Origin of the sequence: Candidatus Microbacterium colombiense, from assembly GCA_029203165.1 — a bacterium.
GTDB lineage: Bacteria > Actinomycetota > Actinomycetes > Actinomycetales > Microbacteriaceae > Microbacterium > Microbacterium colombiense.
Genome location: CP119308.1, coordinates 1,364,705 through 1,422,375, shown reverse-complemented (window position 1 = coordinate 1,422,375; position 57,671 = coordinate 1,364,705). Strand labels below are relative to the sequence as shown.

The following is a 57,671-nucleotide window of genomic DNA, read 5'->3' as shown; positions in this document are numbered from 1 at the left end:
CGCTGGTGCGCGGTGAAGATCCGGTCGGTGCTGCCGAGCCCGACGATCCTCCCGTCCGGATCGAACAGCACCCGTTGAACGGTGCCGCCGCAGGCCGTGTGCCGTGCGACCGCGAGCGAGACGGGCACATCGACACCCTCGATCTGCGCCCATCCGCGGCCGGTCGCGTAATCCTCGGCAGCGACGGACACGATCAACGTCGGGGCAGCGCCGCCGAGTCGCGGCATCTCGTCATGACGTGCGGCGGTGCCGAGCAGCGCGGCCAGCGCGTCATGCTGCGTCTGAGCCCGCGAGCGGGTGTCGATCATGCCGCCGACGTCATCGTCAGGAAGAATGTCGGAAGGAACGAAGTGCACACCCGGCACCGGCGGAGCCTCGACCCGCGGGCTCAGCTGCGCGTCCCACATCCTGCGCAGCTGACCCGCCACCTCGGGCAGCAGCTCGCCACGGATCGGGATCAGCCCGTTCCGCGCTCGTCCGAGAATCACCCCTCGGCCGCGCATCGCGATCTCCTCCGCCGGTGCTGCGCCGTCCGGATCGAGATGCATCGCGATGCGCTGCGCGAGGATACGCAGATCTTCCGGCGTCGCCATCGGCGCCGCATCCGCGCACGAACCAGCATCCGGCGCCGCATCCGCGCACGAGCCAGCAGACGAGCCGGCCTCAGTATCCGACTCCGCCAAGACCCACCCCCGGGTGGCCGCCGCCAGCTCCGCATCCGCGCGCAGCCGGGCCTCTGCTCCGATTCGCCCGCGAGACTGCTCGATCGGACTCGTCGCAGCCAACAGACCGGTGATTCCTATGGCCGCCGTCGCCAGAGCCACCCGAAGCTCCGGCCACAGCGCGGGCAACCACGCCCCGGAGCTGAAGTCCACGTCTCGCCTCACCAGACGCGCGGCCTTCACGATGCGCCCCGCCCCGGCGGAGTCGGTCCGCAGCACGCGCTGCAGCAGTTCGCTCATGGTGCGGCACCCGAACTGCCCGCAGAACGCCAGATCTCCCGACCCGGCTGGCCGCGCCGGAACGACCGCCGCGACCTCGACGATCAAGGCCTCGGCACGTCGTGCCACATCCCCCGCGGCGCGCAGAAAGTCCATCTTCTCCGCATCGGACAACCCGGCTATCGTGCTTGACACCGTCCCCGCACACAGCACGCGGTCGAGGTCTCTCACGACCTGATCGAGCACTTCCACGGGGTGATCCATACCTCCATCCAACAGAGGGCCACCGACACTCCGACCCGAGAACATCCCAGTTCAGCGCAATATTCCGGAACACGATTCATATGGACATCTCCTCCACAGGAGGCTCGTACATCACATCATCCACAGTTACCGCGCAGAACGAGACACCACCTCGGATTCAGTCCAGGGTGAAGTCCTCGAAGATGAGGATCGTCCTGGTCGAGCGGATCGACGGGATCGCCTGGATGTCCTCCAGCACGATGCGCCGCAGGTCACGGGCGTCGCTGGCCCGCACGAGCAGGATCACGTCGTAGTCGCCACCCACGAGGGCCATGTGCTCGATCTCGGGGATCGTGCGCAGCCGGGCGCTCACGTCCTGCCAGGTCGCCTGCTCGATCGCCAGTGTCACGTACGCACTTGCGTGATGTCCGAGCAGCACGGGGTCGGTGCGCACCGAGTACCCGGTGATCACACCGGCATCCGTCAGCCGCTTGATCCGCGCATGCGCCCCGGCCCGCGAGATGTGCACAGCGTCGGCGATCGCGGTCATCGACGAGCGCGCGTCCCGCCGCAACTCCTCGAGGATCGCTCGATCCACCTCATCGAGCACTGCCATGTCGACCCCCTTGTTCGGTTGTCGAATTCTGACACTTCGACACCTATTCACACAATTACCGCACGATCATCCAGTATTCCGTCCAAGCCCTTGGACGAGTGTCGATTCCGGCGCATGCTGGCCTCATCGAGTTCGGCAAGGAGGGCGAACACATGCTGCACGACGACCTGCTCCCGCGAGACACCGCGGTGAACCTGATCGGTGAAGACGGTTCCGTCATCGCCGACGAGCGCTACCCGCTCCCTGACACGGATGTGCTGCTCCGCGCCTACCGTGGCCTCGTCGAAGGACGGCGCATCAACGACCAGGCAGGAGCGCTCGTGCGCCAGGGCCGCCTCGCGGTCTACCCGTCGTCGCACGGCCAGGAGGCGTGCCAGGTCGGCGCATCGATGGTGCTCGGCGACACGGACTGGCTCTTCCCCACCTACCGCGATTCCGTCGCCGTCATCGCCCGCGGCGTCGATCCTGCCGATGCCCTGGTGCTGCTGAAGGGCGATTGGCATTCCGGCTACGACGTGCGCGCGCATCGCGTGGCCCCGCAGACCACTCCCCTGGCCACCCAGCTGCTGCACGCCGTCGGATTCGCACAGGCGGCCAAGCACCGCGGCGAGGACACCGTCGTGGTGGCACTGTGCGGCGACGGCGCCACGAGCGAGGGCGACTTCCACGAGGCGATGAACTTCGCCGCCGTGTTCCACGTTCCCGTCGTGTTCTTCGTGCAGAACAACGAATTCGCGATCTCGGTGCCGCTCTCGCGTCAGACCGCGGCTCCCTCGCTCGCGCACAAGGCGATCGGTTATGGGATGCCGGGTCAGCGCGTCGACGGGAACGACGTCGCCGCGGTGCTGGCCGTCCTCGGCGACGCGGTGGCGCACGCACGTTCCGGCGGCGGCCCCTCGCTCATCGAGGCGCACACCTACCGGATGCAGGCGCACACCAACGCCGATGACGACACCCGATATCGCGAGCGCGCCGAGGTGCAGGCCTGGGCCGCCCGCGATCCGCTGCTGCGGCTGCGCGCACATCTGCGCGATGCCGGCGTGCTCGACGACGACACCGAGGCGCAGTTCGCCGCCGGCGCCGAGAAGATCGCTGAGGCGATGCGCGCCGCCCTCAACACCGACACCGACCTCGATCCCGAGGACCTCTTCCGCTTCGTCACCCAGACGCGCTCCCCCCAGCTCGAGGAGCAATGGGCGTTGCTGCGCGGCGAGATCGAACGGGCATCCGCCACCGATCCCTCGCTCACCTCTCCCACGCCGACCGGAGGCCACCGATGACCATCGCGCACGACGACATCCGCACCGTCAGCCCGGCAGAGCCCGAAGTGACGACCATGAGCATGGCCGCCGCGCTGAACCGCGCGCTCGCCGACGCCATCGAGTCCGATCCCGACGTGGTCGTGTTCGGCGAAGACGTGGGCGCGCTCGGCGGCGTCTTCCGCATCACCGACGGGCTCACCGCGCGATTCGGGGAGGACCGCTGCTTCGACACGCCCCTCGCCGAGTCAGGCATCGTCGGCACGGCGGTCGGCATGGCGATGAACGGCATGCGGCCGGTGGTCGAGATGCAGTTCGACGCGTTCGCCCTCCCCGCCTTCGAGCAGGTCGTGAGTCACGTCGCGAAACTGGGCAACCGCACGCGGGGAGGCATGCGGATGCCGCTCGTGATCCGCATTCCGTTCGGCGGCGGGATCGGCGGCGTCGAGCATCACTGCGATTCGTCCGAGGCGTACTACGCGCATACTCCCGGGCTGACGGTGGTGAGCCCGTCGACCCCGCAGGACGCCTACTCTCTGCTCCGCGCGGCGATCGCCTTCCCCGACCCGGTGATCTTCCTCGAACCGAAGAAGCTCTATTGGACGAAGGGCGAGGTCGACACCTCCGTCGTCGCCGAGATCGGTACTGCCCGCATCGCGCGCGAGGGCAGGGATGTGACCCTGCTCGCCTACGGCGCCGCGGTCCCGCTCGCGCTGGAGGCGGCCGAGACCGCCGCGACCGAGGGGCGCAGCGTGCAGGTCGTCGACGTGCGGTCGCTCTCACCGTTCGACGACGCCACGGTCACGGGGGCCGTGCGATCGACAGGTCGCGCCGTGGTGATCGCCGAGGCACCGGGCTATGCCTCGGTGGCTTCCGAGATCCAGGCGCGGGTGTTCGAGCGCTGCTTCGAATACCTCGCGGCCCCCGTACGACGGGTCACCGGATTCGACGTGCCCTTCGCGCCGCCGAAACTCGAGCACTGGTACCTGCCCGATGTCGACCGCGTGCTCGACGCGATCGACTCCCTCCACTGGGATGAGGACGCATGAGCACCCCACTGAGCACCCCGCTGAGCACCCCGTTGAGCACCACCACTCAGGTCTTCCGTCTGCCCGATCTCGGCGAGGGGTTGACCGAGGCGGGCCTCGTGCAGTGGCTCGTGTCGGTCGGCGACACGGTCGCGACCGATCAGCCCATCGCCGAGGTGGAGACGGCCAAGAGCGTCGTCGAACTGCCCTCCCCCTTCGCCGGGGTCGTGACAGTCCTGCACGGCGCCCCGGGTGACACCATCGATGTCGGCGCACCGGTGATCGAGGTGTCGGATGCCGCGGCGACGGCGCCGGACGGATCTGCAGACGTCGAGCGCGAGGCCTATCGCGAGGAGGAGCGCGCCGGATCGGGCAACGTGCTCATCGGATACGGCACGAAGGAGTCGACGACGAAGGGACGGCGCCGCAGGCCTGCAGCGACGTCGATCAGCGCGGCGCCCGCTCCTGCTCCTGCTCCTGCTCCTGCTCCTGCTGAGCGGCGCCCGGTGGCCGTGCGCTCTCCGCTGGTCCGTCGTCTCGCGCGCGACCTGGGCATCGACGTGCACTCGATCGTCGCCACCGGCACGGACGGCGCGATCACCCGAGCCGATGTGCTGCGCACCGCCGTCGATCACGCAGTCGATGGAGCGACCGCCCACCACCAGGACGGCGTCGCGGCCCCCGGAAGCGAGACCCTCGACGGGCTCACCGTGCTCTCGCGCGAGCGGATGTCTCCGCTGCGCAGGGCTGTCAGCGCGAAGCTCTCCCGCAGCCGCGCCGAGATTCCCGAGGCCACCGTCTGGGTCGATGTCGATGCCACCGCACTGTGGGACATCCGAAGGCAGATGGCTCCCGCCGACGGCAGAGCCCCCTCGATCACCGCACTCATCGCCCGCTTCGTGTTGCTCTCGCTCGAGGAGTACCCGGTTCTCGCCTCACGCCTGAGCGACGACGGCGCCGAGCTCATCTCGTTCGACGGCGTCAATCTCGGCGTCGCGGCCGACACCGAGCGCGGGCTGATGGTGCCGGTGATCCCCCACGCGCACGCTCTCACGATCGAGCAGCTCGACGCGAGTCTGCGTGAACTCGCCACGACGGCGCGTTCCGGATCGATGCCACCGGAGCGGTTGCGTGGATCGACCTTCACGCTCAACAACTACGGCGGGCTGGGGGTCGACGGCTCTGCCGCCATCATCAACCATCCCGACGTCGCGATCCTCGGCATCGGACGCATCATCGAACGTCCGTGGGTGGTCGACGGCGAGATCGTCGTGCGCCGGATCGCCCAGCTGTCGCTCGTGTTCGATCACCGCGTGTGCGATGGCGGGTACGCGGCGGGCTTCCTCCGCCGCATGACCGAACTCATCGAGCATCCACTCCGCGCCTTCGGGCGGGTCTGACCCCGCTCGGGGCTCGCCTGACCGCGCTCACCGCTGACCGGATGCGAGGAGGGCAGCGACCACCGTCCGCGCCTCATCGGCCGTCGTGGCAGCGAGCGCGGCATCCGCCGCCCGACGACAGTCGTCTTCGGTGACGTCGGCGAGCGCAGCCGCGACGCGTCCGAGAGACCGCGAGGTCATCGACAACGATGTGACGCCGAGCCCCACCAGCACCGGAGCCAGCGCCGGGTCACCGCCGGCCTCGCCGCAGATGCCGACCTGTTTGCCGGCTACCCGCCCGGCCTGACCCACCATGCCGATGAGCCGCAGCACGGCCGGCTGCCACGGGTCGTTGAGGTCTCCGAGTTCGCTCAGCAGTCGATCGGCGGCGAGCGTGTACTGGGCGAGGTCGTTCGTGCCGATGCTCACGAAGTCCACCACCTTGAAGAGTTCAGGGGCCAACAGGGCGGCTGACGGCGTCTCGATCATGATGCCGACACGCGTCAGCCCGGCTGCGCGTGCACGGTCCGCGAAGTCAGTGGCCTCGTCGACGGTCGCCACCATCGGGGCCATCACCTCTGCCTCAGCGGATTCCAGCATCGCCGCGTGCGCGAGGGCGTGGAGCTGGTCGTCGAGAAGATCCGGCGAGCGACGCGCGATCCGCAACCCTCGCACGCCCAGGGCCGGGTTCTCTTCGTGGTCGGCATTCGCGAACGGAAGCGGCTTGTCGCTACCGGCATCGAGCGTGCGCACGACCACCTTGCGATCAGGGAACGCCGCGAGCACACCGCGGTAGGCATCGATCTGCTCGAGGAGCGTCGGCGCCTCGGCGCGGTCGAGGAAGCAGAACTCGGTGCGGAAGAGCCCGACGCCCTCCGCGTGTGCGGCGGCTGCCGTCTGAGCGTCGGCGGCACCGCCCACGTTCGCGAGCAACGCGACGGGGTGCCCGTCGGCGAGCGCACCCCGCCCCGCGAAGGTCACGAGGTCGGCAGCGGCGCGCGCGGCCGCGATGACGGATTCGGACGGGTCGACCTCGGCGGTGCCCCGATCACCGTCGACGAGCAGGATCGCGCCCTCCGGTATCGTCGTCGCACCCGCCATCCCGACCACGGCGGGCAACCCGAGCGAGCGGGCGATGATCGCGGTGTGCGAGGTCGGACCGCCCTGCTCGGTGACGAGGGCGACGCACCCGCCTCCCGCCAATGCCGCCGTGTCAGCCGGCGCGAGATCGGTGGCGACCAGCACGAACGGCTGATCGCTCTCGGGCACGCCGGGCATCTCGACTTCGAGGATCTCGGCGATGATGCGGTCGCGCACATCGCGGATGTCCGCAGCGCGCTCGGCCATCCTTCCGCCGAGCGCTGTCAGTCCTCGCTCATGCGCTCCGGCGGTCTCCCACACGGCGCGCGCCGCACTGCGTCCACGGGATCGCACGAGTGCGGTCGCCTCCGACACCAGTTCCGGATCGGATGCCAGAAGACGGGACGCGTCGAGGATGGCCCGCGCCTCGCCCGTGGCCTGCGCCGTGCGGGAACGCAGCTGATCGGCGACGGCCACCGAGGCCCATTCGATGGCGGATGCCTCGGTCTCACGATCCTCGTCGGCGATGACCTCCGCGGCATCCGGCTCGGGTAACGCGGGCGCCAGATGCTTCACCGGGGCGGCCACTCGTCCCGGGCTCACACCGCGTCCACGCAGCACCGCGCCCGACTCGATCGGCACGGCCTTCCGCAGTGGATGCTGATCACCGGCAGCAGCCGGTGCCGACTCGGGCGACACCACCGAACCGGATGCCGTCCCCTCGCCGAACCCCTCGGCGAAGAGAGTCGCAAGACGCTCGAGCGCCGCATCCGCGTCGTCGCCGTATGCCGTCAGCTCCAGCTCATCGCCCTGCCTCGCCCCGAGCACGAGCAGCCGCGACAGACTCGCGGCCGAGGCCTCCGGCCCGTCGGGCAGACGCCGCACACGCACCTCGGCGTCGGCCGAGGCTTCGGCGATGAGCGCCGCGGGGCGCGCGTGGATGCCGAGCGGATTGCGCACCTGCACGCGACGGCGGTGTGCGTCGCCGCCGGGCTCGGCAACGGTCGGTGGTGCGGCCGGCGGCTCCTCGCCGAGCTGTCCGGTCTTGGCTCCGAGAGCAGCCGACGCCTCTGCCGTGACGGCGTCCAGCGTTCCTCCGGCCGCGGCCGACACGACGGCAGCCAGCAGACCTTCCACGAACGGCGCGGGCGCCAGACGCACGGGCACATCGCTCATCCGCAGCTCGAGAGCCAACTCTGCGCTGAGCACGGCGGATCCCAGGTCCATCAGCACCAGCACGCCATCGCAGTCGCTGGCGAGTTCGTCGATCGCGGCAGCCACCGCGACGGCATCCGTTCCGAGGATCGGCGTGCCGTCGGGCTCGACTCCCGCCCCGGCCGCGACCTGGACGCGTACCCCGCCGCCCTGCACCATCTGCAGGGCAAGCTCCAGCGCCGCCTCCCCGAGTCGTGCGCTGTGGGAGACGGCCACGATACCGATCATCAGGAGCTGCCGGCGATCGCTGCGGCGAGCGTGTCGAACAGGATCGCGGTCGATGCGGCTCCCGGATCGAGGTGACCGGCGCTGCGCTCTCCGAGGTAGCTCGCCCTGCCCTTGCGCGCCACGAGCGGCAGCGTCGCGTCCCGCCCGGCCGCGGCGGCGTCGGCGGCGGCCCGTGCTGCTGACGAGATGTCCGCTCCCCCGGCGATCGCCGCGTCGAAGGCGTCCACGGCGGGATTCATCGCGTCGAACATGGTCTTGTCACCTGCTTCGGCCTTGCCCCGCGCGACGATGCCGTCGAGCCCGGCGCGCAACGCCGCGGCGAGTGCTGCGGCGTCGAGCTCGCTCACCGCACCGGCCGTCATCCCCATGCGCAGGAACAGCGTGCCGTAGAGCGGTCCGCTCGCGCCGCCGACCGAGCTCACGAGGGTCATGCCCACGCTCTTGAGGAGTTCGTCGGCGGTCGCCGGCGCGCCCGCATCGAGCTTGTCGACCACCGCCGCCATGCCGCGCGTCATGTTGGAGCCGTGGTCCGCGTCGCCGATGGCCGAGTCGAGCTCGGTCAACCAGTCGCGCTTGTCGGCGACGGCATCCCGGAACCGGGTGATCCAGTCGACGAGCGTGTCGGTTGCGATGGTGTCAGTCATGCAGTCAGTCCTTCGTGTCGCGCGGAAGTCGGTTCCGGTCGCGATATGACAGCGTCATACGGTGTTTTGGCTGTCATATCGCGACCGGAGCAGAGGGTGGGGACGGGGCCGGGGGGACGGGTCGGGATGGGTCAGGCACCCCAGCGCAGGCCGGGGGTGTTCACGGGGGCATCCCACAGGCGCAGCAGCTCATCGTCGACCTTCAGCACCGTGACGGAGCATCCGGCCATGTCGAGCGAGGTGATGTAGTTGCCGACCAGGTTGCGCACGATCTGCACCCCGGCCTCCTCGAGCAGTGCCGCGACCTCGGCGTACATCAGGTACAGCTCGATCTGAGGAGTGGCGCCCATGCCGTTGACCATCACGATCGCGGGTCCGGCGAAGTCGAGGTCGCCGAGGATCGGCTCCACGAGCTGACGGGCGATCTCGGATGCCGGAGCGAGCGGTTCGCGGTGGCGCCCCGGCTCACCGTGGATGCCGATGCCGATCTCCATCTGGTCCTCAGGCAGGTCGAACGTGGGCTTTCCCGCGGCGGGAACCGTGCAGCTCGTGAGCGCCATGCCCATCGAGCGCCCCTGACCGTTCACCCGCTGCGCCAGCGCGACGACGGAGGCCAGATCCTGGCCCTCCTCCGCGGCGGCGCCGACGATCTTCTCCAGGAGCACGGTGAGACCCACGCCGCGTCGTCCCGCGGTGTAGAGCGAGTCCTGCACGGCGACGTCGTCGTCGACCACGACGGTGCCGACCTCGATGCCCTCCATCGCGGCGAGTTCCGCGGCCATCTCGAAGTTCAGCACGTCGCCGGTGTAGTTCTTCACGATGTGCAGCACTCCGGCGCCGCGGTCGACGGCCTTGGTGGCGGCCTGCACGCGGTCGGGCGTGGGTGAGGTGAACACCTCACCGGCGACGGCCGCGTCGAGCATGCCGGGGCCGACGAAGCCGCCGTGCAGCGGCTCGTGGCCGGACCCGCCGCCGGAGACCACGGCGACCTTGCCCTGCGCCTTGGCATCGGCGCGGGTGATCACGTGGGTCTCGAGGTCCACCGAGAGTTCGGGGTGGGCGAGAGCGACGCCTTTCAGCGACTCGACCAGCACGTCTTCCGGTGCGTTGATGAGCTTCTTCATCGTGCGATCTCCTTTGATCTCTTTCGCGAAAATCGGAAAGCAATTCGTTAATGTCGAATATGCTCGGAGCCAGTCGGCTTGTCAAGATCTATCTGAGCCCGACTGCGACGTCCGGTTCGACGACGATCCGGAAGAGAGGACGGCCGCGTGATCCAGGCCATCGACCGTGCCGCGAAGGTGCTCGAACTGCTGCAGGGCGCTCGCCATCTCGGCATCACCGACCTCGCCGCCGCACTGAGCCTCCCGCCGTCGACCGTGCACGGCATCGTCAAGTCTCTGCGCTCGCACGGGCTCGTCGCCAAGGAGCGCGGCGGACAGCGCTACATGCTCGGCCCCACACTGCTGCGCCTCAGCAACGTCTATCTCGACACGCTCGATGTGCGCGCCAGGGCCATGCGCTGGACGCAGGAGCTCGCCAGACGCACGAATCTTCCGGTACGTCTGGGCGCCCCGCACTTCCACGAGGTGCTCGTGATCCACCACGATCTGCGACCGGACGACAGTCAGCAGATGCTCGAGACCGGCGTCGCGATCCCCGCCCACGCCTCGGCGATGGGCAAGGTGCTGCTGGCGTACGACGTGGGCTTTCAGAAGACGGTCTTCGAGCAGCCGCTGCGCAGCCTGACCGGCGACACCATCACCGACATCGCCCGCATCACACTCGAGCTGCCGGCGATCGCCGAACGCGGCAGCGCGGGCGAGATCGATGAAGCCGTGCTCGGCGAATCGTCGATCGCCGCCCCCGTGTGCGATGCGTCGAATGAGATCGTCGCCGCGGTGGCCGTGGTGATGCCGACCTCGCAGGCACCGGCATCCGACGCCGTGCTCAACGCGCTGCGCGAGACGGCGCGCAACATCTCCCGCGAGCTCGGCGCGACGGCCTGGCCGCCACGCGTGGCGCCCGCCGAGGACTGAATCGTCCCCGACGGGCGCGGGTCGCATCGCGATCAGACCGCCCATACCAGACGGCCCAGATCAGACGGCCATGATCAGACCGCCATGATCAGACCGCCTGCGTCATACCGCGGCGAGCAGGAGGTCCGCCGCCCGCTCGCCGATCATGATCGACGGCGCATTGGTGTTGGCACTCGGCACGAACGGCATCACCGACGCATCGGCGACGCGGAGTCCGCGCACCTCTCGCACTCGCAGCTGTGGGTCGACCACGGCCCGTTCATCCACCCCCATCCGGCACGTGCCGACCTGGTGGTGGTATGTGCCGACGGTCCGTCGCGCGAAGTCGCGCAGCTGGTCGCGCGTGGTCACATCAGGGCCGGGCGCGAACTCCGCCTTTCGGAACGGCGCGAGCGCCTCCTGCGCGCCGATGCCGCGCACCAGCTCGATCGCATCGACCATGGCCTCGAGGTCGCGCTCATCGGCGAACACGTTCGGATCGGTCAGCGGCGGCACCGCGGCATCGGGCGAGGCCAGACGGATCGTGCCCCGCGAGTACGGACGCACGATGCCCGCCGCGATCGTGTACCCCTGCGCGGGAGCGGCACCGCCGTCTGTCGGGTACGGCACGTGGATGAACAGCGGCTGCAGGTCGGGCGCCGACCCCTCGACCTGCGAGGAGCGCGCATAGAGCTGGCTCTCCAACAGGTTCCAGCGTCCGGCCGGCACCGGATGGTTCGACTCGTACATGACGCTCACCAGCAGGTGGTCGTGCAGGTTCTCCCCCACTCCCGGCAGATCGGCGACGACCGCGATGCCGTGCTCGTCGAGATGAGCCCGCGGTCCGATGCCGGAGCGCAGCAGCACCGCTGGCGAGCCGATCGCCCCCGCACTCAGCACGATCTCGGCGTTCGCCCGCGCGATGTGCACGACACCGTCGACCGAGTACTCGACCCCGACGGCCACGCCGTCCTCGACGAGCACGCGATGCACGAGCGCACCGGTGGTGACGGCGAGAGCCGGATCACCGAGGATCGGAGCCACGAACGCCTGCCAGGCCGAGGCACGCTTGCCGTCTTTGGTGGTGGTGTGGTTGAACCCCGCGCCGTCCAGGGTGTCGCGGTTGAAGTCGTCGGTGGCGGGGATGCCGCTCGCGACCGCGGCCTCGACGAACGCGGCGGCGACCGGGTTGCGATGGTCCTCCGGGATGCGCTCGACGTGCAGGGGCCCGCCGGCGCCGTGATGATCGTCGGCGCCGTCGGCATGATCCTCCGACTTGCGGAAGTACGGCTGCACCTCATCCCACGACCAGCCTTCGGCACCCGCCGCGACCCAGCCGTCGTAGTCAGTGCGATCGCCACGCATGTAGATCATGCCGTTGAGCGAGCTCGATCCGCCCAACGTCTTGCCGCGCGGCCAGTACAGGGAGCGCCCGCCCAGATGCTGCTGCGGCGTGGTCATCACCGCCCAGTCGTCGTCCGACATCAGCAGCGCGGGCCAGCCCTGCGGCGAGTGGATGTTCGGGTCGACATCCGGCGCACCCGCCTCGATCACGTGGACCGTGCGGCCCGCGTCGACCAACCGACGCGCGATCGCGCTGCCGGCCGAACCTGCGCCGACGACCACGTAGTCGGCGACCTGTGTGAGCTCAGTCATCTCGTTCCTCCTCGAACGGCAGGCGTCGGATTCGCCCGCTGACGAGGCCAGCATCCCGCGCGGGGAGGCAAGCAGATGCGATCCGGCGCGCACGGCGATGTGCCGCACGTGCACGGATGCCGTCGGTCAGCGCTCAGACGTGGAATGGGTACGGAACTCGCTGGGCGAGACGCCGAACTGCTGCCGGAACGCACGGGCGAACGATGCGGGGTCGGTGAATCCCCAGCGCGCGCCGATCGCGGAGATCTGCTGCTCGTTCTGGGTGAGATTGCCGAGGTCGCGCCGTGCGGCATCCAGACGACGTCCGCGGATCCACCCGCTGACGGTGTCGCGGTTCTCCTCGAAGAGCTTCTGCAGGTACCGCACCGAGACGTGATGGGCGGCAGCGATCGCCGAGACGCTGAGCTCGGCGTCTCCGAGGTGGTCTGCGATGTACAGCTCGACCCGGGCGAGCAGCGAACGCCGACGCGCCTCCTCGCCCACGCCACCCTCGCTGTCGAGACGCTCGCCCAGCGCGGCAGCGACCATGTCGAACACCGCGTCCGAGAGCGGCAGCCGGTTCTGCAGGGTACCGTCCTCGAGTGCTCCGTCGAACGCACGGAGGAGCGCGGAGGCGATCGCGCCGGAGCCGCTCTGCCCGGAGAAGCGTGAGGCGGTCAGCCCACGCAGCCGGCCGCGGTCGATGCGCAGCGCCTCGATCGGGAACATCACCACGAGCATGCGGAACGAGGAGTCGAAGTCGAGCGAGTAGGGGCGCGTGGTGTCGTAGAGCGCGAAGTCCCCGGGCGCGAGCACCGCATCACGGCCGTCCTGGATGATCGTGCTGTGGCCGCGCAGCTGCACGCCGAGCTTGATGTGACCCGGATCATCGCGGGCGATCTCAGAGCGGGTCCTGCTCACGCGCACGGCGGACCCTGCGACGCTGCTGACCGACATCGGTCCGAGCGTCTGGGCGATCAGACGGCCGTCGAACACAGCCCTGGCCTCGGGGTCGGCCGACCAGGCGCGCAGCGGAACGAAGCTGCGATTGACGGCATCCGTCCACATCTCGAACCGCTCGGGCGAGGCGACGGCGCCGGTGTCGATGACGACGCGATCGGCCAGGGCTGAACTCGTCCGGTCGTGCATGCGTCCTCCTCGCCTCATCGCGTGACGCACAGCATACGCCCCGATTCCGGAGGTCAGGACGTGGGCGACGCGACGACGGTCAGCGCGACTGCAGCCCGTCGAGCGTGACGCGCAAAATGTCCTCGCCGAGTTCCGCCGGGTCCACCGCGCCGCCGGGGCGGTACCACTCGACGACCGAGTTGATCATTCCGAACAGCAACCTGGTGGCGACCGCGGCCGAGATGTCGTCACGGATGAGTCCCTCGCGCTGCGCCTCGCGCACGATCGCGGTCACGCGCTGATCGAACACACGACGTCGGGCGAGTGCGGCCAGCTCGACGTCACTGTTGCCGCGCACCCGCAAGAGCAGAGTGACGGACGGGAGCTTGGCCGTCAGCACCCGCACCGCTCCGCGCACGATCGATCGGAGGCGTTCCGACGCCTCGGTGTGCGCGGCCTCGGCCTCGTCGACCACGGCCTCGAGCGCGTCGAGCGCATCATCGAGCGCGAGGGCGAGGATCGCCGACTTGGATTCGAAGTGGTGATACAGCGCGGACTTGGTCAGCCCGAGCTTCGCGGCGAGGTCGGCGATCGATGTCGCGTCGTAGCCCTGCTCGTTGAACACCGTGACGGCGACCGCGAGCACCTGATCGCGGTCGTACCCCGGTCGTCCGCGCCGCGCGGGCGTGGGCGGGTGATCGTGTGCAGCCATGCCCCCAGTCTGGCATCGGCCGCGCGCGCCGCGTCGGGTTGCCAAGCGCGGCGCGATCTGCGATCATTCCTGAACGATCGGTCTGCAAATATCCGCCACTGTGGGCGGACGAGAGGATGACGATGTCCGAGGCATATCTCGTCGCCGCCACGCGTACCCCGGTGGGGCGATACGGCGGCGTCCTCGCTGGAGTTCGTCCGGACGACCTCGCCGCCCTCGTGGTGGCCGATGCCGTCGCCCGCGCCGGCATTCCCGTTGACGCGGTCGACGAGGTGATCCTCGGCGCCGCCAACCAGGCCGGCGAGGACAACCGAAACGTCGCCCGCATGGCCGTGCTGCTCGCCGGCCTCCCCGACACGGTGCCTGGGCTCACGGTGAACCGCCTCTGCGCCTCCGGGATGTCGGCGATCGCTCTGGCCGCCAACGCCGTGCGCGCTGGCGACGCCGATCTGCTCGTCGCCGGCGGTGTCGAGTCGATGACCAGGGCTCCCTGGGTGCAGGCGAAGCCGGAACGCGCATGGGCCAAGCCCGGCGACGCGTTCGACACCTCGATCGGCTGGCGCTTCGTGAACCCGCGCCTGGCCGCCCGCGACAAGGCCACCCTCTCGATGCCCGAGACCGCAGAGGAGGTCGCCCGCCTCGACGGCATCACCCGCGAGGATGCCGACGCCTTCGCCCTGCAGAGCCACCGGCGCGCACTCGCGGCGATCGATGCGGGACGTTTCGCGCAGGAGATCGTGGCGGTGGGGACCGCGCGTGGCGCCGTCGACACCGACGAGGGCCCACGGCGCGAGACCTCGCTCGACGCGCTCGCAGGTCTGCGTCCCGTCGTCGCCGGCGGCCAAGTGGTGACCGCGGGCAACTCCAGCTCGCTCAACGACGGCGCCTCGGCGGTCGTCGTCGCCAGCGCCGAGGCCGTCGAGCGCCATGGTCTGCGCCCGCTGGCCCGGATCGTCTCTGCGGCGACTGCGGCCCTCGCCCCCGAGATCATGGGACTCGGGCCGGTCCCCGCGTCCGAGAAGGCCCTCGCCAAGAGCGGACTGACGATCGGCGACATCGGCGCGGTCGAGCTCAATGAGGCGTTCGCCTCGCAGTCGCTCGCCAGCATCCGCCGTCTCGGGCTCGATCCCGCGATCGTGAACGTCGACGGCGGGGCGATCGCGCTCGGTCATCCTCTCGGTTCGAGCGGATCACGCCTGATCGTCACGCTGCTCGGACGCCTGGCCAGGGAGAACGTCCGCTACGGCCTCGCCACCATGTGCGTCGGCGTCGGTCAGGGCACGGCGATGATCGTCGAGCGGCTCGATGGCTGAGACCGTGGAACTCCAGAAGCGGGCCGTGCGCCTCGAGGAGGGCGCCGACCGCGTCGTCGCGACGCTCGACCGCCCCGAGGTGCGCAATGCGATCGACCAGGCGATGGTCGACGAACTGCACGCGCTGTGCGACCGCCTCGAAGCCGCGCCGCGCATCCTGATCCTCACCGGAGCCGGGGGCGTGTTCGCGTCGGGTGCCGACATCGGTCAGCTGCGCGACCGCACCGCGGCCGATGCCCGCAAGAGCATCAACGCGACCGTGTTCGACCGCATCCGCCGGCTGCCGATGCCCGTGATCGCCGCGGTCGACGGCTACGCCCTGGGCGGAGGCGCGGAGCTCGCGTATGCCGCCGACATCCGAATCGGCACTGACCGCGTGCGCTTCGGCAATCCGGAGACCGGGCTGGGCATCATCGCCGCGGCCGGCGCGACCTGGCGTCTGCCCGAGATCGTCGGCCACGCCCGCGCGAGCGAAATGCTGCTCACCGGGCGCGTGCTCGACGGCGACGAAGCCCACGCCTGGGGGCTGATCTCCTCGCTCCACGACCCCGACGATCTGCTCGCCGCCGCGCACGCTCTGGCCGACCGCATCGCGGCGAACGGAGCCCGCGCCACGGAGCTCACCAAGCGACTGCTGCTCACGCCTCCTGACGAGCATCTCGGCATTGTGGGAGACGTGCAGGCTGAGCTGTTCGACAGCCAGGACAAGCACGAGCGGATGACCGCGTTCCTGGAGAGGAAGAAGAGCCGATGACCCTTCCACGCAACGTCGGAGTGCTCGGCGGAGGTCGCATGGGCGCGGGGATCGCCCACGCATTCCTGCTCTCGGGTACCCACGTGCACGTCGTCGAGCGCGATGAGGATTCGGCAGAGGCTGCACGCGGGCGCATCGAGACGAGCCTGAAGCAGTCTGTCTCCCGCGGCGGCGTCGCGCTCTCGCTCGACGATCTCACCTCTGCGTTGACGGTCGGAACCTCGGTGGGCGACTTCGCCCAGGCGGGCCTGGTCGTCGAGGCCGTGCCCGAGGACCGGGCACTCAAGGCGGAGGCGCTGTCTCGCATCGAGGCCGTCATCGCGGGAGACGCGATGCTCGCCACGAACACCTCCTCGATCTCGATCTCCGAGCTCGCCGGGGATCTCTCCGCCCCCGAGCGCTTTCTCGGGATGCACTTCTTCAACCCGGTGCCCTCGTCGACGCTGATCGAGGTCGTGATCGGCGCACAGACGCTGTCCTCCCTCGTCGACACACTGCGCGATTGGGTCGCCGAGCTCGGCAAGACCGCGGTCGTCGTGCGCGACACCCCCGGCTTCGCGTCCAGCCGCCTCGGTGTGATGCTCGCGCTCGAGGCCATCCGGATGCTGGAAGAGGGAGTGGCCTCGGCCGCCGACATCGACGCGGCCATGGAGCTCGGGTACCGACATCCCACCGGCCCGTTGCGAACGACCGACGTCGTCGGGCTCGACGTGCGGCTCGGCATCGCGGAAGAGCTGGAGCGCGCCTTCGGCGAGCGCTTCGCGCCGCCCGCGCTGCTGCGTCGGATGGTGGAAGACGGACAGCTGGGCCGCAAGAGCGGCCGAGGATTCTACGACTGGAGTGACGAGAGATGACCGCTGCGATCCTGCCCAGCTATGTCGGCGACGCCTGGTGGGCGCCCGAGACGGACTCTGATGCTGCCCTCGTGCGCGACGCGTCGACCGGCGAGACCGTGTCCACCGTGAGCACCCGCGGACTCGACGTCGAGGCTGTGCTCCAGCACGCCCGGACGGTCGGGCAGCAGAGCCTCGGCGCGTTGACCTTCCACCAGCGTGCCGTGCTGCTCAAGCAGTTCGCGATCGAGCTCACGGCGCGCAAGGAAGAGCTCTACGAGCTGTCGGCGCGCTCCGGATCGACCAGGCGCGACTCGCTCAACGACATCGACGGCGGCATCGGCGTGCTGTTCACGTACTCCTCCAAGGGCCGACGGGAGATGCCGAACTCCCAGGTGTACCTCGACGGCGCCATCGAGCCGCTCTCAAAGGACGGCTCGTTCCTCGGCCGCCACATCTACACGCGCCTGCCCGGCGCCGCGCTGCAGATCAACGCGTTCAACTTCCCGATGTGGGGAGCGCTGGAGAAGTTCGCCCCCGCCTTCCTCGCGGGCGTGCCGTCGATCGTCAAGCCCGCCACCCCCACCGCCTACGTGGCGGAGGCGTGGGTGCGCATCCTGGTCGACTCCGGGCTGCTGCCCGCCGGTTCTCTGCAGCTGCTCAGCGGCGGGGTGCACGACCTGCTCGGTCGGCTCATGCTCGGCGACACCGTCGGCTTCACCGGCAGCGCGACGACCGCCGCCAAGCTGCGCGCCCAGGTCGACCCGGCCGTGCGGTTCACGAGCGAAACGGACTCGATCAACGCCTCGGTGCTCGCACCGGATGCCGTCGCCGGCACCCCCGAGTTCGACGCCTACGTGCGCCAGCTGATGGTCGAGCTCACGACCAAGGCCGGCCAGAAGTGCACCGCGATCCGCCGGGCGATCGTACCTGCGGGCTCCCGCGACGATGTGGTCGCGGCGCTGCAGGCGAGCATCACTGCGCGCGTCGTGATCGGCGACCCGCGCGCCGAGGGTGTCACGCTGGGACCGCTGGTGTCGGTCGCCCAGCGCGACGAGGTGCTGCACCAGGTCGGCGTGCTCCAGGATGCCGGTGGCACGCTGCTGATCGGCTCGACCGAGCGCCCGGATGTCACGCGGGCAGACGGCACCGTGGGCGCCGCAGAAGACGGTGCCTTCCTGTCGCCGATCGTGATCGGCTTCGACGGCGCCGCCCCGGATGCCGCGCATGAGATCGAGGCGTTCGGACCGGTCACGAGCGTGATCACCTACTCCGCGCTCGCCGAAGCGGCCGAGCTGGTCGGACGCGGCGGAGGGTCACTCGTGACCAGTGTCGCGACGCACGATCCGCAGACGGCAGCCGAGCTGATCACCCGCATCGGTGCGTTCAACGGCCGCGTGCTGTTCCTCGACCGCGACGATGCGCGCAGCTCCACCGGTCACGGAGCCCCGGTGCCGCACTTGGTGCATGGAGGCCCCGGCCGCGCGGGCGGCGGCGAGGAGCTCGGCGGTATCCGGGCCGTGCTGCACTACATGCAGCGCACCGCCGTACAGGGCTCTCCCCGCATGCTGACCGCGATCACCGGGGTGTGGCACGCCGGTGCGGATGCCGATGCCACGGGCACGCACCCGTTCCGTAAGTCGCTGGCAGAACTGCGCATCGGCGACCGTGTCGACTCCGCCGAGCGCGAGGTCACCCTCGCCGACATCGAGACCTTCGCGCACTTCACCGGCGACACGTTCTACGCCCACATGGACGAGACTGCGGCGGCCGCGAACCCGTTCTTCCCCGGCAGGGTCGCGCACGGCTACCTGCTCGTGTCCTGGGCCGCCGGACTCTTCGTCGACCCGGCCCCCGGACCCGTGCTCGCCAACTCCGGGCTCGAGAACCTGCGCTTCATCACGCCGGTGTCGCCGGGAGACCGCATCCGCGTGGCGCTGACGGCGAAGCAGATCACCCCGCGCGAGACCGACGAATACGGCGAGGTGCGCTGGGACGCGGTGATCCGCAACGAGCGCGATGAGGTCGTGGCCGAGTATGACGTGCTGACGCTGGTCGCCAAGGAACTCGCCTCCGCGGACGCCTCCTCGACGACCGGCGCGGCCGCGTGACCATGCGTCCGATGATGCAGCGCGACCGCGCTTCGATGCTGCTCGGGATGACCGTCGAGAAGGACGAGCCCGGCGACGCCGTGGTGTCGATGCTGGTGCGGGACGACATGGTCAACGGCCACGCCATCACGCACGGCGGCTTCGTGTTCACACTCGCCGACACGGCCTTCGCGATCGCCTGCAACGAGGATGAGCGGGTCACGGTCGCGGCCGGCGCCGACATCGTGTTCGTGAAGTCGACGACCGCCGGACAGCGGCTGACCGCGCATGCCCGCCGCCGCACGGTCGTCGGCCGCGCCGGGGTCTACGACATCACCGTCACGGACGACACCGGCGACGTGGTCGCCGAGGTGCGCGGCCGCTCGCTCACCACGGACCGACGCCCGGCGGAGTGACCCGGTGCGGATCGCGCGGGTACAGCGAGAGGGCAGAGGGAGTGATCCCTCCGCCCTCTCGCGCCTCCGACCCTCAGCGCTGGATGACCTTGGGCGCCGACACCGCCTTCAGCCCTGCGACTCCGAACTCCTGTCCGTAGCCCGACGCCTTGATGCCGCCGAACGGCACGTGCGGGTTGATCGCCCCGTGCTGGTTGATCCACACGGTGCCGGCCTGCACGCGCCGGGCGATCTCGGTCGCGGCCTCGACATCCTGCGACCACACCGATGCGCCCAAGCCCTGCGTCGAATCGTTGGCGCGGCGCACGGCATCATCGACATCGGAATAGCGGATGACCGGGATGACCGGGCCGAACTGCTCCTCGTCGACCAGGCGCGCCCCGTCGGAGATGTCGGCGACGACGGTGGTCTGATAGAACAGCGGACCGTGCTCGGGGGCGGCGGCCCCTCCGGCAACGATCCGCGCCCCGTTGGCTCTGGCGTCGTCGACGAGACCTGTGACGATGTCGAACTGCTTCTCGTTCTGCAGCGGTCCGAGCACGTTGCCCTCGTAGAGGCCGTTGCCGAGCGGCATGGTCCTCGCCAGGTTGGCCAGCGTGTCGACGACCTGGTCATACTGCGAATCGTGCACGTAGAGGCGCTTGAGTGCCGCGCAGGTCTGCCCGGTGTTGATGAAGATGCCCCAGAACAGGTTCTCGGCGATCGCCTCGATGTCGGTGCCGGGCAGGATGATCCCCGCGTCGTTGCCGCCGAGTTCGAGCGTGAGGCGCGCGAGGCTCCCCGCCGAGGCCTCGACGATGCGGCGACCGGTGGCCGTCGACCCGGTGAACATGATCTTGTCGAGATCGGGATGCGCTGCGATGGCCGCACCGACCTCGCGGTCTCCGGAGATCACGGTGAGCACACCCTCGGGCAGGTGCCGGTTGTAGATCTCGGCCAGCGCGAGCACCGACAGCGGGGTGTACTCGCTGGGCTTCACCACGACGGTGTTGCCCATCCGCAGCGACGGGGCGATCTGCCAGACCGTGATCATCATGGGCCAGTTCCACGGACCGATCGCACCGACCACGCCCAGCGGCTCGTAATGCACCTCGGCGCGGGACTCTCCGGCCTCGAACACGACCTCCGGCTCGATCGGGGTGTCGGCGGCCGTGCGGGTCCACAGCGCGCAGGCGCCCACCTCGAAGCGGGCGTTGGGGCCGTTCAGCGGCTTGCCCTGCTCCCGCGAGAGCAGCACCGCAAGCTCCTCGCTGTGCGCCTCGATGTCGTCCGCGATCGCGTTCAGGATGCGGCTGCGCTCTGCGTGACCGAGCGCGGCCCAGGTCGGCTGCGCCGCACGAGCGGCCGCGACCGCGTCGTTCAGATCGGCGACCGTATGCACCGGCGCGTAGCCGATGGTCTCTCTCGTGGCGGCATCCGGGATCGCGCGGCCCACGCTCTCGGGCACGCCGACGGCTTCCAGGATCGTCGTCGTCGTGGCGGTGGTCGTTGTCGTGGTCACAGCATCCTCCTCATTGCGCGGACTGCTCTGTCCGGTTATCCGGAGCCTAAGAGCGGCTCCCGCGACGCGTACAGGTCACGGGCCTCGAAATCGGGCCATCGTGCGCATCGGGCACAGGCACGTACGCACGCCGCGAACCGAGGCTCGTGAGGGATTGATGAGATGACGATGAAGCACCCTGTGCCCGCACCGCTGCGGGCCGGGGAAGGTGATGAAGGAGTCACGATGACGACGATCGAACTGCCGACCGGCACCGGCGATTCCGTGCTGCATTCGCGGACGGAACTCGCAGAGCTGCAGCTGCACCGCCTGCAGTGGACCGTGCGCCACGCGTACGAGAACGTGCCGCACTACCGTCGCCGCTTCACGGAGCACGGCGTCACGCCCGACGACATCCGCACGCTCGACGACATCCGCCTGCTGCCGTTCACGACCAAGGCCGATCTGCGCGAGACGTACCCGTTCGGCATGGTCGCGGTGCCGATGGCCGATGTGCGGCGGGTACACGCTTCGTCGGGAACGACCGGACGTCCGACCGTCGTCGCCTACACGCAGGGTGACCTCGAGCGCTGGGCCGATCTGGTGGCTCGCTCGCTCCATGCCGCCGGCATCCGTCCAGGGATGCGCGTGCACAACGCCTACGGATACGGCCTGTTCACGGGCGGCCTGGGTGCGCACGCGGGGATCGAGCGGCTCGGCGCGACCGTGATCCCGATGTCGGGCGGACAGACAGCGCGCCAGGTGCAGATGATCCGCGACTTCGAGCCGGACGCGATCCTGTGCACCCCGAGCTACCTGCTCACGATCGCCGATGCGCTGGAGGAGGCGGGTATCGACCCCCGCACGACCTCGCTGCGCATCGCCGTGCTCGGGGCGGAGCCCTGGACGAACGAGATGCGCCGCGAGATCGAGCGGAGGATGAACCTCGACGCGGTCGACATCTACGGGCTCAGCGAGGTGATGGGACCGGGGGTGGCGAGCGAGAGCGTGCTCACCAAGGACGGCCCGCACGTCTGGGAGGACCACTTCCTCCCCGAGACGATCGATGCCGAATCGGGCGATCCGGTGGCCGACGGCGAGCTCGGGGAACTCGTCTTCACCTCGCTCACGAAGGAGGCGTTCCCGGTGATCCGCTACCGCACGCGCGACCTCACCCGTCTGCTCCCCGGTACGACGTTCCCGGCCGCGCGGCGGATCGAGAAGATCACGGGGCGCAACGACGACATGATCATCCTGCGCGGCGTGAACCTGTTCCCGACGCAGATCGAGGAACTCGTGATGGGCATCGAGACGCTCACACCGCACTTCGTGCTGGAGCTGCGGCGCGAAGGCCGGATGGACTCCCTGACCGTGCGAATCGAACGGCATCCGCAGCTCGAACGGGAAGTGTGCGAGGCGGCGGCCGCGGTGTTGCAGCAGCGCATCAAGGTGCACATCGGCACGACCGTCGACGTACATCTGGAGGAACCGGGAAGCCTGCCCCGCAGCGAGGGCAAGTACAAGCGCGTATACGACCTGCGCTGAGGCTCGGTCCTTTTCCTCCCGCTCGGGCGCGCCCGACCGGTCACGCGTGGTGCACGGAGCGTGCGGATGCCGGCGGTTCGCCGATCTCTGCGATCTGATGGCCCGTGCACAGTCGACGGGTGACGGTCGCGCGATGGATCCTGGTCAGGGCGAACCAACGGATGCCCGCACGAAGTCTGCACCAGGCGATGAGGTACCACTGACCGGCGGTGAAGGCGAAGATCATCGGCTCGACCTCGCGTCGTGTGGCCCGGTCCTCGGCGTCGATGTAGGAGATGTTCACGGTGAGCTGCTCGACGATGGCGTGCTCGAGCGCTGTCATCACGCGTCGTTCGGCCGAGGGGCCGACGTCGACCCAGACGCGATCCGAGAGCTCGGCGGCTCTTCGGCGGGTGACAGGGTCGAGCACGTCGAGCACCTTGCGGATCGATGCGCGCGCCGCGTCGGAGAACGGAGCGTGCGCAGCGGTGGCGACGGCGGCGTTGAGAGCGAGGGCTTGTCCGGCGGTCAGATTCACGGGCGGCAGACGATGCCTCTCCGTCAGCCCATAGCCCCCACCGGGTCCGGTGCGCCCCCACACCGGGAGACCGCTCGCCTCGAGCGCGGAGATGTCGCGCTTGATCGTGCGGACCGTCACCTCGAACTCATCGGCAAGCTGCTGCGCCGTGCGGCCGCGGGTCCCCGCCCGGCGCAGCGACTCGGTCAGAGCGTGGAGACGCGCGGTCCGGATCATCTCTTCATATTAGTGACGAGAATAGTGACATGCCGTTGCCCCGGGTCTGACGGAGGGTGGACGTATGAAGAAGAACACACCGACCGACACCGCCTTCGTTCTCGCCCCCGGCCACTGGCTCGGCGCATGGGCATGGGACGACGTCGCATCCCACCTCAGCGATCGCGGCCACCTGGCCTTCCCGGTGACCCTGTCCGGTCTCGATCTTGACGACATCCAGCGCACCGAACGCACGCCGGCCGACCAGGCGGACTCGCTCCGGGCAGCGGTGACCACCGCTCGTGCCGACGCGTCGACCGTCATCCTCGTCGTCCACAGCGGCGCGGGCTTCGCCGCCTCCGTGCTGCTCGATCAGGACCCCACGCTGGTCGACCGCGTCGTCTACGTCGACAGCGGTCCGACCTCCGACGGCTCCGCTTTCGACGCGTCGCTGGCCCTCGAGGTGCACGAGGTCGCACTCCCGCCGTTCGCGCAGCTCGACGCAAGTCTCGAAGGGCTGAGCGAGCGCGCACTCGAACGTTTCCGCCAGCGTGCTGTGCCGATGCCCGCGCCCGTGATGCGCACCCCGGTCCGATTGCAGAACGACGCACGCCGTGACGTCCCCACGACGATCATCGCCTGCTCCTATCCCTCCGCCGTGGTGATGCAGATGGCTCAGTCAGGGCACCCGATGATGGCGGAAGTCGCCGCCCTCCGCGACCTCGAACTCATCGACCTGCCGACAGGGCACTGGCCGATGTGGAGCCGCCCCGCAGATCTCGCCGCGACCCTGGCCGCCGCGGCCGGCGTCAGCCGCGCAGAGCGAGCGTGAACGGCAGCACCTCGCTTGCTCCGGCGCGTCGGAGCGTGCGGGCGGCGATGGTCATGGTCCAGCGGCTGTCGACCAGGTCATCGATGAGCAGTACAGGTCCAGCCGGGACGTCGAGGTGCTCGGCGCTCAGCCGATCCCACAGGCCGGCGAGTCGGAAGACACTGTTGCCGCCCGGCTGACCGCTCGGGCCGCCGCCTACGGAGGCGAGCGCGCCGAGGTAGGGCAGACGCCCGACCTCGGCGAGTCCGCGGGCGAGGGAGTCGACGAGCTGCGGATGTGACCGCGACGGCATCGCGATCACCGCAACGGGACGCTGATCCCACGTCCACCCCGCGAGCACGCGCACGCAGGCGGCGAGCAGCTGCGGCGACACCGGGGCGTCCGGGGCGCCGGCGGCGAAGATCTCCCGCAGCGCACCTCCCCACCCGAGGTCTGTGAGGCGGGCGAGCGCTCTGCCCTCCCCCGCCTGCTCATCCGGCGCGATGCGGCCCCGCACCGGCACCTCGAGCCGATCGGCGCCGGTCGGCCAGGCGCGACGCGGCTCGATCGGCACACCGACCCGGTCGAGCGACTCCGACGCCTGGGTCGTCGCGGCCGCGCCGATCTCCCGGGGGAACCAACCGCCGGCGCAGTTGTCGCATCGACCACACGGCGCCGCGGTCTCGTCGTCGAGGGAGCGCTGCAGGAACTCCATCCGGCAGCCCTCGGTCTGCTCGTAGTCGAGCATGTGCTGCTGCTCGGCGACGCGCTCGGCCGCGATGCGCTCGTACCGCTCGGCGTCGTAGACCCAGGGCTCGCCGGTCGCGACCCAACCGCCCTGCACCCGACGCACGGCGCCGTCGACATCGAGCACCTTCAGCAGCAGCTCGAGCGGGGTGCGGCGGATGTCGACCATCGCCTCGAGTGCCGGCGTGGAGATCGGTGCGTCGCCGAGTGCCGAGATCACCCGCTCGGCACGCTCCCGATCAGGCATCGACGCGGTCGCGAAGTAGTGCCAGATGTCGCGGTCCTCCACGCCGGGGAGCAGCAGCACGTCGGCGCTCTCGCTGGCACGGCCCGCGCGGCCGACCTGCTGGTAGTACGCGACCGGAGACGACGGTGCTCCCAGATGCAGCACGAACCCGAGATCGGGCTTGTCGAACCCCATACCCAGGGCGCTGGTCGCGACGAGCGCCTTGACCTCGTTGCGTTTCAGCATCCCCTCCGACTCGGCACGCTCGTCGGTGTCGGTCTGGCCCGTGTACGCACGCACATCGTGACCGTGCTCACGCAACAGCCGGGCGGTGTCGACGGCGGCCGCGACGGTGAGTGTGTAGATGATGCCCGAGCCCGGCAGATCATCGATGTGGCTGAGCAGCCAGGCGAGCCTGCTCGCCGAGTCGCGCAGCCGCAGCACACCGAGACGCAGCGAGGTGCGGGCCAACGGGCCACGGATCGTGAGCACATCCGCCGCTCCCGCACCACCGGCTTGCGGACGGTCGGAACCGTGCAGGCTGCCGAGCTGTTCCGCGACGTCGGCCACGACCCGACTGTTCGCGGTGGCCGTGGTCGCGAGCACCGGCACATCGGCCGGCATCTGGGCGATGAGGTCGCGCAGTCGCCGGTAGTCGGGGCGGAAGTCGTGCCCCCAGTCGCTGATGCAGTGCGCCTCGTCGACGACCAGCATGCCGATGCGGCCCACGAGCGCCGGCAGCTGCTCCTCACGGAAGGATGGATTGTTCAGACGCTCGGGAGAGACGAGCAGCACGTCGACCTCATCGCGGTCGAGGCGTGCCAGCACATCGCTCCACTCGTGAGCGTTCGTGGAGTTGATCGCCACCGCACGCACGCCGGCGCGTTCGGCCGCGGAGATCTGGTCGCGCATGAGCGCGAGCAACGGCGAGACCAGCACGGTCGGTCCCGCGCCCTGCCGCCTCAGCAGCAGGGTGGCGACGAAGTACACCGCCGACTTGCCCCATCCGGTGCGTTGCACGACGAGCGCTCGGCGCCGATCGGCGACCAGCGCTTCGATCGCCTCGTACTGCCCGTCGTGGAAATCGGCATCGGGGCGCCCGACGAGTTCGCGCAACGCGGCGAGCGCGGCCTCACGGATATCGGCCTCATGGGCATCGGACGGAGCGGAGGAGACCATGACACCACTCTGCCCCACCCCACCGACATGCCCCACCCCACCGGCATGGCCACCCGCCCGACACCTGCATCCCGTCGTCTACCGTGGAGGGGTGATCACCCGAGAACTCGCCGTCGCCCTGCGTGATGCGGGCCTCGTGTGGCATCCGGCCGACGGCGATCGGTTCCAGCTCGACCTGCCGGAAGAGATCGAGCTCGAGGCTGAGGCCGACGTCTTCACGGTGAGCGGGATGACCATCGAAGCACGTCAGACCCCCAGCGGCATCGATCTGGCGTTCAACGGCACGACCGAGTGGGCCCTCGACGCGGTCACCCTTGCGGACGCCGTCTGGTTGCCTCGCGAAGATCAGCTCCGTGAGCTTCTGCGCGGCACCTTCCGTCGCCTGGCTCGACTCACGGACGCCTTCCTCGTCGAGATCGAACTCGCCGGCGAGACGCTGACGTTCGAGCATCCCGACCCCTCCGAGGCGTACGGCAGGGCGCTGCTCGAACTGGTCTCCCGCTCGCGCTGACCGACCCGTCTTGCATGTCGCGCATCGTCATGTCAGAATTACCCAACGAACGGTCAGTAAAGACCGGATACCGAGGAGTCGATGATGACAAGCCCCGCAGACCTCAGCCTCATCCCGAGCGAGATCTCCGACGACGAGCGCCTGTTCGACGAGCTCATCGCGAACGAGCAGCGCATCGAGCCCCGCGACTGGATGCCCGAGGCGTACCGCAAGACGCTGATCCGGCAGATCTCCCAGCACGCGCACTCCGAGATCATCGGCATGCAGCCGGAGGGCAACTGGATCACGCGGGCTCCGAGCCTCAAGCGCAAGGCGAGCCTGATGGCGAAGGTGCAGGACGAGGCCGGCCACGGGCTCTACCTCTACTCCGCTGCGCAGACGCTCGGGATCACGCGCGACGAGATGATGGACCAGCTCATCACCGGCAAGGCCAAGTACTCCTCGATCTTCAACTACCCCACCCCCACCTGGGCCGACATGGGGGCGATCGGCTGGCTCGTCGACGGTGCCGCGATCGTCAACCAGGTGCCGCTGTGCCGCGCGTCCTACGGACCGTACGGCCGCGCGATGGTGCGGGTGTGCAAAGAGGAGTCGTTCCACCAGCGCCAGGGGTTCGAGATCCTGCTCAGCCTCATGCAGGGCTCCGAGGAGCAGCGGCAGATGGCGCAGGATGCCGTGAACCGCTGGTACTGGCCGAGCCTGGCGATGTTCGGGCCGCCGGATGAGCAGTCGCCGAACTCCGCGCAGTCGATGAAGTGGAAGATCAAGCGCTTCTCGAATGACGACCTGCGCCAGCGTTTCGTCGGGATGCTCGTGCCCCAGGCGGAGATCCTCGGCGTCACGCTGCCCGACCCCGATCTGCGCTTCGACGAGGAGACCGGTCAGTACGCGATCGGCGAGATCGACTGGGACGAGTTCTTCGAGGTGCTGCGGGGCAACGGTCCCTGCAACGCCGAACGACTGGAGCGTCGCCGCACCGCCCACGCAGAGGGCGCCTGGGTGCGCGAGGCCGCCGCCGAGTACGCCCGCAAGCAGGCACAGAAGACGAAGGCGGTGGCGTGATGGCGACCCCCGGTGCTGACGAGCACGAGCCCTGGCCGTTGTGGGAGGTGTTCGTGCGTGCGAACCGTGGCCTGAGCCACGTGCACACGGGCTCCCTGCATGCGCCGGATGCCGAGATGGCGATCCGCAACGCCCGCGACCTCTACACCCGCCGCGGCGAGGGCGTCTCGATCTGGGTCGTCCCGGCGGATGCCGTCACCACGAGCGATCCGGATGCGAAGGGGGCGTATTTCGAGAGCCCGGCGGGGAAGAACTACCGTCACGCCGTCTATTACACGGCGTCCGAGGGGGTGCCGCACCTGTGAGCGCGCACGACATCCACGGCGACGTCTCGGTCGATGAGCTCCACCTCTCGCAGGAGCTCTCCGGCATCGGCGCCGTCGCCGCATCCGCAGACATCGCCGAGTACGCGCTGCGCCTCGGCGACGACGCGCTGATCCTCTCTCAACAGCTGGGCGAATGGATCTCTCGGGCCCCGGAGCTGGAGGAGGATGTGGCGCTGGGCAACATCGCCCTCGACCTTCTCGGGCACGCCCGCTCGTTCCTGCACTACGCGGGCTCGTTCGACGGCCGCAGCGAAGACGACCTCGCCTTCTTCCGCGATGAGCCGGAGTTCCGTTGCGCCTGGATCGTGCAGCAGCCGAACGGCGACTTCGCCCAGACCATCGCGCGGCAGTTCGTGGTCGCGACCTACATGTTCGAGCTCTACTCCGCCCTGCGGACGAGCAGCGACGAGACGTTCGCCGCGATCGCCGAGAAGTCGCTCAAAGAGGTCGACTACCACCGCGATCACGCCGTGCAGTGGATGCTGCGCCTGGCGGGCGGCACCGACGAGTCGCGCGCCCGGATCATCCGCGCCAACGCCGATGTCTGGCCGTACGTCGACGAGCTGTTCCGCGACGACGAACTGATCGAGCGTCTGGGTGACGCCGCCGTGCGACCGTCGCTGCTGCGGGGCGGATTCGACCGCGTGGTCGACACCGTCTTCGCCGAGGTCGACCTGTCGGTGCCCGCGGTCGCCGCCTCGTCCGCGGGAGGACGTCGGGGCGCACATGCCACGCCGCTCGGCCACCTCCTCGCCGAGATGCAGGTGCTCGCGCGACGGCATCCGGGCACGACGTGGTGACCACCATGCGCACCCACGACACGACTCCGACGCAGGACGCCTGGCGCATCGCCGCGGCCGTGCCCGATCCCGAGGTGCCCGTGCTCACGATCGAGGATCTCGGCGTGCTGCGGGCCGTCGCGGTCGACGGCTCGCGTGTGCAGGTCGACATCACCCCGACGTACAGCGGGTGCCCGGCGATGGACACGATCCGCGACGACGTCATCCTCGCCCTCACCGCCGCCGGTTACGACGAGGTCGACGTACGCCTCGTGCTCTCCCCCGCGTGGACCACGGACTGGATGTCGGATGCCGGCAAGGCCAAGCTCGCCGCGTACGGCATCGCGCCGCCCTCGGGTCGCGCCGCGGTGTCGACCGGCCCGATCCGGCTGATGCTGAGCGTGCGCTGCCCGCGCTGCGGATCGCTCGACACCCGCGAGGTCTCGCGCTTCGGATCGACGTCGTGCAAGTCGCTGTTCGAATGCAGGGCCTGCCTCGAACCCTTCGATCACTTCAAGGTGCACTGACATGTCGCTCTTCACCTCCGCCCCGGCATCCGTTTCTCATCCGCCGACCTCTCGCGACGCGACTCCACGCACGCGCGCACGGTTCCACACCCTCGCTGTGTCTGACGTGCGGCCGCTCACCGACGACGCGGTCGAGGTGACGTTCACCGTGCCCGCCGCGCTCGCCGACGAGTACGACCACCTTCCCGGACAGTACGTCGCCCTGCGCACCACTCTCGACGGCGTCGAGGTGCGCCGGTCGTACTCGCTGTGCCGCGCTCCCGAACACCGGGGCGACGGAGCGGACACGAGTCTCAGCGTCGCGGTCAAGCGTGATGAAGGCGGCCTCTTCTCGACCTGGGCGCAGACGGGCCTCCACGCCGGATTCGAGATCGATGTGATGAGCCCGCAGGGCACGTTCACATCGGGCCTGGACGACCTCGACGATCGCCACGTGGTCGGCATCGCGGCTGGCTCCGGCATCACCCCCCTGATGGCGCTCGCCCACACGGTGCTGACCCGGTCGGACACCTCGCGGTTCACCCTGCTCTACACGAACAGGGCGACGCTCGACGTGATGTTCCTGGAAGATCTCGCCGACCTCAAGGATCGCTACCCGACCCGTCTGGTGCTGCACCACGTGCTGTCACGAGAGCAGCGCGCCGCGCCGGTGCTGTCCGGGCGCATCGACGAGGCGAAGCTTCGTCTGATCCTCTCCGCGCTCATCCCCCCGACGACGGTCGACGAGTGGTTCCTGTGCGGGCCGCTGGCCCTGGTAGATCTGTGCCGCGAGGTGCTCGCCGATGTCGGCGTCGACCGCTCGCACATCCGCTTCGAACTGTTCACGACGGGTGAGGAGCCCACGCGCGCGGCACGGCCGGTCGAGGTGCGCGCCGGGCAGAAGACGGTGCGCATCGAAGTGACGCTCGACGGTGTCTCCTCGACCGTGGAGAGTCCCGTGGACGCGCACGAGTCGGTGCTCAACGCCGCACTGCGCGTGCGACCGGATGCGCCGTTCGCCTGCGCGGGCGGAGTATGCGGCACCTGCCGGGCGCGCGTCGTGGCGGGCAGCGTCACGATGACCGAGAACTACGCGCTGGAGCCCGACGAACTCGCGCGCGGCTTCGTGCTCACCTGCCAATCCCACCCCACCAGCGACCGCGTGGTCGTCGACTACGACGTCTGACCCGGAGGCCCCGATGATCGACCTCACCATCGCCGACGACGTCGCGACCGTGGTGCTGAACGCGCCCGCGAAGATGAACGCGCTCGACGAACAGGCCCTCGGCGAGCTGGATGCCGCGTATCAGGCGGCCGAGGCGGCCGGAGTCACGGCTCTGGTACTCCGCGGCGAAGGACGGGCGTTCTGCGCCGGGCGCGACATCTCGGGCGTCGACCCGCGCGACGACGACGTGATCGGCTATCTCGGCGGTCTCGTGACGCCGCTTCTCCAGCGCATGGCACGGTTCCCCGCGCCCACGTTCGCGGTGGCGCACGGCGCATGCCTCGGCGTCGGGCTCGGCCTGCTGATCGCGACCGATGTCGTGTACGTCGCGGAGTCCGCGAAGATCGGTTCGCCCTTCGCCGCGCTCGGAGCGACCCTCGACTCGGGCGGGCACGCCCTGTTCCTCGACCGGCTCGGCGCACACAAGACGCTCGACCTGATCTACACGGGACGGTTGATGACCGGGTCCGAGGCCGTGACCTCCGGGCTGTTCTCGCGGGTGTTCCCCGACGACGAGGTCGTCTCGGCGACGACCGAAACCGCAGCCGCCGCGGCCCGCGGAGCCACCGCGGCGTTCCTCGCGAGCAAGCAGCTCATCGCCCGCATCCGCGACGAGCGCCTCGCGCTGTGGGATGCCGTAGGGATAGAGAACGCCGCCCAGGCCGCCCTGTGCGACACGGACGACTACCGCGAGGGCTTCGCCGCCTTCCAGGAGAAGCGCAAGCCGGTGTTCCGCGGACGCTGAGACCGGTTCGCAAGCCCCTCGGCGATGTCCGAAGCGGGTGCGAGAATGCGGGGATGCTGCTCTCGGAGCTCGTCACCACGACAGAAGAGGTCGCCGCGACCTCATCGCGCCTCGCCAAGATCGACGCGTTGGCCCGCTTGCTCGCGCGCGCAGAGCCCACCGAGATCGCGCCGCTCGTCGGCCTGCTTCTCGCAGCACCGCGGCAGGGGCGCCTCGGAGTGGGCTGGCGAGGCATAGCCGCCCTCCACGTGCACCATGCCGACACATCATCCCTGCGCATCGCCGACGTCGATCAGGCTCTCGATGCTCTGGCCGCGGCATCCGGCACCGGCTCGAACGCCGCGCGCAGCAGCATCCTCGGCGGCCTGGCCGCGCGCACCACGGCCGGTGAATGGGACGTTCTGGCGAGGGCGATCCTGGGCGAGCTGCGCACCGGGGCCCTCGGCGGCGTGCTGCTCGATGCGATCGCCCGCGCCTCCGATCGCACACCCGCGACCGTCCGCCGCGCCGCCATGCTCTCGGGTGACCTCGGCCTCACGGCGCACCTCGCCCTCACCGGCACCGCCGCAGAGCTCGAGGCCGTGGGGCTCCAGGTCGGCCGCCCGGTGCTGCCGATGCTCGCCGGCACCGCCGCGACCCCGACAGCCGCCCTCGAGCTCACGGGCGAGTCGTCGGTCGAGTTCAAGCTCGACGGAGCCCGCATCCAGGTGCACCGCCACGGCGAAGAGGTCGGTGTGTACACGCGCAGCCTGGCCGACATCACCCATCGTGTGCCGGAGCTGGTCGAGATCGTGCGGGCGCTCCCCGCCCACGACCTGATCCTCGACGGCGAGACGCTGTCGCTCGACGAGGACGGCGGGCCGCGTCCGTTCCAGGAGACCATGTCGCGCTTCGGCGCGGATGTCTCTCGCGAGCTCCTGCTGCGACCCTGGTTCTTCGACCTGCTGCACGTCGACGGTCGGGATCTGATCGACGAGCCGCTCTCCACTCGTCTCACGGAGCTCGAACGCGTCGCCTCCGACTGGCGCATCCCCGGCATCGTGACGGCCGATGCCACTGCGGCCGAGGAACTCTCCCGCGAGGCCCTCGCCGCCGGTCACGAGGGCGTCGTCATCAAGGCGATCGACTCGCCGTACGCCGCGGGGAGGCGCGGTACCTCCTGGATCAAGGTCAAGCCCGTGCTGACCTACGACCTCGTGGTGCTCGGGGCGGAATGGGGCTCGGGCCGCCGCCAGGGCTGGTTGTCGAACCTGCACCTGGGCGCACTCGACCCGACCGGCGAGTTCGGCGAGCCCGGTGCCTTCGTGATGGTCGGCAAGACGTTCAAGGGACTCACCGACGAGCTGCTGAAGTGGCAGACCGAGACGTTCCCCGCGCTCGAGACGCGACGCAGCGTGAGCACTGTCTTCCTCCGGCCGGAGATCGTCGTCGAGATCGCGATCGACGGCGTGCAGCGCTCGCCCCGCTACCCAGGCGGAATCGCGCTCCGGTTCGCTCGGGTGAAGCACTACCGTCCCGACAAGACCGCCGCGGAGGCCGACACGATCCAGACGCTGCGCGGGCTGCTGCGGGGCTGATGCGGGGCTGATGCGGCTCCGGCGCTCAGGCCGAGGGCGCCAGTCCCAGGTCTTCTTCGCGCACCGTCCCCTGGAACGACCACGGGAAGTTGATCCACAGATCCGTGTCCTTCCAGGCGTAGTCCGGCTGGATGATGGTCGACGGCTTCGTGTAGATCGTGACCGAGCGCACGTCGGCGCCCTTGTCCTGCAGCAGCTTCACCGCGAGCGCGAGGGTCCGCCCGGAGTCGGCGACGTCGTCGACGAGCAGCACCCGACGACCATCGAGGTAGGCCATGTCGAGCTCGGGCGGCAGTACCTCGGGAGCATCCAGCACCGTGCCGATGCCGGTGTAGAACTCGACGTTGATCGCGCCGCAGTTCTTCGCGCCGAGCCCGTAGGCGATGGCACCGGCCGGCAGCAGGCCGCCGCGCGCGATCGCGACGACGACCTCCGGCACGAACCCGCTGCCGAGGATGTCGCGTGCAAGGTCGCGCGTGGCCGCGCCGAATCCGTCCCAGGTGAGCGTCTCGCGCTCGATAGCTGCATCAGTCACTGACCCATTCTCCTGCATGCGGGCGGTGCCCGGTTCCCGTCGAGGGGTCACTCCAGCCGGGTCACCTCGACCGACACGAACAGCTCCGACGCGCTCGGTCCGGCGTACACGCCCCGCAACGGCGCCACGTCGCCGTAGTCGCGGCCGTGGCCGACGTAGACGTGCGACTCGCCGATCTCGGCGAGGTTGGTCGGGTCGTACCCGCGCCACTCCCCCGCGTACCACTCGACCCACGCGTGCGACTCCCCGACCACGGGCTGCCCGATCGGCGCCGTCGGATCCGGGTGCAGGTAGCCGGACACGTAGCGCGCCGGGATGCCGATCGCACGCAGCACGCCGAGAGCGACATGCGCGATGTCCTGGCAGACGCCCGAACGCGCGGGCCACGCGTCGCGCGCCGTGGAGTTCACCCCGGTGACGCCGCTCTGGTACTCCATCGCCTCACCGACCGTCCGGCAGATCTCGAACGCGGTGGCATCGACGTCGCGGCCTTCGGCCTTGATCCGCTGCCCGAGTGCGATCATCTCGGCATCGGGCGCCGTGGCGGGAGTCTGTGTGACGCCCTCGGCCAGAGACAGCGACTGCGGGATGCGGGCGGCGAGCTCGTCCCAGTCGATGCCCCTGGTCGGCTGCGGCATCGCCCGCACGTCGACGATGCTCGTCGCGGTGACCGACAGCAGCTGATGCGGAGTGAGCACCTCGAATGTCGACACCCGGGTGTCCCAGTAGTCGGCGTAGGAGTGCTGGGTCGCGGTCGGCGAGATGTCGAGGGTCGCCTGCAGCACGAACTGGCCCTCGCGCGAATGCGGCAGCATCCTCGCTTCGTTGTACGACGCGGTCGCCGGCTTCTCGTAGCGGAATCCGGTGCGATGCACGACCCGCAGGCGGCTCACAGCGCCTCTCCGATCCACACCGGCATCGCGATCGAGGGGAAGTATCGCTCTCTGATCGCATCGCTCGCCTCCGACATCCCCACCTGCACCTCTTCCATGCTCTCCGAGAGGCGATGCACGATGTCGCCGACCGGTCGATACTCCAGCTCCGAGCGCATCCGTCCGAGCACCCGATGGGCGCGGTCCGGGGCGCCGAACGCTCCCGCCGGGTCGATGCCGCGCAGACACTCGTCCGCCTGCAGGATGCTGGACAGCACCGACCGCGGGAACAGCCGATCCACCAGCAGGAACTCCACGGCCGACGTGGCCGTCGGTATCGCGCGATGGCTGCGCAGATGCGCCTCGTAGGCGCCGCAACTGCGGAGCAGCGTCGTCCAGCTCGGCCCGCCGGCATCCGTGAGCGACCGCGTCGCGAGGAGCCGCGCCGTCATGTCCGCCCGTTCGATCGACCGGCCGAGCACGAAGAACTGCCACGCCTCATCGCGACTCGTCGAGGAGTCCACCACGCCGAATGCCAGGGCGGAACGGTCGCGGACCCAGCGGAAGAAGGGATGCGTCTTGTCCGAGGCGATCCACCGCGGCATGCGCGCGTGGGACTCGTTGAGGGTCTCCCACAGGTCGGTCGAGATGATCTCGCGCGCGCGGCGGGCGTTCTCGCGGGCGGCCGTGATCGAGTGCGCGATCGACGCCGAGTGTTCCCGGTCCAGCGCGAGAATGCGCACCACGTCGTCGCGTCCGAGCGGTGCATCGCCCTCGACGGTCGTGCCCATCACCGAGAGCAGAGCACGGCAGGCGGTGTCCTCCTCGACCCACGGATCCTCCAGGAGCAACTGCAGGTGCACGTCCAGGATGCGCGCGGTGCCGTCGGCGCGCTCGACGTAGCGGCCGATCCAGAACAGCGCTTCTGCGATGCGACTCAGCATGGGAGATCCCCCGATTCCGATCGCTGCTGCTGTTGTTGCTGTTGTTGCTGGTGGTGGCGCACCTCGAGATCCTCGTCCTGCGGAGAGGAGAGGAACGGCGGATGCGATTCCTCTCGGGGAGCGGCCACCACCGCGATCGCCCCGGTGGCGAGGGAGACCTCGTCGGATGCGGGGTCCGAGAGGCCGTCGAGGGTGGTCGTCGGCCCGGTGAACAGGGAGGGATCCAGCACCCAGGTGTCCTTCGACCCGCCGCCCTGGCTGGAGTTCACGACGAGCTGCCCCTCGGGCAGTGCGACGCGCGTGAGCCCACCCGGCAGCACCCAGATGTCGTTCCCGTCGTTCACGGCGAAGGGGCGCAGGTCGACATGCCGCGGGCGGAATCCGTCTTCAACCAGCGTGGGGATCGTCGAGAGCTGCACGACCGGCTGCGCGATCCATCCCCGCGGGTCAGCGAGCAGCGTCGACCGCAGTGCGTCGAGCGTCGCCCGCGAGGCATCCGGGCCGACGACCAGCCCCTTCCCTCCCGACCCGTCAACCGGCTTCACGACGAGCTCGTCGAGGCGATCCAGCACCTCTTCCAACGCGTCCGGCTCCTCCAGACGCCACGTGTCGACGTTCGGGATGATCGGGTCCTCCCCGAGGTAGTAACGGATGAGTTCGGGGACATACGTGTAGACGAGCTTGTCGTCGGCGACGCCGTTGCCGATCGCATTGGCGAGCGTGACGTTGCCGAGCCGCGCCGCCAACATCAGCCCGGGAGCTCCCAGCACCGAATCCGGCCGGAAGTGCTGCGGGTCGAGGAACTCGTCATCGACGCGGCGGTAGATCACGTCCACCCTGGTCGGCCCTGCGGTCGTGTGCATCCAGACCCGGCCGCCCGAGCAGAACAGGTCGCGCCCCTCGACCAGCTCGATGCCCATCATGCGCGCCAGCAGGGTGTGCTCGTAGTAGGCGGAGTTGTAGACGCCGGGGGTGAGCACGACGACGGTCGGATTCTCGACGCCTGCCGGAGCTGCGGCACGCAACGCCTGCAGCAACCGGCCCGGATAGTCGACCACGGGTCTCACGCGCAGACTGGTGAAGAGCTCGGGCAGAGTCTGTGCCATGACCCGCCGGTTGGCGAGCACGTAGCTCACGCCGCTGGGCACGCGGACGTTGTCCTCCAGCACCCGCCAGGCACCCTTCTCGTCGCGGATCACGTCGATCCCGGCGACATGGATGCGCACACCGTTGGCCCCGACGATGCCGGCCGCCTGACGATGGAAGTGCGACGACGAGCTGATCAGCGACGCCGGGATCACCCCGTCGTGCACCGCCAGCTGCGGGCCGTACACGTCCGCCAGGAACGCCTCCAGCGCGCGCACCCGCTGCTTCACCCCCGACTCGACGTAGGTCCAGTCATCCGCGGCGATCACGCGCGGAACCACATCGAGCGGGAACGGCCTCTCCTCCCCGGCGAAATCGAAGGTCACCCCCTGCGCGAGGTACGAGCTGGCCAGTGCATCCGTGCGCGCCCGCAGCTCCGCGTCATCCATTCCCGCCAGCGCGGGGTACATGTCTTGATAGGGCGGGCGCACCTGGCCGCCACTCGGCGGCGCCTCCGAAGGGAACATCTCATCCCAGGGCTGCGCCCCCTTCCGCACCGGCGACCGACGGGAGGTGTATCCGTTGAACAGCGACTCCATGTCGGAATACTTCCGTGGCGTGGTTTCGATGATGTTTCCGAGGGAAGTCAGGGCGGCGACAGAGCCGGGCGGGAGCGGTAGAGTTCATCTGTCCGGCATCTTTCCCGGCCGGTGCCCGAAAAAGGGGCACGAAGCACTCTGCATCGCTGCGGAGGCGAGACACATACGGATCCGACTCTCATCCGTCCCTGTCTCGAAAGGCTTTCGCATGCCCACTGTCTCCGCGCACGTCGCCCTCACCCTCGCCCAGCACATCGACGCTGTCTTCGGCGTCATGGGCAACGGCAACGCCTACTTCCTCGATGCGATCGAACGCCAGACGGATGCCGTGTTCACGGCCGTCCGCCACGAGCAGGGCGCTGTGGTCGCCGCCGATGCGCACTTCCGCGCCTCGGGCCGGATCGCCGCGGGAACCTCGACGTACGGTGCCGGGTTCACGAACACCCTCACCGCGCTCGCCGAGGCCGTGCAGGCACACGTTCCGCTCGTGCTGGTCGTGGGCGACGAGCCGACGTCCGGACCCCGCCCGTGGGACGTCGACCAGATCGCCCTCGCCTCCGCCGTGGGCGCGCGCACCTATACGGTCGGACGCACCGATGCCGCCGCGACCACCGTGATCGCGATCGAACACGCTCTCACCTACCGTGTGCCTGTCGTGCTCGCGATCCCCTACGACGTCGCCGCCCTCGAGTCGGGTCCGGTAGCCGACGTGCCCTCGCCGCGCGTCCCCGCCCCTCTCGCGCCGAAGGGCGAGTTCGCCGAGGGGCTGCTCGACGAGATCGCCGACGCCCTGCGGCACGCCGAGCGCCCGTTCCTGCTCGCCGGTCGTGGGGCCTGGCTCGCCGGCGCCAGCGCTGCGCTGGGCGAACTGGCGCAGGCCACCGGGGCGCTCACGGCGTCGTCGGCGCTCGGCCGAGGCGTGTTCCCCGACGACCGGTACGATCTGGGCGTCACGGGCGGGTTCGGTGCAGAAGGAGCGATGGACCTCATCCGCGGGGCCGATGTCGCCGTCGTGTTCGGGGCCTCGCTGAACCAGTTCACGATGCGCTTCGGTGAACTCTTCGCCCCCGGAACCCGCGTCTTCCAGGTCGACATCGCTCCGGCGGCCACGCACGCCCACATCGGCGGGTTCGTCCGTGCCGACGCCCGAGTCGCCGCGGAGGCGATCGTCTCCCGCCTCCGCTCCGCAGCCCCCACCCCTTCCACCCCGTCCGCCCTTTCCTCCGCCTCGTCCACCGAGCACAGCTTCGGAGATGAGGCACGGCGCGCCGCGGCATCCACCGACGTCGCCGGGGTGTCGCCCGCGAGCTCCGAAGCCGTGCCCGCCGCCGCCCGCACTCCCTGGCGCGAGAGCGTCGATGTGGCGGCCGCGCGCGCGTACGACGCCGGCGACGATCTCGCACCGGACGGACGCCTCGACCCGCGCTCCGCCGCACGTCGTATCGCAGACCTGTTGCCGGAGGACCGCGTCGTGGTCTCGGACGGCGGGCACTTCATCGGCTGGGCGAACATGTACTGGCCGGTCGCGGCGCCCGATCGCATGATGATGATCGGCACCGCCTTCCAGTCGATCGGGCTGGGGTGGCCGAGCGTCGTCGGTGCCGCGTTGGCGCGCCCCGACTCGACGGTCGTGCTGACATCGGGCGACGGCGGAGGGCTGATGGCGATCGCCGACCTCGAGTCCGCCGTGCGCGCCGCCGGTGGCCGCGGCATCGCGGTCGTCTGGAACGACGCCGCGTACGGGGCAGAGGTCAACCTCTACGGGCTGAAGGGCCTGGCACAGGAGCCGATGCGCATCCCGGAGGTGGACTTCGCGGCATTCGGCGCCGCTGTCGACGCAGAGGGCGTCGTGGTGCGCACGCTGGGCGACCTCGATCGTCTGGCAGCGTGGAACGAGGAGGATGCGGCGACCCGGCGGTTCCTGCTGCTCGACCTGCGCATCTCCGGGGATGTGATCGCGCCGTACCAGCAGGAGATCATCCGCGTGAATTCCTGACGGAGCGAAGGCTAGGCTCCTCGTCATGACAGAAGTTCCCGAGGTACTGCGGTACAACGCGTTCGCGGCCGATCCGACCGGGGGCAACCCCGCCGGCGTCGTGCTCGACGCGGTCGATGTGAGCGACGCGCGGATGCTGCAGATCGCCGCCGACGTCGGGTACTCCGAGACCGCGTTCGTCACTTCGCGCCGGGACGTCGACGGAACGCCTCGCTATCGCGTGCGGTTCTGGTCGCCCGCGGCGGAGGTGCCGTTCTGCGGACATGCGACGGTCGCGACGGCGGTGGCTCTGGCCGAGCGGAACGGAACAGGCGAGGTGGTCTTCGAGACGGCCGGCGGCGAGGTGGCGCTGCGTTCGGAATCGGATGACGAGGGCACCATCGCCGTCTCGTTCACGAGCGTCGACCCCGAGGTACGCGATCTCGACGAGCGCGTGTTCGACCGCCTGCTCGAACTCCTGGGGCTCGGCGCCGACGACCTCGACGGGCGTTTCCCGCCGAGGGAGGCCTTCGCCGGGAACCGGCATCCGATCATCGTCATCCGCGACCGTGAGCTCTTCGATCAGTTCCGCTTCTCCCCCGCACCGGTCGCCGACCTCATGCGCGAGCAGCAGTGGCTGGGCACGATCACCGTGCTGCATGCAACCGGCCCTGCGGATTTCGACGCACGCAATCTGTTCCCGGTCGGACGCATCACCGAGGACCCGGCGACCGGCTCCGCCGCGGCGTCGGTCGGCGCTTATCTCCGCGACCTCGGCCACCCCGAGACGACCGTGCGCATCCACCAGGGTGCCCACGTTCGCCGCCCGAGCCTGCTCACCGTGACGATTCCTCCCGACGGCGGGATCGTGGTCTCCGGTGGGGCGACGCGCATCGGCTGACACCCGTACGCTCGGGCCCGCCGAGCGTACGGGTTGTTGTCGAGTGGATGAGAAGCCTGCGCGCACAGGTCGTGCAGTCGGGCGGATGCCGTGCACGCGGCGACTGCGGGCAGTTCGGGGGGGGGCGTGCACGCCGCCCCTCAGCGACCGGCTCAGCCCTGCGTGGCGTAGTCCGGAAGCTCCTGCAGTGTCCACGTGTTGCCGTCGGGGTCGTCGAACCACACGAATCGGCCCCAGCCGAGGTCTTCGACGCCCTTCGTCGCGACACCGAGGGACTCGAGGTGCGCCTGGGCCTCGTCGGCGTTCGGCACGACCACCTGGATCGTCTTCTGCTGTCCGGGCTCGAGAGGAATCTCGAGTCCCGTGCCGAAGGCGATCGAGCAGGCCGAGCCTGGCGGGGTCATCTGCACGAAGCGCAGTCCCTCGGTCGGCGTCTGATCGTGGTCGGGGTTGAAGCCGATCTTCGTGTAGAAGTCCTTCGAGCGGTCGACATCGGTCACCGGTACGAAGATGAGTTCGATCTTCCAGGTCATTGCGCACACCCTCCTGGCGGACGCCGTCGCCCGACCGAGACCCACGGTACGCCGGACCACCGACAATCCGACCAGGGGTTCCGCGCCCCGCTCAGCGCGCCGGCAGCAGCGCGCCGTCGAAGAACTCCGCCAGCTCCGCCGTGTCATCCAGGGGGAGGATCGCGGCGACATACTGATCGGGTCGCACGACGATCACGACGCCGTCTCGTGAGAGCTCGCGCGCGGCGAAGATGTCGGTCGGCGTCCATTTCGACGGACCCGACGCGTACACCTTCTCCCAGTCGGTGAGCCCGAGGGGGCCGGTCTTCGGCTGGAACAGCGAGGGAGCCGAGGTCACCTCGACTTCCTCGAACGGCTGTTGGTAGACGGCCTTGACGTCGAACACGGCATCCACGTCGGCATCCGCCGGGGTGAACCGCGCGAGAACCTCAGCCGCCTGCTCTGCCCAGGTGGCGAGCACCTCGCCCGTGCGGTCGCCGAAGGCGTACACGCGCCACCGGCCGTCGGCCGTGGCGTGATGACCGAGGTGGGTGACGTTGCCGTCGCCGACCCTGATCACCTCGGCCGACTTGAAGCGCTTCCCCAGCGGGAAGCCCGCCGCCAGCGCCTGGTGCGCATCGGAACCCGTGATCATCGACGAGGTGTACTGCGTCATGAACCCCGAGGGGAACTCGGCCGTGGCGAGGTAGTACGTCGCGAGCTCGTTGGGGTCGGAGATCTCCTCCGGCTTGCGGGCCATCAGGCTCGACCACTCCCGATCGAAGTCGATGAGCTGCTGCGCGACCGGCCGCCGCTCTGCGCCGTACGTGGCCAGGAGCGACTCCGGAGCACGCCCGGTGAGCACCGAGCCGAGCTTCCATCCGAGGTTGAAGCCGTCCTGCATCGACACGTTCATGCCCTGCCCGGCCTTGGCGCTGTGCGTGTGGCAGGCGTCGCCGGTGAGGAACACGTGCGGCGTGCGGCCCGACTCGTCGATCACGTCGTCGAAGCCGTCGGTCACCCGATGCCCGACCTCGTACACGCTGTGCCAGGCGACCTGCTGCACGTCGATCGTGTACGGGTGCAGGATGTCGTTGGCCTTGCGGATGATCTCCTCGACCGGGGTCTTGCGCACACGGTGATCATCGTCGTCTGCGACCTCGCCGAGGTCGATGTACATGCGCGAGAGGTAGCCGCCCTCCCGCGGGATGTGCAGGATGTTGCCCGCTTCGGAGTTGATCGCGCACTTCGTGCGCCAATCCGGGAAGTCGGTGTTCACCAGCACATCCATGACGCCCCACGCATGGGCCGCACTGCCGCCGACGTGCGTGCGTCCGATCGCCTCGCGCACACCGCTGCGCGCGCCATCGCAGCCGGCGACGTACTTCGCCCGGATGGTGCGCTCCTCGCCGGCGCGCTCCCCCGCGAGATGACGCACCCGCACCTCGACGGGGTACTCGCCCTCGTCGTGCACGGTGAGTCCGACGAACTCCACGCCGTAGTCCGGCGTGATCCGACCGGGGCCGTTTCCGGCGGCTTCGGCGAAGTAGTCCAGCACCCGCGCCTGGTTGACGATCAGGTGCGGGAACTCGCAGATGTCGTAGGCGTAGTCCGCGGTGCGCGAGGTGCGGACGATCTCCCGCGGGTTCTCGGGATTCGGACCCCAGAAGTTCATCCAGCCGATGTTGTAGGCCTCGGCGACGATCCGCTCCGCGAAGCCGAACGCCTGGAAGGTCTCGACGCTGCGCGGCTGGATGCCGTCGGCCTGACCGAGCACCAGTCGCCCGTCGCGCTTCTCGATGATGCGGGTCGTGACGCCCGGGTACTGCGACATCTGCGCGGCGAGCAGCATGCCGGCCGGCCCCGACCCGACGATCAGCACGTCGAGCCGGTCGGGAAGCTCGCTCGGCCGATCCACGCCGACGCCCGCGGCATCCTGCACGCGGGGATTGCCGGAGACATAGCCATGGTGGTGGAACTGCATCGTCGTCGATTCCTTCCGGACTGCACTGTCGGGTCTTGCATCCTCGAACCGCGTGTTCTATATTCGAACACAGCGTTCTACTATTGAACACATCGTATTCTCGACGACCTCCGAGTGCAAGGAGCATCCGTGGCCGACGGCACGACGCCCGCATCACAGACCCTGAGCCGCGGCATCCGCATCCTCGAGATCCTCAGCGATGCACGCGAGCCCCTCGCGATCGACGAGATCGCGCACCGCCTGGGCGTGCACCGCTCGATCGCCTACCGGCTCCTGCGAACGCTGGAAGACCACAGCCTGGTCACCCGCGACGGAACGGGCGCCGTCAGCCTGGGGGCACGCATGGCGGCACTCGCCGCCGGGGTCGCCCATGACCTTCAGGCCGAGGCGCTCCCCGAGCTGACGGCGATCGCGAACGAGCTCGGCATGACGTGCTTCCTCGCCGTCCTCGACGGCGAGGAGTGCATCACACTGGCCAGCGTCGAACCCAAGCACGCGATCGCCAGCGTCGCGCAACGCCCGGGCGCCCGCCATCCCGTCACGGTCGGCGCTCCGGGAAAGGCCATCCTCACGCAGCTCGCTCCGAACGAGTGGCCCTCCCCGATCTCCGAGCGGCTCCGCGCCGACGTCGAGCTGACCCGCACCCGTGGGTACGGCACGAGCCACGACGAGGTCATCCCGACCGTGCAGTCCGTCGCGGTTCCGCTGATCCTGCGCGGACATCGACCTGCCGCGATCGCGGTCGTGCACGTCGCCACCTCCCTCGACGACGGGGCCATCGCCGAGCGTCTTCAGCGGTCGGCAGAGCTCATCCGCGAAGCGCTCGACGGCTGACCACGCTTCACAACTCCGGAGAAACGGGTCGATATCCGCGCAACACGCCCGACAAGGGGCCGTTGGGCGCAGTATCTCCGGAGTTGTGACGGTCGCGCTCGATCAGGCGTTCGCGAGCCCGCGGATCGGGCTCACCGACTGCTCCTCCTCGTGGTCGACGCCGAGCGGGATGCCCGAGCGGTCGCGCAGCAGGAGGGTCGCGATCAGGCCGAGGACGGTCATACCCGCGAGGTACCAGGTGACCGCCTGTGTCGACCCGGTCGCCTGCACGATCGCGGTCGCGATGGTCGGGGCGAACGCTCCACCGGCGATGGCACCGATCGCGTACGAGATCGAGACACCCGAGAAGCGGATGCTGGCGGGGAAGAGCTCGGTGTACAGCGCGGCCTGCGGCCCGTACGTGAAGCCGAGTCCGATCGTGAGGATCGCCAGCCCGGCGAACAGAAGCCCGATCTCGCCGGTGTTCACGAGCGGGAACAGCGTGAAGACACCGACCAGCTGCATCACCCATCCGATGATGTACGTGGTGCGGCGACCGATACGGTCCGAGACCCACCCGGCCAACAGCGTCGTGAGGAGCCACGTCACGGCAGAGCCCGCGACGGCCCACAGCACCGGACCGCGCTCCAGACCGATCGGCCCGTCCGGGTTCGTGGCGTAGCCCTGGATGTAGCCGCCCGTCGTCATGTAGCCGACCGCGTTGTTGCCGGCGAAGACGAACGCCGCGATGATCACGAGCAGCGCGTGCTTGCGGAACAGCTGCACGATCGGCATCCGCGCCTTCTCCTTGCGCGCGGCGAGCTCGGTGAACACCGGGCTCTCCTCGACCTTGCGACGCACGTAGTAGCCCACGAGGATCAGCACCACGCTGAGCAGGAACGGCACCCGCCAGCCCCAGATCGCGAACTGCTCCCCCGGAGCGATCGCCGTCATCAGCGCCATGACGCCCGAGGCGAGCAGGAGGCCGAGCGGAACGCCGATCTGCGGGGAGGCTCCGAAGATGCCGCGCTTCGTGCGTGGAGCATGCTCGACGGCCATCAGCACCGCCCCGCCCCATTCGCCACCGGCCGAGATGCCCTGGATGATGCGCAGGAGCACCAGCAGGATCGGTGCCAGGACGCCGATGGTCTCGTACGTGGGCAGGATGCCGATCAGGGCGGTCGCTGCACCCATGAGGATCAGCGTCCACATCAGCACGGTCTTGCGTCCGAGCTTGTCGCCGTAGTGGCCCGCGAGGAACGCGCCGAGGGGCCGGAAGAGGAAGCTCACCCCGACCGTGGCGAAGGCGATCAGCGCGCTGTTGGCGCCCAGCGGCTCGAAGAACAGCTGCCCGAACACCAGCCCGACGGCTGTGGCGTAGATGAAGAAGTCGTACCACTCGACGGTGGTTCCGACGACAGTGGCGAACACGACGCGGCGTCGATCGGCCGCTGTCGCGATGGTTCCGGTGGGCGTGAACCCACCCTGTGGCTGCCCGCTCATGGGGTGCCTCCTTCTGGTTGTGACCGCATTGTCACGGCGCGCAGCGGACGTGAATCCGAATGCTTGCCGAGGGGTGAACCGATGATATATGATTTCGAATACGACGCACAAGGCGTCCCGCACGACAGTGCAGACGAGCGCGAGGAGGCGCCCCGTGACGGATCCCATCGCCCGCCCCGGCAAGATCATCGCGATCCATCTGAGCTACGCCTCACGAGCCGATCAGCGTGGCCGCCGCCCCGCGGCACCCTCCTACTTCTTCAAGCCGGCGAGCTCCGTCGCCGCATCCGGCGGCACGGTCGAGCGCCCCGCCGGCACCGAACTGCTGGCCTTCGAGGGCGAGATCGCACTGGTGATCGGCACGCCCACCCGCCGCGTCGCACTCGACGAGGCATGGGCGCACGTGGGCTGGGTCACCGCATCGAACGACCTCGGCCTGTACGACCTGCGCGCCAACGACAAGGGATCGAACGTCCGCTCCAAGGGCGGCGACGGCTACACCCCCCTCGGTCCGGAACTGATCGACGCACGCACGGTCGACCCGACGGCGCTGCGCGTGCGCACCTGGGTCAACGGCGCGCTGCGTCAGGACGACACGACCGACGGCCTCATCTTCCCGCTCGCCCAGCTCGTCGCCGACCTGTCGCAGCACTTCACCCTGGAGCCCGGCGACGTGATCCTCACCGGCACGCCGGCGGGGTCATCCGTCATCGTCCCCGGCGATGTCGTCGAGGTCGAGGTGGATGCCCCGGATGCCGACGGCGCGCCGACGTCCGGGCGCCTCGTCACGACGGTCGACGCAGGGCGACGATCGCGTTCGACGGCGAGATCGGATCGCTGCCCGCGGTCGACGACCTGCAGCGCACCGAGGCCTGGGGCTCCCGGGCCGAGGCCGGCTGCCCGACGCCGAGCCGGAGACGCGCGACCGGGCCTCTCGCCCGAGCTGCGCGCCGCAGCTCCTCGAAGCGCCGACCGCCGGCCTCTCCGCGCAGCTGCGCAAGCGCGGACACCACTCCTGCTTCATCGACGGCGTGTCGGCGAACATCGCCGGGACCGAAGATCGTCGGCACAGCCAAGACGCTGCGGTTCGTGCCCTTCCGCGAAGACCTCTTCGCCTCGCACGGCGGCGGGTACAACGCCCAGAAGCGCGCGTTCGACGCGGTCGACGACGGCGAGATCATCGTGATCGAGGCCCGCGGCGACGCCGACGACCGGCACCCTGGGCGACATCCTCGCGCTGCGCGCCCGACCCGCGGCGCGGCGGGCAGTCGTCACCGACGGCGGCGTCCGCGACTTCGACGCCGTCGCCGAGATCGGCCTCCCCGTCTTCTCGCAGGGCGCCCATCCCTCGCGTGCTCGGCCGCAAGCACGTGCCGTGGGACGTCGACGTCACCGATCGCCTGCGGCGGCGCGACCGTGCAGCCCGGCGACATCATCGTCGGCGACGGCGACGGCGTGATCGTCATCCCGCCGGCGCTCGCCGAAGAGGTGGCCGCGGCCGCCGTCGCGCAGGAGACGAGGATGCCTGGATCGCCGAGCAGGTCGCGGCCGGGCACCCGGTCGACGGGCTGTTCCCGCATGAACGCCGAGTGGCGCGCACGCTACGAGGCTAGCCGGCGCGCGACGCGAAGAGCCGGCGGTGACGACGCGGCGCCGCGAGCAAGTCGGAGCAGGCCTACGCCTGGATCCGCGCACGCATCTCGCGGCCACGCTTCGGCCCGGGCTACCGGCTGGTGCTCGGTCGATCGCCGAGAGCTCGACATGAGCGTCGTGCCCGTGCGCGAGGCGATCCGCCGCCTCGAAGCCGAAGGCCTCGTGACCTTCGAGCGCAACGTCGGCGCGCGCGTGACCGCTCGTCGACGAGAGCGAGTACGCGCACACCATGCAGACGCTCGGACTCGTCGAGGGCGCGGCGACCGCGCTGTCCGCTCCGCTGCTCGACCCGCGGCGCTCGATCGCAGGCCGCCGAGGTCAACGACGCGCATGTCGAGCATGCTCGAGCACTTCGACCCGCACGCGCTTCACCGAGCTCAACCGGCAGTTCCACTCCGTGCTGTTCGAGCCGTGCCCCAACCCGCACATGCTCGACCTCGTGCACCGCGGCTGGGCGCGGCTGTCCGGTCATCCGGACTCGACGTTCGCCTACGTGCCCGGCCGCGCGCAGCACTCGGTCGAGGAGCACGAGCAGATCCTGCGAGCTGATCCGAGACGGCGCCGACCCGCTCGAGATCGAGCTCGCCGCCCGCAACCACCGCTGGCGCACGAGGGACGCCTTCCTCGACGCGCTGCACACCCGTTCCGCCAGACCCTAGGAGAAGCCTCATGACCGACTCGCGCATCCCCGCCGAGCTTCCCGACCACATCCAGCACTACATCGACGGCGCCTTCGTCGACTCGTCGACGGCGACACCTTCGACGTGCTCGACCCCGTCACGAACGAGACCTACACGACCGCCGCGCGGCAAGAAGGCCGACATCGAGCTCGCCGTCGCCGCCGCCAAGCGCGCGTTCGACGAGGGCCCCTGGCCGCGGATGCTGCCCCGCGAGCGCTCGCGCGTGCTGCACCGGATCGCCGACATCGTCGAGTCCCGCGACGCGCGCCTCGCCGAGCTCGAGTCGTACGACTCGGGCCTGCCGATCACGCAGGCGCTCGGCCAGGCCCGCCGCGCGGCCGAGAACTTCCGCTTCTTCGCCGACCTGATCGTCGCGCAGTCCGACGACGCCTTCAAGGTGCCCGGCCGCCAGATGAACTACGTCAACCGCAAGCCGATCGGCGTGCGCCGGCCTCATCACGCCGTGGAACACGCCCTTCATGCTCGAGTCGTGGAAGCTCGGCCCCGCCCTCGCGACCGGCAACACGGTCGTGCTGAAGCCCGCCGAGTTCACGCCCCTGTCGGCGTCGCTGTGGGCCGGCATCTTCGAGGAGGCCGGCTGCCCGCAGGGCGTCTTCAACCTCGTGAACGGCCTCGGCGAGGATGCCGGCGATGCGCTCGTGAAGCACCCCGACGTGCCGCTCATCTCCTTCACGGGCGAGAGCTCGACCGGCAGCTCATCTTCGGCAACGCCGCGCCCTTCCTCAAGGGCCTGTCGATGGAGCTCGGCGGCAAGTCGCCCGCCGTCGTCTTCGCCGACGCCGACCTCGAAGCCGCGTCGACGCCACCGATCTTCGGCGTGTTCTCCCTCAACGGCGAGCGCTGCACCGCCGGCTCCCGCATCCTCGTCGAGCGCTCGATCTACGAGGAGTTCGTCGAGCGCTACGCCGCACAGGCGAAGCGCGTGAAGGTCGGCTACCCGCACGACCCGGCGACCGAGGTCGGCGCGCTCGTGCACCCGGAGCACTACGACAAGGTGATGAGCTACGTCGAGATCGGCAAGACCGAGGGCCGCCTGGTCGCCGGCGGCGGCCGCCCCGAGGGCTTCGACGAGGGCAACTTCGTCGCCCCGACCGTGTTCGCCGACGTGCCCCCGACGCCCGCATCTTCCAGGAGGAGATCTTCGGCCCGGTCGTCGCGATCACCCCGTTCGACACCGACGAGGAGGCGCTGGCGCTCGCGAACAACACCAAGTACGGGCTCGCCGCCTACATCTGGACGAACGACCTCAAGCGCGCGCACAACTTCGCGCAGTCCGTCGAGGCGGGCATGGTGTGGCTGAACTCGCAACAACGTGCGCGACCTGCGCACCCCGTTCGGCGGCGTGAAGGCCTCCGGTCTCGGCCACGAGGGCGGCTACCGCTCGATCGACTTCTACACCGACCAGCAGAGCGTGCACATCACGCTCGGCGGCGCCCACAACCCCACGCTTCGGCAAGAACTGACCCGGCCGACAGCAAGGACGCTGACATGACACAACCGCGAAGAAGACCCTCACCTCCGCGGGCTTCTACGTGACGCAGGAGGCGCCCATCCAGCCGACAACCCGATCGCGACGCCGTGACCGCCACCGCCCGACATCCTGCGCTGCGCGTACATGGAGCTCGTCGTCACCGACCTCGCCGCCTCGCGCGAGTTCTACGTCGACGTGCTCGGCCTGTACGTGACCGAAGAGGACGACGAGGCGATCTACCTGCGCTCGACCGAGGAGTTCATCCACCACAACCTGGTGCTGCGCAAGGGCCCGATCGCCGCGGTCGCCGCGTTCTCGTACCGCGTGCGCACCGCCGAGGATCTCGACCGCGCCGTGGCGTTCTACACCGAGCTCGGCTGCGACGTGCGTCGCAACCCCGACGGGCTTCGTGAAGGGCATCGGGCGACTCGGTGCGCGTGGTCGACCCGCTCGGCTTCCCGTACGAGTTCTTCTACCAGACCGAGCACGTCGAGCGGATGTCGTGGCGCTACGACCTGCACATCCCCGGCGAGCTCGTGCGCCTCGACCACTTCAACCAGGTCACCCCCGACGTGCCGCGCGCGGTCGAGTTCATGCAGGACCTCGGCTTCCGCGTGACCGAGGACATCCAGGACGACGAGGGCACGGTCTACGCCGCGTGGATGCGCCGCAAGCCCACCGTGCACGACACCGCCATGACCGGCGGCGACGGCCCCCGCATGCACCACGTGTGCTTCGCGACGCACGAGAAGCACAACATCCTCGCGATCTGCGACAAGCTCGGCGCGCTCCGCCGCTCCGACGCGATCGAGCGCGGCCCCGGCCGCCACGGCGTCTCGAACGCGTTCTACCTGTACCTGCGCGACCCCGACGGCCACCGCGTCGAGGTCTACACGCAGGACTACTACACGGGCGACCCCGACAACCCGGTCGTCACGTGGGACGTGCACGACAACCAGCGCCGCGACTGGTGGGGCAACCCCGTCGTGCCCTCGCTGGTACACCGATGCGTCGCTCGTGCTCGACCTCGACGGCAACCCGCAGCCGGTCGTCGCCCGCACCGACGACAGCGAGATGGCCGTGACGATCGGCGCCGACGGGTTCTCCTACACCCGCGCGCCGAGGATGGCGAGCACGAGTACAAGCTGGGCAACCAGCTGTGACGCTGTCAGCAGGCGTCATCGCGGAGATCGCCGCCGAGCTCGCCGAGGCCGATCGCGACCACGCGGTGATCCCCCGCATCACCGCGCGGTACCCGGAGGCGACGGTCGAGGACTCGTACGCCATCCAAGGCGTCTGGCGTGACACCCAGATCGCCGACGGCCGCACGCTCGTGGGGCGCAAGATCGGGCTGACCTCCAAGGCGATGCAGCAGGCGACCGGCATCACCGAACCCGACTACGGTGTCATGTTCGACGACACCGTGTACCGCTCGGGCGCGGAGATCCCCGTGGATCACTTCTCGAACGTGCGCATCGAGGTCGAACTGGCGTTCGTGCTGAAGCATCCGCTCGAGGGCCCCGACTGCACCCTCGACGATGCGCTCGCGTCGATCGACTACGCCGTCCCCGCCCTCGAGGTGCTCAACTCGCACATCGAGCTGGAGGGCCGCACGATCGTCGACACCATCAGCGACAACGCCGCCTACGGCGCCATGGTCCTCGGCGATGTGCACAGACGTCCGGACGAGATCGACCTGCGGTGGGTGCCCGGTGTGCTCTCGCGCAACGGCGAGATCGAGGAGACCGGCGTCGCCGCCGGAGTGCTCGGCCACCCGGCCACGGGCGTGGCCTGGCTCGCGAACAAGTTCCATCAGCACGGCGCGCGTCTGGAGGCCGGGGAGATCATCCTGGCAGGATCGTTCACACGCCCGATGTGGGTGTCGCGCGGCGACGAGGTGCTGTGCGACTACGGACCGATGGGACTCATCGCATGTCGCTTCATCTAGCCCCCTCCTTCCGCGAGCAGCTGGCCTCGTCGGACCGCGCGCTGGCCGGCATGTGGGCGTGCTCCGGCAGCCCGCTCGTGACCGAGGTGGCCGCCGGCTCCGGACTCGACTGGCTGCTCATCGACATGGAGCACTCCGCGAACACCCTGGAGACGGTGCTGGTGCAGCTGCAGACCGTCGCGGCGTATCCGATCACACCGCTCGTGCGAGTCGCCTCCGACGACACCGTCGCGATCAAGCAGGTGCTCGACCTCGGGGCGCAGAACCTCATCGTTCCGATGGTCTCGTCCGCCGAGCAGGCACGGACCGCCGTCGCCTCCACCCGGTACCCGCCCGCGGGCGTACGCGGAGTCGGCAGTGCTCTGGCTCGCAGTGCGCGCTGGAATCGCGTCGAGGACTACCTGCAGGACTCCGCGGCGCACACTTCGCTGACCGTGCAGATCGAGACGGCGGCCGGTGTGGATGCCGCGGCCGAGATCGCCGCGGTGGACGGGGTGGACGCGGTGTTCGTCGGGCCCTCCGACCTGTCCGCGTCGATGGGGCTGCTCGGCCGGCAGACGCACCCTGACGTCGTCGCGGCCGTCGAGCGGGTCTTCGCCGCCGTCCACGCCGCCGGCAAGCCCGTGGGCGTCAACGCCTTCGATCCGGTCGCGGCCGACGCCTACATCGCGGCCGGGGCGGACTTCGTCGCGGTCGGAGCCGATGTCGCTCTCCTCGCCCGAGCATCCGAGGCGCTCGCCACCCGCTTCATCACCGCCGATCCCACCCAGCGTGCCAGCTACTGACCCATCAGACTCTGGCGGATTCATAGCTAGCCGGGCAAGACTGTCCTCATGACCTTCGCCGCGCTCCAGCCCCTCGCCGACCGTGCCGCCCTGTTCACCGCGCTCCGCCAGGACGCCCTGTCGGCCGCTGCCGATGCACTCGGTGAGCACCGCTGGGATGCCGACATGGCCGCAGGCACCCTGACCTTCACGGCGAACGCCGATCCCTCCCGTCAGTTGGTGACCAGGGCTCACCTGATCGCCACCATCGCGCCGGGCCCCCGGTCGATGCTGTGGGCCTGGGCGCATCCCCAGGGCGACGCTCAGGGCATCGCGGCACAGCTGCGCGCCTACGGCACCGAGCACGGGATCGCGGAGCTCACGGCATCCGAGGTCCCGTTCCCGGCTGAGGCGTCCGCCGACGAGGACTGGATCGCCCAGGCCGCGCACGTCGTGGGGGGTGTCGCGGTCGAGCTGACCGGACGGGCTCCGTACTACTCGGCCCCGGTCGGTGGCGGCACCCGCGCGGTGTTCCTGCTCGATGCGCCGCTGGCTCCCCTCACGGTCGCCGACGCCGTGATCGCTCTGCCCCGCACCCTCGCGGCCACGTCGTTGAGCGATGCGCGCACAGCCGTCTGGGATCTCGCACGACTCGCCGGATGGACCCTGACCTGGACCGATGAGTCGTTCAGCGGCGCGACGGTCGTCGACGCGTCCGGTTCCGCGACCTTCCGCTTCGACGATCAGGCCCGCATCACGGGCGTCGAGAGCGCACTCGCCGGTTCCTGACGCCGAGATCTCCGCGCCGGGTATCGCCCGCGCGGCTACCATGAGCGCATGAGCGATCTCGATCTCATCCCCGCAGGGCACACGTTCTCCGCGGAGGAGATCACCGTGTACGCCGACAGCGACACCCGCACGCTCGACCAGGCGATCGCCGAGGCCGATGTGCTGGTGAGCTGTCCGCATGCGGGCGCGCGCATCCCCGAGGAGCTCGTGCCGTTCCTCTCCCCTGCGCTCACACGCCGGCTCCAGTACGACTTCACGGATGTCGCCACCGATGCGATCGTGCGGGTGTGGGCACGCACCGATCCGCGCATCGTGGCGGTGCTGAACCCCCATCCGCGGCTGGTGCGCGATCCCAACCGTGCACGTCCCGTCGACATCGCCGCCGACCTCGGCGCCGCGATCGAACGGACCCGGACGGCCGGCGCGTGGCAGAAGGTCGATCTCTCCGGCGTGGACGCGATCCGTCCGGTGACGTTCTCGTTCTTCCCGATCCTCCAGGTCCCGGCCACCGATGCGGAGCGCGATCTCCTGGTGCGCACGTTCGTCGAGGTCGGCGAGCGCGGGCTCGGTGTGTACGAACGGACCAGAGACGAACTGACCGAGAGGTTCCTCGCCGAGAAGCTGCGCACGGGGGGCCGATTCACGCGGCTCTCGTTCCACGACACCATGAACACGACGACCACGCGCGACGGCGCGGTGAACGTGCCGCGAGAGGAGAAGGACCGCCTGCCCGGTGTCGTCGCCCTCTCGAACCGCGGCGACGCCCGCGGTGACGAGCGCGATCCCGCAGACCCGCCCACCATGGATCCCGAGCGCGCCCGCGCACTGGCGGAGGCGCACCGTGCGGGGTTCCGGGTCGAGCGCCCCGACGACGTCGCCCTGAACAAGCCCTACCTCGGCAGCCAGGAGATCCTCGCCGCCGGCCGCCGGTTCCGCGAGTCGGCCGCCGATGCCGCAGACGCCGCGCTCACGGTAGACGCGGTGCAGGCAGAATTCCTGCGCGAGTATCTGCTCGGCGAGGCGGCGGTCGATGAGTTGCATCGCCCGGGCACCGGGTGGATCGCCGAGGATCCTGCGCATGTACGCGACATCGCTGCGGCCTGCCGCCGCTCGTGGGATCTGTACCGCGCGCTCTGAGCCCCGACCGGGTCATCCGCCCCAGAGCACGCCGAACAGGGCACCGAAGGCGATCGTGGTGGCCGCGAGGATGAGCGTGGGAACGAAGAACGAGTGGTCGACGAGCTTCGTGCCGAGCTTCGTCGTGCCCGAGGTGTCGAAGTTGGCCGCCGCGATCTGGGAACCGTTGGTCGGCAGCAGGTAGATGCCGGCGAACGCCCCGGCCCACATTCCGCTGAGCAGCCCGAGCGGGATGCCGGCGGCGAGTCCGATCGGCACGATGGTCCGTGTCGCCGTGGACTGGCTCGTGGTCAGCACGCACACGAGGAAGACGCCGAGTGCGAAGATCCAGGGCGCCGCGCTCACCCATCCGCCGACGCTGCTGGAGATCAGTTCCGAGTGCGCCGTGAGGAACGTGTCGGTGAGCCAGGCGAGTCCGAACAGCGCGATCGCCGAGACCATGCCGGCCTTGAAGACCGTCATGGTCGGGATCTCGCCGACCTTCGGGCGCGACACGACGAGGATGAGAGTTCCGACGAGGAACATCACGATCTCGATGATCGGCGTCATCGCGACGGGGTCACCGGCGGCATCCGAGGGGCGGATCCCCTTGAAGAGACCGAACACCACGATCGCCGCGACACCGAGCAGGAAGATCACGGCGGCGTTGCGTCCGGCGGGGGTCACGGTGACGTCGGCCTTGATCTCGGCGGCATCCGCGCGGGGCGGTGCGAGCTCGCCGCGCGCGATGCGTGCCTGCACGTCGGGGTCGTCGGCGAGGTCCTTGCCGAGTCTGTTGACGAAGAAGCTCGAGACGACGATGCCCACGATCGCCGCCGGAATCGTGACCTTGAGGATGTCGACGAGCTCGAAGTCCCAGGGGGCCGTGTCGGTGAGAGTGACCATCGCGGCCATCGCGGCCGAGACCGGACTGCACGCGAGGGCAACGCCGGTCGCGACGACCGAGAGGGAGAGCGGACGGGAGGGTCGGATCCCGTTGCGGTAGGAGAGGTCCTGGATGACGGGGAGCAGCGGGTAAAGGATGTTCGACGTTCCCGCCCCCACCGAGAACAGGAACGACACCAGTGGGGCGACGAGTGTGATCTGCTTCGGATTGCGCGCGATCAGCTTCGCGGCGACCGACACCATCCAGTCGATGCCGCCCGCGGATTGCATCATGGATGCCGCCAGCACGACCGACAGCACGATGAGCAGCGCGTCCACCGGAGGCGATCCGGGAGCGAGCCCGAAGACGAACACCAGGATCGCGACGCCCGTCCCGCCCCACAGTCCCAGGCCCACGCCGCTCGACCGTGTACCCATCACGATGCACCCGAGGACGACCAGCAACTCGATCACGAACAGCGCGATATCCACAGAGGTTCCTCTCAGCGGGGGACGTTGCGGCCAGCATATTGGTCGCACGGCCGAAATCCGAGGGTCATTCCCTCCCCGTCGCTAGCGCCGACGTGGCACGACCATCGGCGTCTGTGTCTCCGGATCGGCGATGATGACGCAATCGAGGTCGAACACGCGGGCCATCACCTCGGGCGTGAGCACCTCCTGCGGCGTGCCCGTGCGCACGATCTCGCCGTCGCGCATGGCGACGATGCGGTCGGCGTAGCGCGCCGCCTGATTCAGGTCGTGCAGCACGGCGACGACGGTCGTCCCCTGCTCGCGGTTGATGTCGCGGAACAGATCGAGCATGTCGAGCTGATGGGTGATGTCGAGGAAGGTCGTGGGCTCATCCAACAGCAGCACGGAGGTCTCCTGCGCGAGCGCCATCGCCAGCCACACCCGTTGACGCTGCCCGCCCGACAGCTCGTCGACCGGCCGTTCGGCCAGCTCGAGCACCGACGTCCGCTCCATCGCCTCGCGGACCGCTCGCTCGTCGTCGGCGCTCCAGGCCGTGAAGGCGCGGCGATGCGGGTACCGACCCCGCGCGACGAGGTCGGCCACGCGCATGCCGTCGGGCGCCTCGGCCGACTGGCTCAGGAGCCCTAGTTCGCGTGCGAGCTCCTTCCCACCCCTGGTCCGGATGTCGCGGCCGTCGAGCAGCACGGAACCGGCGAGCGCGGGAAGCAGCCGCGCGATCGTCCGCAGCAGCGTCGACTTGCCGCACGCGTTCGGACCGATGATCGCGACGAAGGATCCGCGGTCGATCGTGAGATCGAGATCCTCCGAGATCGGGCGTCCGTGAGGATAGCCGGCGGAGAGCCCACGGATGTCGAACGTCGCCTGACTCACAGTCCGTACCTCGACAACAGCGCATCGGCCAGGTCGCGCTGGGTCTCGTCGTCTTCGCCGTTCTCCCAGATCGCGGCCAATTGGTCGGGCAACGCGGCCTCCCGGTCGAACTTCTCGTTCCAGCGCTCCGCATCGCGGCGCCAGTACCCCATCGTCATGTAATGCGCCGTCGGCCAGCCGAGTTCGTGCCGGAGGTGACGGCGGATCTCGCGCATGGTCGAGCTCTCGCCGGAGAACCAGAGATAGGTCGGGATCGCCTCCGCCGTGGCCTCCACGACGGCGACGAGGATCGCGTCCGCGGCGACCCACCGCAGCACGTCGCCCTCACGGATCGGGAAGCCCTGCCTGTCGGCGATGTCGTCCACGGAGAGGATCGCGTGCACCGATGGCCCGTCCGGCGGGCGCTCATCGAGGATCCGGCCGATCGCCGGCAGCGCCGTGGCATCGCCGACCACCAGCACCCTTTCCGCGTGCGACGGAACCACGTAGTGTCCGCGGGGCAGATCGAACGACACCCGCTCCCCCACGCGCGCGTCACGGGCCCATCGGGTGGCCGGACCTGCGGCGTGGATCACGAAGTCGACGTCGAGCTCGTCCTGCTCCGGTCTCCAGGCACGCACCGAGTAGTACCGCTTGGCATCGCCGCCCTCGGCAGACGGAACCCAGAGCCCGAAGAACTCGTCAGGTCGACCGCACGAGACGAACAGCTCGCCGTCGGCGGTCCGCGCGCCCCGCAGGGTGATGCGCACCATGTTCGGGGTCACCGAGCGCCGCGCGGCGACCTCAGCGGTGTAGACGGGGACGTCAGTGCGCATCAGCGCCTCCTTCGATTCGCCCCGGACAGCATCCAGGCGAGGTAGAGACCACCGATCCCGATCGTGACGAGACCCGTGGGGAGCATGGTGGGAGCGAACAGCCGCATCGCGAGCAGGTCGCTGAGCACCAGCAGCACCGCACCGGTCATGGCGGATGCCGCGAAGGGCATGGGGCCGCTGCGCCAGAGGCGACGCGCGATCTGCGGTGCCGCGAGTGCGACGAACGCGATCGGACCGGCCGCGGCGATCGTGATCGCGAGCAGCACCACGCCGATCACCATCGCAGCGATCCGCAGCCGCACCGGGCGCACGCCGAGCGACGCCGCACGGTCCTCCCCGAGTTCATAGAGCGTCAGCGCCGGCCGGAGCCACGCGGTCGCCACGGCACCCAGCACGAGGGTGGTGACGAGAACCGGCATCCATCGCCCATCGATGCCGTTGAGCGACCCCGCACCCCAGATCGCGGCGCTGCGCGCCACCACATCGTCGGCGGCCAGCTCGATCATGGTGTTGACGGCGCCCAGCATCGCGGTCAGGGCGATCCCGACGATGATCAGCCGCGTGCCGGTGGCCCCTCGCCACGCCACGAGGGCGAACACGAGGGCGGCGGAGGCGATGCCGCCGCCGATCGCGCCGGCGGAGAGGGCGAAGGTGCTCACCGTGCCACCGATCATCACCAGCAGTGCGCCGGTGTAGGCGCCGGCGGAGAAGCCGAGGATGTCGGGGCTGCCGAGCGGATTGCGCGTCACGACCTGGAACAGCGCGCCCGCGAGCGCGAGCATCGCCCCGATCACCGCGCCCAGCACGACGCGGGGCAGCCGCCACCCGACCACGATGAGCCGGGTGCCGCCATCGCCTCCGCCGAACAGGGCTGCCAACGCGTTCGCCGGCGAGATCGGGGCATCACCGAGCGTGAGTCCCGCAAGTCCGAGCGCGAAGAGGAGGACCCCCGAGGCGACCCAGATCACGAGGCGCCGACGCCGCACCGCAGCGGGCGGCGACGCGATGGATCCTGCGGCGACCGAGGCGCTCACGATGGCGCTCCGTCCGCTTGTACGCGGCGCGACAGCACGAGCGCGACGAGCAGCGGTGCGCCGAGGAACGCGGTGACGACGCCGACGGGGATCGAACGGGGAGCGATGAGGATGCCGCCCAGCACATCGGCGAGCAGCAGCAGGATGGGGCCGGTGAGCACGCTGTAGATCAGCAGACGGCGGGTGTCGGGGCCGAAGATCGCGCGCAGCGCATGTGGCACGAGCAGTCCGACGAAGGCGATGGGGCCCGCGGCGGCGGTCGCTGCCCCGCAGAGCACGGCGATGGCCACGAAGCTGCCGAAGCGCACAGCACCGACCCGCCCCCCGAGCGCCCGTGCCGTGTCCTCACCGAGGGCGAGCAGGCCGATCCCGGGGGCGATCAGCACGACGAGCACGAGCCCGGCGGCGACGACGGCGAGTGTGAGCACGGCGGCCTCCAGTGACCG

General features: G+C 69.7%; 50 protein-coding genes and 7 pseudogenes (2 of these 57 running past the window's edge). 34 read left to right on the top strand and 23 right to left on the bottom strand.

From position 1 onward, the window contains the following. Positions 1–1,205, bottom strand: partial view of a DUF222 domain-containing protein gene (locus tag P0Y60_06880; GenBank protein ID WEK62461.1) — the 5' portion only. It extends 328 nt beyond the left edge of the window; only the first 1,205 of its 1,533 coding nucleotides appear in the window; the start codon lies at positions 1,203–1,205; its stop codon lies beyond the left edge, outside the window. Between the two features lie 157 nt (positions 1,206–1,362). Next, positions 1,363–1,800 (bottom strand): Lrp/AsnC family transcriptional regulator, encoded by a 438-nt coding sequence (locus P0Y60_06875; protein ID WEK62460.1) that lies wholly within the window; start codon positions 1,798–1,800, stop codon positions 1,363–1,365. A gap of 152 nt (positions 1,801–1,952) precedes the next feature. On the opposite strand from P0Y60_06875, the gene pdhA reads away from it, so the two are divergent. Genes pdhA through P0Y60_06860 form a run of 3 tightly spaced genes read left to right on the top strand, consistent with a single transcriptional unit; the run spans position 1,953 to position 5,487 of the window. Continuing rightward, positions 1,953–3,080: a pyruvate dehydrogenase (acetyl-transferring) E1 component subunit alpha gene (pdhA, locus tag P0Y60_06870; GenBank protein WEK62459.1), complete on the top strand. Its 1,128-nt coding sequence runs from the start codon at positions 1,953–1,955 to the stop codon at positions 3,078–3,080. After that, positions 3,077–4,108 (top strand): alpha-ketoacid dehydrogenase subunit beta, encoded by a 1,032-nt coding sequence (locus tag P0Y60_06865; protein WEK62458.1) that lies wholly within the window; start codon positions 3,077–3,079, stop codon positions 4,106–4,108. Before pdhA ends, P0Y60_06865 begins: the two co-directional genes overlap by 4 nt. Next, complete coding sequence (locus P0Y60_06860; protein WEK62457.1) at positions 4,105–5,487, top strand: dihydrolipoamide acetyltransferase family protein; 1,383 nt, start codon at positions 4,105–4,107, stop codon at positions 5,485–5,487. The genes P0Y60_06865 and P0Y60_06860 overlap by 4 nt, the downstream gene beginning before the upstream one ends. A gap of 27 nt (positions 5,488–5,514) precedes the next feature. Here P0Y60_06860 and ptsP read toward each other — a convergent pair whose 3' ends face one another. The 3 genes from ptsP to dhaK all read right to left on the bottom strand — a co-directional run bounded on the left by ptsP (position 5,515) and on the right by dhaK (position 9,757). Continuing rightward, positions 5,515–7,977 carry a phosphoenolpyruvate--protein phosphotransferase gene (gene ptsP / locus P0Y60_06855; GenBank protein ID WEK62456.1) on the bottom strand — a complete coding sequence of 821 codons (2,463 nt, stop codon included), beginning with the start codon at positions 7,975–7,977 and terminating at the stop codon, positions 5,515–5,517. Positions 7,978–7,988: 11 nt separating this feature from the next. Beyond that, positions 7,989–8,633, bottom strand: a complete 645-nt coding sequence (dhaL, locus tag P0Y60_06850; GenBank protein WEK62455.1) for a dihydroxyacetone kinase subunit DhaL — start codon at positions 8,631–8,633, stop codon at positions 7,989–7,991. Positions 8,634–8,764: 131 nt separating this feature from the next. Continuing rightward, a complete protein-coding gene (gene dhaK / locus P0Y60_06845; GenBank protein ID WEK62454.1) occupies positions 8,765–9,757 on the bottom strand; it encodes a dihydroxyacetone kinase subunit DhaK in 993 nt (330 codons plus the stop codon). Between the two features lie 147 nt (positions 9,758–9,904). Between dhaK and P0Y60_06840 the strand changes: the two genes are divergently transcribed. After that, positions 9,905–10,672, top strand: a complete 768-nt coding sequence (locus P0Y60_06840) for an IclR family transcriptional regulator (GenBank protein WEK62453.1) — start codon at positions 9,905–9,907, stop codon at positions 10,670–10,672. A 102-nt stretch (positions 10,673–10,774) separates the two neighbouring features. On the opposite strand, the gene P0Y60_06835 is transcribed toward P0Y60_06840, so the two are convergent. From P0Y60_06835 to P0Y60_06825, 3 genes are all read right to left on the bottom strand, one after another. After that, on the bottom strand, positions 10,775–12,307 hold the full coding sequence (locus tag P0Y60_06835) for a GMC family oxidoreductase N-terminal domain-containing protein (protein WEK62452.1): 1,533 nt from the start codon (positions 12,305–12,307) through the stop codon (positions 10,775–10,777). Between the two features lie 126 nt (positions 12,308–12,433). Next, complete coding sequence (locus tag P0Y60_06830) at positions 12,434–13,435, bottom strand: helix-turn-helix domain-containing protein (GenBank protein ID WEK62451.1); 1,002 nt, start codon at positions 13,433–13,435, stop codon at positions 12,434–12,436. A gap of 79 nt (positions 13,436–13,514) precedes the next feature. Next, the gene (locus P0Y60_06825; GenBank protein ID WEK62450.1) at positions 13,515–14,126 is read right to left on the bottom strand and encodes a TetR/AcrR family transcriptional regulator; all 612 of its coding nucleotides are present in this window, start codon (positions 14,124–14,126) and stop codon (positions 13,515–13,517) included. Positions 14,127–14,248: 122 nt separating this feature from the next. Here P0Y60_06825 and P0Y60_06820 point away from each other — a divergent pair, with 122 nt between their 5' ends. Genes P0Y60_06820 through paaI form a run of 5 tightly spaced genes read left to right on the top strand, consistent with a single transcriptional unit; the run spans position 14,249 to position 19,532 of the window. Next, positions 14,249–15,439, top strand: a complete 1,191-nt coding sequence (locus P0Y60_06820) for an acetyl-CoA C-acyltransferase (GenBank protein ID WEK62449.1) — start codon at positions 14,249–14,251, stop codon at positions 15,437–15,439. Continuing rightward, positions 15,432–16,193: an enoyl-CoA hydratase/isomerase family protein gene (locus P0Y60_06815; GenBank protein ID WEK62448.1), complete on the top strand. Its 762-nt coding sequence runs from the start codon at positions 15,432–15,434 to the stop codon at positions 16,191–16,193. The genes P0Y60_06820 and P0Y60_06815 overlap by 8 nt, the downstream gene beginning before the upstream one ends. Then, complete coding sequence (locus P0Y60_06810; GenBank protein ID WEK62447.1) at positions 16,190–17,047, top strand: 3-hydroxyacyl-CoA dehydrogenase family protein; 858 nt, start codon at positions 16,190–16,192, stop codon at positions 17,045–17,047. Before P0Y60_06815 ends, P0Y60_06810 begins: the two co-directional genes overlap by 4 nt. Further along, positions 17,044–19,137 carry a phenylacetic acid degradation bifunctional protein PaaZ gene (gene paaZ / locus P0Y60_06805; GenBank protein ID WEK62446.1) on the top strand — a complete coding sequence of 698 codons (2,094 nt, stop codon included), beginning with the start codon at positions 17,044–17,046 and terminating at the stop codon, positions 19,135–19,137. Before P0Y60_06810 ends, paaZ begins: the two co-directional genes overlap by 4 nt. Before the next feature lie 11 nt (positions 19,138–19,148). Further along, positions 19,149–19,532 carry a hydroxyphenylacetyl-CoA thioesterase PaaI gene (paaI, locus tag P0Y60_06800; GenBank protein WEK62445.1) on the top strand — a complete coding sequence of 128 codons (384 nt, stop codon included), beginning with the start codon at positions 19,149–19,151 and terminating at the stop codon, positions 19,530–19,532. A 73-nt stretch (positions 19,533–19,605) separates the two neighbouring features. On the opposite strand, the gene P0Y60_06795 is transcribed toward paaI, so the two are convergent. Then, positions 19,606–20,979, bottom strand: a complete 1,374-nt coding sequence (locus tag P0Y60_06795) for an aldehyde dehydrogenase family protein (protein WEK62868.1) — start codon at positions 20,977–20,979, stop codon at positions 19,606–19,608. Between the two features lie 279 nt (positions 20,980–21,258). Between P0Y60_06795 and paaF the strand changes: the two genes are divergently transcribed. Then, positions 21,259–22,557, top strand: coding sequence for a phenylacetate--CoA ligase (gene paaF / locus P0Y60_06790; GenBank protein ID WEK62444.1), 1,299 nt, complete (start codon positions 21,259–21,261; stop codon positions 22,555–22,557). A gap of 40 nt (positions 22,558–22,597) precedes the next feature. On the opposite strand, the gene P0Y60_06785 is transcribed toward paaF, so the two are convergent. Further along, on the bottom strand, positions 22,598–23,290 hold the full coding sequence (locus P0Y60_06785; GenBank protein WEK62443.1) for a WYL domain-containing protein: 693 nt from the start codon (positions 23,288–23,290) through the stop codon (positions 22,598–22,600). Between the two features lie 64 nt (positions 23,291–23,354). On the opposite strand from P0Y60_06785, the gene P0Y60_06780 reads away from it, so the two are divergent. Beyond that, positions 23,355–24,101, top strand: a complete 747-nt coding sequence (locus P0Y60_06780) for an alpha/beta hydrolase (GenBank protein WEK62442.1) — start codon at positions 23,355–23,357, stop codon at positions 24,099–24,101. Here P0Y60_06780 and P0Y60_06775 read toward each other — a convergent pair. Continuing rightward, positions 24,079–26,232 carry a DEAD/DEAH box helicase gene (locus P0Y60_06775; protein WEK62441.1) on the bottom strand — a complete coding sequence of 718 codons (2,154 nt, stop codon included), beginning with the start codon at positions 26,230–26,232 and terminating at the stop codon, positions 24,079–24,081. The genes P0Y60_06780 and P0Y60_06775 overlap by 23 nt on opposite strands. 91 nt (positions 26,233–26,323) lie before the next feature. On the opposite strand from P0Y60_06775, the gene P0Y60_06770 reads away from it, so the two are divergent. The 8 genes from P0Y60_06770 to P0Y60_06735 all read left to right on the top strand — a co-directional run bounded on the left by P0Y60_06770 (position 26,324) and on the right by P0Y60_06735 (position 32,963). Continuing rightward, positions 26,324–26,743 (top strand): pilus assembly protein CpaE, encoded by a 420-nt coding sequence (locus tag P0Y60_06770; GenBank protein WEK62440.1) that lies wholly within the window; start codon positions 26,324–26,326, stop codon positions 26,741–26,743. An 84-nt stretch (positions 26,744–26,827) separates the two neighbouring features. Next, positions 26,828–27,805 carry a 1,2-phenylacetyl-CoA epoxidase subunit A gene (gene paaA / locus P0Y60_06765; protein ID WEK62439.1) on the top strand — a complete coding sequence of 326 codons (978 nt, stop codon included), beginning with the start codon at positions 26,828–26,830 and terminating at the stop codon, positions 27,803–27,805. Next, a complete protein-coding gene (paaB, locus tag P0Y60_06760; protein ID WEK62867.1) occupies positions 27,805–28,110 on the top strand; it encodes a 1,2-phenylacetyl-CoA epoxidase subunit B in 306 nt (101 codons plus the stop codon). Before paaA ends, paaB begins: the two co-directional genes overlap by 1 nt. Next, a complete protein-coding gene (gene paaC / locus P0Y60_06755) occupies positions 28,107–28,931 on the top strand; it encodes a phenylacetate-CoA oxygenase subunit PaaC (protein WEK62438.1) in 825 nt (274 codons plus the stop codon). The genes paaB and paaC overlap by 4 nt, the downstream gene beginning before the upstream one ends. Before the next feature lie 5 nt (positions 28,932–28,936). Next, a complete protein-coding gene (paaJ, locus tag P0Y60_06750) occupies positions 28,937–29,437 on the top strand; it encodes a phenylacetate-CoA oxygenase subunit PaaJ (GenBank protein ID WEK62437.1) in 501 nt (166 codons plus the stop codon). A gap of 1 nt (position 29,438) precedes the next feature. After that, on the top strand, positions 29,439–30,602 hold the full coding sequence (gene paaK, locus P0Y60_06745; GenBank protein WEK62436.1) for a phenylacetate-CoA oxygenase/reductase subunit PaaK: 1,164 nt from the start codon (positions 29,439–29,441) through the stop codon (positions 30,600–30,602). Between the two features lie 13 nt (positions 30,603–30,615). Continuing rightward, on the top strand, positions 30,616–31,386 hold the full coding sequence (locus P0Y60_06740; protein WEK62435.1) for an enoyl-CoA hydratase/isomerase family protein: 771 nt from the start codon (positions 30,616–30,618) through the stop codon (positions 31,384–31,386). Between the two features lie 53 nt (positions 31,387–31,439). Continuing rightward, positions 31,440–32,963, top strand: a complete 1,524-nt coding sequence (locus tag P0Y60_06735) for an ATP-dependent DNA ligase (protein WEK62434.1) — start codon at positions 31,440–31,442, stop codon at positions 32,961–32,963. 25 nt (positions 32,964–32,988) lie between these two features. On the opposite strand, the gene P0Y60_06730 is transcribed toward P0Y60_06735, so the two are convergent. From P0Y60_06730 to P0Y60_06715, 4 genes are read right to left on the bottom strand one after another with little or no spacing between them, the layout of a single operon-like run. Next, on the bottom strand, positions 32,989–33,498 hold the full coding sequence (locus P0Y60_06730) for a phosphoribosyltransferase (protein ID WEK62433.1): 510 nt from the start codon (positions 33,496–33,498) through the stop codon (positions 32,989–32,991). A gap of 47 nt (positions 33,499–33,545) precedes the next feature. Continuing rightward, entirely contained in the window at positions 33,546–34,391 is an 846-nt protein-coding gene (locus P0Y60_06725) for a transglutaminase family protein (GenBank protein ID WEK62432.1), read from the bottom strand. After that, on the bottom strand, positions 34,388–35,314 hold the full coding sequence (locus tag P0Y60_06720; GenBank protein ID WEK62431.1) for an alpha-E domain-containing protein: 927 nt from the start codon (positions 35,312–35,314) through the stop codon (positions 34,388–34,390). The genes P0Y60_06725 and P0Y60_06720 overlap by 4 nt, the downstream gene beginning before the upstream one ends. Beyond that, positions 35,308–36,999, bottom strand: a complete 1,692-nt coding sequence (locus P0Y60_06715; protein WEK62430.1) for a circularly permuted type 2 ATP-grasp protein — start codon at positions 36,997–36,999, stop codon at positions 35,308–35,310. The genes P0Y60_06720 and P0Y60_06715 overlap by 7 nt, the downstream gene beginning before the upstream one ends. A gap of 208 nt (positions 37,000–37,207) precedes the next feature. Between P0Y60_06715 and P0Y60_06710 the strand changes: the two genes are divergently transcribed. Both P0Y60_06710 and P0Y60_06705 read left to right on the top strand, forming a co-directional pair. Then, on the top strand, positions 37,208–38,995 hold the full coding sequence (locus P0Y60_06710; protein ID WEK62429.1) for a thiamine pyrophosphate-binding protein: 1,788 nt from the start codon (positions 37,208–37,210) through the stop codon (positions 38,993–38,995). A gap of 25 nt (positions 38,996–39,020) precedes the next feature. After that, a complete protein-coding gene (locus tag P0Y60_06705) occupies positions 39,021–39,875 on the top strand; it encodes a PhzF family phenazine biosynthesis protein (protein ID WEK62428.1) in 855 nt (284 codons plus the stop codon). A gap of 152 nt (positions 39,876–40,027) precedes the next feature. Here the strand turns inward: P0Y60_06705 and P0Y60_06700 are convergent, their stop codons facing one another. Further along, positions 40,028–40,408: a VOC family protein gene (locus P0Y60_06700; protein WEK62427.1), complete on the bottom strand. Its 381-nt coding sequence runs from the start codon at positions 40,406–40,408 to the stop codon at positions 40,028–40,030. Positions 40,409–40,499: 91 nt separating this feature from the next. Continuing rightward, positions 40,500–42,371, bottom strand: a complete 1,872-nt coding sequence (locus tag P0Y60_06695) for an FAD-dependent monooxygenase (protein ID WEK62426.1) — start codon at positions 42,369–42,371, stop codon at positions 40,500–40,502. A gap of 129 nt (positions 42,372–42,500) precedes the next feature. On the opposite strand from P0Y60_06695, the gene P0Y60_06690 reads away from it, so the two are divergent. Beyond that, positions 42,501–43,205, top strand: coding sequence for an IclR family transcriptional regulator (locus tag P0Y60_06690; protein WEK62425.1), 705 nt, complete (start codon positions 42,501–42,503; stop codon positions 43,203–43,205). A gap of 102 nt (positions 43,206–43,307) precedes the next feature. Here P0Y60_06690 and P0Y60_06685 read toward each other — a convergent pair whose 3' ends face one another. Next, positions 43,308–44,687, bottom strand: coding sequence for an MFS transporter (locus P0Y60_06685; protein ID WEK62424.1), 1,380 nt, complete (start codon positions 44,685–44,687; stop codon positions 43,308–43,310). Positions 44,688–44,841: 154 nt separating this feature from the next. Here P0Y60_06685 and P0Y60_06680 point away from each other — a divergent pair. The 12 genes and pseudogenes from P0Y60_06680 to P0Y60_06625 all read left to right on the top strand — a co-directional run bounded on the left by P0Y60_06680 (position 44,842) and on the right by P0Y60_06625 (position 53,150). Beyond that, positions 44,842–46,310: pseudogene (locus P0Y60_06680) on the top strand (fumarylacetoacetate hydrolase family protein). 62 nt (positions 46,311–46,372) lie between these two features. Further along, positions 46,373–46,999: pseudogene (locus P0Y60_06675) on the top strand (GntR family transcriptional regulator). Between the two features lie 10 nt (positions 47,000–47,009). Further along, positions 47,010–47,453: pseudogene (locus P0Y60_06670) on the top strand (aldehyde dehydrogenase family protein). 46 nt (positions 47,454–47,499) lie between these two features. Next, positions 47,500–47,676 (top strand): annotated as a pseudogene (locus P0Y60_06665) (aldehyde dehydrogenase family protein). Beyond that, a pseudogene (locus P0Y60_06660) lies at positions 47,592–48,146 on the top strand (aldehyde dehydrogenase family protein). Before P0Y60_06665 ends, P0Y60_06660 begins: the two co-directional pseudogenes overlap by 85 nt. Before the next feature lie 8 nt (positions 48,147–48,154). Continuing rightward, positions 48,155–48,313 (top strand): annotated as a pseudogene (locus P0Y60_06655) (aldehyde dehydrogenase family protein). A gap of 40 nt (positions 48,314–48,353) precedes the next feature. After that, complete coding sequence (locus P0Y60_06650; protein ID WEK62423.1) at positions 48,354–48,533, top strand: aldehyde dehydrogenase family protein; 180 nt, start codon at positions 48,354–48,356, stop codon at positions 48,531–48,533. Between the two features lie 40 nt (positions 48,534–48,573). Next, positions 48,574–49,675, top strand: a pseudogene (gene hpaD, locus P0Y60_06645) (3,4-dihydroxyphenylacetate 2,3-dioxygenase). A 2-nt stretch (positions 49,676–49,677) separates the two neighbouring features. Next, the gene (locus P0Y60_06640; GenBank protein ID WEK62866.1) at positions 49,678–50,460 is read left to right on the top strand and encodes a fumarylacetoacetate hydrolase family protein; all 783 of its coding nucleotides are present in this window, start codon (positions 49,678–49,680) and stop codon (positions 50,458–50,460) included. Beyond that, positions 50,445–51,245 carry an HpcH/HpaI aldolase/citrate lyase family protein gene (locus P0Y60_06635; GenBank protein WEK62422.1) on the top strand — a complete coding sequence of 267 codons (801 nt, stop codon included), beginning with the start codon at positions 50,445–50,447 and terminating at the stop codon, positions 51,243–51,245. Before P0Y60_06640 ends, P0Y60_06635 begins: the two co-directional genes overlap by 16 nt. Positions 51,246–51,293: 48 nt before the next feature. Beyond that, a complete protein-coding gene (locus P0Y60_06630) occupies positions 51,294–52,013 on the top strand; it encodes a hypothetical protein (protein WEK62421.1) in 720 nt (239 codons plus the stop codon). Between the two features lie 48 nt (positions 52,014–52,061). Next, a complete protein-coding gene (locus P0Y60_06625; protein ID WEK62420.1) occupies positions 52,062–53,150 on the top strand; it encodes an N-formylglutamate amidohydrolase in 1,089 nt (362 codons plus the stop codon). A 12-nt stretch (positions 53,151–53,162) separates the two neighbouring features. Here the strand turns inward: P0Y60_06625 and P0Y60_06620 are convergent, their stop codons facing one another. From P0Y60_06620 to P0Y60_06600, 5 genes are all read right to left on the bottom strand, one after another. Next, on the bottom strand, positions 53,163–54,506 hold the full coding sequence (locus tag P0Y60_06620) for an anaerobic C4-dicarboxylate transporter family protein (protein WEK62419.1): 1,344 nt from the start codon (positions 54,504–54,506) through the stop codon (positions 53,163–53,165). 81 nt (positions 54,507–54,587) lie between these two features. Then, positions 54,588–55,376, bottom strand: a complete 789-nt coding sequence (locus tag P0Y60_06615) for an ABC transporter ATP-binding protein (protein WEK62418.1) — start codon at positions 55,374–55,376, stop codon at positions 54,588–54,590. Next, on the bottom strand, positions 55,373–56,191 hold the full coding sequence (locus tag P0Y60_06610; protein WEK62417.1) for a siderophore-interacting protein: 819 nt from the start codon (positions 56,189–56,191) through the stop codon (positions 55,373–55,375). The genes P0Y60_06615 and P0Y60_06610 overlap by 4 nt, the downstream gene beginning before the upstream one ends. Further along, a complete protein-coding gene (locus P0Y60_06605) occupies positions 56,191–57,225 on the bottom strand; it encodes an iron chelate uptake ABC transporter family permease subunit (protein WEK62416.1) in 1,035 nt (344 codons plus the stop codon). Before P0Y60_06605 ends, P0Y60_06610 begins: the two co-directional genes overlap by 1 nt. Continuing rightward, positions 57,222–57,671 carry the 3' end of an iron ABC transporter permease gene (locus P0Y60_06600; protein WEK62415.1) on the bottom strand. 591 nt of this gene lie beyond the right edge of the window, so 450 of the gene's 1,041 nt are visible here — the last part of the coding sequence; its start codon lies off the right edge, out of view; it ends in the stop codon at positions 57,222–57,224. The genes P0Y60_06605 and P0Y60_06600 overlap by 4 nt, the downstream gene beginning before the upstream one ends.

Bases quoted from the DNA above. Each gene is read 5' to 3' on its own strand.
- P0Y60_06825 (WEK62450.1), bottom strand. From the start codon at position 14,126: ATGGCTGCACACGATCACCCGCCCACGCCCGCGCGGCGCGGACGACCG.
- dhaK (WEK62454.1), bottom strand. From the start codon at position 9,757: ATGAAGAAGCTCATCAACGCACCGGAAGACGTGCTGGTCGAGTCGCTG.
- P0Y60_06830 (WEK62451.1), bottom strand. From the start codon at position 13,435: ATGCACGACCGGACGAGTTCAGCCCTGGCCGATCGCGTCGTCATCGAC.
- paaJ (WEK62437.1), top strand. From the start codon at position 28,937: ATGCGCACCCACGACACGACTCCGACGCAGGACGCCTGGCGCATCGCC.
- paaA (WEK62439.1), top strand. From the start codon at position 26,828: ATGACAAGCCCCGCAGACCTCAGCCTCATCCCGAGCGAGATCTCCGAC.
- paaB (WEK62867.1), top strand. From the start codon at position 27,805: ATGGCGACCCCCGGTGCTGACGAGCACGAGCCCTGGCCGTTGTGGGAG.
- P0Y60_06610 (WEK62417.1), bottom strand. From the start codon at position 56,191: ATGCGCACTGACGTCCCCGTCTACACCGCTGAGGTCGCCGCGCGGCGC.
- P0Y60_06635 (WEK62422.1), top strand. From the start codon at position 50,445: ATGTCGCTTCATCTAGCCCCCTCCTTCCGCGAGCAGCTGGCCTCGTCG.
- P0Y60_06820 (WEK62449.1), top strand. From the start codon at position 14,249: ATGTCCGAGGCATATCTCGTCGCCGCCACGCGTACCCCGGTGGGGCGA.
- P0Y60_06785 (WEK62443.1), bottom strand. From the start codon at position 23,290: ATGATCCGGACCGCGCGTCTCCACGCTCTGACCGAGTCGCTGCGCCGG.
- P0Y60_06865 (WEK62458.1), top strand. From the start codon at position 3,077: ATGACCATCGCGCACGACGACATCCGCACCGTCAGCCCGGCAGAGCCC.
- paaI (WEK62445.1), top strand. From the start codon at position 19,149: ATGATGCAGCGCGACCGCGCTTCGATGCTGCTCGGGATGACCGTCGAG.
- P0Y60_06735 (WEK62434.1), top strand. From the start codon at position 31,440: ATGCTGCTCTCGGAGCTCGTCACCACGACAGAAGAGGTCGCCGCGACC.
- P0Y60_06715 (WEK62430.1), bottom strand. From the start codon at position 36,999: ATGGAGTCGCTGTTCAACGGATACACCTCCCGTCGGTCGCCGGTGCGG.
- P0Y60_06625 (WEK62420.1), top strand. From the start codon at position 52,062: ATGAGCGATCTCGATCTCATCCCCGCAGGGCACACGTTCTCCGCGGAG.
- P0Y60_06860 (WEK62457.1), top strand. From the start codon at position 4,105: ATGAGCACCCCACTGAGCACCCCGCTGAGCACCCCGTTGAGCACCACC.
- P0Y60_06695 (WEK62426.1), bottom strand. From the start codon at position 42,371: ATGCAGTTCCACCACCATGGCTATGTCTCCGGCAATCCCCGCGTGCAG.
- P0Y60_06700 (WEK62427.1), bottom strand. From the start codon at position 40,408: ATGACCTGGAAGATCGAACTCATCTTCGTACCGGTGACCGATGTCGAC.
- paaF (WEK62444.1), top strand. From the start codon at position 21,259: ATGACGACGATCGAACTGCCGACCGGCACCGGCGATTCCGTGCTGCAT.
- P0Y60_06740 (WEK62435.1), top strand. From the start codon at position 30,616: ATGATCGACCTCACCATCGCCGACGACGTCGCGACCGTGGTGCTGAAC.
- P0Y60_06810 (WEK62447.1), top strand. From the start codon at position 16,190: ATGACCCTTCCACGCAACGTCGGAGTGCTCGGCGGAGGTCGCATGGGC.
- P0Y60_06835 (WEK62452.1), bottom strand. From the start codon at position 12,307: ATGACTGAGCTCACACAGGTCGCCGACTACGTGGTCGTCGGCGCAGGT.
- P0Y60_06705 (WEK62428.1), top strand. From the start codon at position 39,021: ATGACAGAAGTTCCCGAGGTACTGCGGTACAACGCGTTCGCGGCCGAT.
- P0Y60_06630 (WEK62421.1), top strand. From the start codon at position 51,294: ATGACCTTCGCCGCGCTCCAGCCCCTCGCCGACCGTGCCGCCCTGTTC.
- P0Y60_06720 (WEK62431.1), bottom strand. From the start codon at position 35,314: ATGCTGAGTCGCATCGCAGAAGCGCTGTTCTGGATCGGCCGCTACGTC.
- P0Y60_06710 (WEK62429.1), top strand. From the start codon at position 37,208: ATGCCCACTGTCTCCGCGCACGTCGCCCTCACCCTCGCCCAGCACATC.
- P0Y60_06875 (WEK62460.1), bottom strand. From the start codon at position 1,800: ATGGCAGTGCTCGATGAGGTGGATCGAGCGATCCTCGAGGAGTTGCGG.
- P0Y60_06685 (WEK62424.1), bottom strand. From the start codon at position 44,687: ATGAGCGGGCAGCCACAGGGTGGGTTCACGCCCACCGGAACCATCGCG.
- pdhA (WEK62459.1), top strand. From the start codon at position 1,953: ATGCTGCACGACGACCTGCTCCCGCGAGACACCGCGGTGAACCTGATC.
- P0Y60_06775 (WEK62441.1), bottom strand. From the start codon at position 26,232: ATGGTCTCCTCCGCTCCGTCCGATGCCCATGAGGCCGATATCCGTGAG.
- paaK (WEK62436.1), top strand. From the start codon at position 29,439: ATGTCGCTCTTCACCTCCGCCCCGGCATCCGTTTCTCATCCGCCGACC.
- P0Y60_06780 (WEK62442.1), top strand. From the start codon at position 23,355: ATGAAGAAGAACACACCGACCGACACCGCCTTCGTTCTCGCCCCCGGC.
- paaZ (WEK62446.1), top strand. From the start codon at position 17,044: ATGACCGCTGCGATCCTGCCCAGCTATGTCGGCGACGCCTGGTGGGCG.
- dhaL (WEK62455.1), bottom strand. From the start codon at position 8,633: ATGACTGACACCATCGCAACCGACACGCTCGTCGACTGGATCACCCGG.
- P0Y60_06815 (WEK62448.1), top strand. From the start codon at position 15,432: ATGGCTGAGACCGTGGAACTCCAGAAGCGGGCCGTGCGCCTCGAGGAG.